The sequence below is a fragment of the Rhodococcus oryzae genome (genome assembly GCF_005049235.1).
GTDB lineage: Bacteria > Actinomycetota > Actinomycetes > Mycobacteriales > Mycobacteriaceae > Rhodococcus_G > Rhodococcus_G oryzae.
The window spans coordinates 399,151-456,821 of record NZ_SUMD01000004.1; the positions used below are offsets into that span (position 1 = coordinate 399,151).

38 protein-coding genes (2 of these 38 only partly in view) are annotated in these 57,671 nt (G+C 69.8%); 18 read left to right on the top strand and 20 right to left on the bottom strand.

From position 1 onward, the window contains the following. Positions 1–25,489, top strand: partial view of a non-ribosomal peptide synthase/polyketide synthase gene (locus FCG67_RS10840; protein WP_136909660.1) — the 3' portion only. It extends 1,337 nt beyond the left edge of the window; only the last 25,489 of its 26,826 coding nucleotides appear in the window; its start codon lies off the left edge, out of view; the stop codon is at positions 25,487–25,489. Here FCG67_RS10840 and FCG67_RS10845 read toward each other — a convergent pair. After that, entirely contained in the window at positions 25,480–25,701 is a 222-nt protein-coding gene (locus FCG67_RS10845) for a hypothetical protein (RefSeq protein WP_136909662.1), read from the bottom strand. The genes FCG67_RS10840 and FCG67_RS10845 overlap by 10 nt on opposite strands. 1,232 nt (positions 25,702–26,933) lie before the next feature. On the opposite strand from FCG67_RS10845, the gene FCG67_RS10850 reads away from it, so the two are divergent. Next, a complete protein-coding gene (locus tag FCG67_RS10850) occupies positions 26,934–27,692 on the top strand; it encodes a dienelactone hydrolase family protein (protein WP_136909664.1) in 759 nt (252 codons plus the stop codon). 73 nt (positions 27,693–27,765) lie between these two features. Here FCG67_RS10850 and FCG67_RS10855 read toward each other — a convergent pair whose 3' ends face one another. From FCG67_RS10855 to FCG67_RS10860, 3 genes are all read right to left on the bottom strand, one after another. Next, a complete protein-coding gene (locus FCG67_RS10855) occupies positions 27,766–28,431 on the bottom strand; it encodes a DUF8020 domain-containing protein (protein ID WP_136909666.1) in 666 nt (221 codons plus the stop codon). A 352-nt stretch (positions 28,432–28,783) separates the two neighbouring features. Then, complete coding sequence (locus FCG67_RS25355; RefSeq protein ID WP_246044998.1) at positions 28,784–28,927, bottom strand: alpha/beta fold hydrolase; 144 nt, start codon at positions 28,925–28,927, stop codon at positions 28,784–28,786. After that, a complete protein-coding gene (locus tag FCG67_RS10860; protein WP_246044999.1) occupies positions 28,927–29,652 on the bottom strand; it encodes an alpha/beta fold hydrolase in 726 nt (241 codons plus the stop codon). The genes FCG67_RS25355 and FCG67_RS10860 overlap by 1 nt, the downstream gene beginning before the upstream one ends. A gap of 784 nt (positions 29,653–30,436) precedes the next feature. On the opposite strand from FCG67_RS10860, the gene FCG67_RS10865 reads away from it, so the two are divergent. From FCG67_RS10865 to FCG67_RS10875, 3 genes are all read left to right on the top strand, one after another. After that, positions 30,437–31,585, top strand: a complete 1,149-nt coding sequence (locus FCG67_RS10865; protein WP_136909668.1) for a tyrosine-type recombinase/integrase — start codon at positions 30,437–30,439, stop codon at positions 31,583–31,585. 107 nt (positions 31,586–31,692) lie between these two features. Then, entirely contained in the window at positions 31,693–34,059 is a 2,367-nt protein-coding gene (locus FCG67_RS10870; RefSeq protein ID WP_136909670.1) for an ATP-binding protein, read from the top strand. A gap of 124 nt (positions 34,060–34,183) precedes the next feature. Continuing rightward, a complete protein-coding gene (locus FCG67_RS10875) occupies positions 34,184–34,807 on the top strand; it encodes a PAS and ANTAR domain-containing protein (protein ID WP_136909942.1) in 624 nt (207 codons plus the stop codon). A gap of 164 nt (positions 34,808–34,971) precedes the next feature. Here the strand turns inward: FCG67_RS10875 and FCG67_RS10880 are convergent, their stop codons facing one another. After that, a complete protein-coding gene (locus FCG67_RS10880) occupies positions 34,972–35,328 on the bottom strand; it encodes an STAS domain-containing protein (RefSeq protein WP_169310493.1) in 357 nt (118 codons plus the stop codon). A gap of 342 nt (positions 35,329–35,670) precedes the next feature. On the opposite strand from FCG67_RS10880, the gene FCG67_RS10885 reads away from it, so the two are divergent. The 5 genes from FCG67_RS10885 (at position 35,671) to FCG67_RS10905 (ending at position 37,806) form a co-directional block, all read left to right on the top strand. After that, positions 35,671–36,111, top strand: a complete 441-nt coding sequence (locus FCG67_RS10885; protein ID WP_136909674.1) for an ATP-binding protein — start codon at positions 35,671–35,673, stop codon at positions 36,109–36,111. Further along, the gene (locus FCG67_RS10890; protein WP_136909676.1) at positions 36,108–36,890 is read left to right on the top strand and encodes a SigB/SigF/SigG family RNA polymerase sigma factor; all 783 of its coding nucleotides are present in this window, start codon (positions 36,108–36,110) and stop codon (positions 36,888–36,890) included. The genes FCG67_RS10885 and FCG67_RS10890 overlap by 4 nt, the downstream gene beginning before the upstream one ends. A 110-nt stretch (positions 36,891–37,000) precedes the next feature. After that, positions 37,001–37,267: a DUF7218 family protein gene (locus tag FCG67_RS10895; protein WP_136909678.1), complete on the top strand. Its 267-nt coding sequence runs from the start codon at positions 37,001–37,003 to the stop codon at positions 37,265–37,267. 24 nt (positions 37,268–37,291) lie between these two features. Next, positions 37,292–37,465 (top strand): CsbD family protein, encoded by a 174-nt coding sequence (locus FCG67_RS10900; protein WP_136909680.1) that lies wholly within the window; start codon positions 37,292–37,294, stop codon positions 37,463–37,465. A 140-nt stretch (positions 37,466–37,605) separates the two neighbouring features. Continuing rightward, positions 37,606–37,806: a hypothetical protein gene (locus FCG67_RS10905; RefSeq protein ID WP_136909682.1), complete on the top strand. Its 201-nt coding sequence runs from the start codon at positions 37,606–37,608 to the stop codon at positions 37,804–37,806. 511 nt (positions 37,807–38,317) lie between these two features. Here FCG67_RS10905 and FCG67_RS24945 read toward each other — a convergent pair. Next, on the bottom strand, positions 38,318–38,473 hold the full coding sequence (locus FCG67_RS24945) for a DUF6131 family protein (protein WP_169310494.1): 156 nt from the start codon (positions 38,471–38,473) through the stop codon (positions 38,318–38,320). A 531-nt stretch (positions 38,474–39,004) separates the two neighbouring features. Here FCG67_RS24945 and FCG67_RS10910 point away from each other — a divergent pair. Next, positions 39,005–39,280, top strand: a complete 276-nt coding sequence (locus FCG67_RS10910; protein ID WP_136909684.1) for a hypothetical protein — start codon at positions 39,005–39,007, stop codon at positions 39,278–39,280. Here FCG67_RS10910 and FCG67_RS10915 read toward each other — a convergent pair. Next, positions 39,250–40,551, bottom strand: a complete 1,302-nt coding sequence (locus FCG67_RS10915; protein WP_136909686.1) for a hypothetical protein — start codon at positions 40,549–40,551, stop codon at positions 39,250–39,252. The genes FCG67_RS10910 and FCG67_RS10915 overlap by 31 nt on opposite strands. Positions 40,552–40,629: 78 nt before the next feature. Next, entirely contained in the window at positions 40,630–41,907 is a 1,278-nt protein-coding gene (locus tag FCG67_RS10920) for an ATP-binding protein (protein ID WP_136909943.1), read from the bottom strand. Between the two features lie 203 nt (positions 41,908–42,110). Here FCG67_RS10920 and hypF point away from each other — a divergent pair, with 203 nt between their 5' ends. The 7 genes from hypF to FCG67_RS10955 are packed head-to-tail and all read left to right on the top strand — an operon-like array spanning position 42,111 to position 49,277. Next, entirely contained in the window at positions 42,111–44,498 is a 2,388-nt protein-coding gene (hypF, locus tag FCG67_RS10925; RefSeq protein WP_136909688.1) for a carbamoyltransferase HypF, read from the top strand. After that, positions 44,495–45,238 carry a HypC/HybG/HupF family hydrogenase formation chaperone gene (locus FCG67_RS10930; protein WP_136909690.1) on the top strand — a complete coding sequence of 248 codons (744 nt, stop codon included), beginning with the start codon at positions 44,495–44,497 and terminating at the stop codon, positions 45,236–45,238. Before hypF ends, FCG67_RS10930 begins: the two co-directional genes overlap by 4 nt. Continuing rightward, on the top strand, positions 45,235–45,924 hold the full coding sequence (locus tag FCG67_RS10935; protein WP_136909692.1) for a D-sedoheptulose-7-phosphate isomerase: 690 nt from the start codon (positions 45,235–45,237) through the stop codon (positions 45,922–45,924). The genes FCG67_RS10930 and FCG67_RS10935 overlap by 4 nt, the downstream gene beginning before the upstream one ends. Then, positions 45,921–47,033, top strand: a complete 1,113-nt coding sequence (gene hypE / locus FCG67_RS10940; protein WP_136909694.1) for a hydrogenase expression/formation protein HypE — start codon at positions 45,921–45,923, stop codon at positions 47,031–47,033. The genes FCG67_RS10935 and hypE overlap by 4 nt, the downstream gene beginning before the upstream one ends. A 30-nt stretch (positions 47,034–47,063) precedes the next feature. After that, positions 47,064–47,336, top strand: a complete 273-nt coding sequence (locus tag FCG67_RS10945) for a HypC/HybG/HupF family hydrogenase formation chaperone (RefSeq protein WP_027501456.1) — start codon at positions 47,064–47,066, stop codon at positions 47,334–47,336. A 33-nt stretch (positions 47,337–47,369) separates the two neighbouring features. Then, a complete protein-coding gene (gene hypD / locus FCG67_RS10950) occupies positions 47,370–48,506 on the top strand; it encodes a hydrogenase formation protein HypD (protein ID WP_136909696.1) in 1,137 nt (378 codons plus the stop codon). Further along, positions 48,507–49,277, top strand: a complete 771-nt coding sequence (locus tag FCG67_RS10955) for a DUF6390 family protein (RefSeq protein WP_136909698.1) — start codon at positions 48,507–48,509, stop codon at positions 49,275–49,277. Positions 49,278–49,340: 63 nt separating this feature from the next. On the opposite strand, the gene FCG67_RS10960 is transcribed toward FCG67_RS10955, so the two are convergent. The 12 genes from FCG67_RS10960 to FCG67_RS11010 all read right to left on the bottom strand — a co-directional run. After that, positions 49,341–50,099, bottom strand: coding sequence for a DUF6226 family protein (locus FCG67_RS10960; RefSeq protein WP_246045000.1), 759 nt, complete (start codon positions 50,097–50,099; stop codon positions 49,341–49,343). A 38-nt stretch (positions 50,100–50,137) separates the two neighbouring features. Next, complete coding sequence (locus FCG67_RS10965) at positions 50,138–50,749, bottom strand: LysE family translocator (RefSeq protein WP_136909700.1); 612 nt, start codon at positions 50,747–50,749, stop codon at positions 50,138–50,140. Positions 50,750–50,756: 7 nt separating this feature from the next. After that, the gene (locus FCG67_RS10970) at positions 50,757–51,377 is read right to left on the bottom strand and encodes an RES family NAD+ phosphorylase (RefSeq protein ID WP_136909702.1); all 621 of its coding nucleotides are present in this window, start codon (positions 51,375–51,377) and stop codon (positions 50,757–50,759) included. Between the two features lie 19 nt (positions 51,378–51,396). After that, complete coding sequence (locus FCG67_RS10975) at positions 51,397–52,029, bottom strand: hypothetical protein (protein ID WP_136909704.1); 633 nt, start codon at positions 52,027–52,029, stop codon at positions 51,397–51,399. Between the two features lie 73 nt (positions 52,030–52,102). Continuing rightward, positions 52,103–52,360 (bottom strand): HypC/HybG/HupF family hydrogenase formation chaperone, encoded by a 258-nt coding sequence (locus tag FCG67_RS10980; RefSeq protein ID WP_136909706.1) that lies wholly within the window; start codon positions 52,358–52,360, stop codon positions 52,103–52,105. Continuing rightward, positions 52,360–52,899, bottom strand: a complete 540-nt coding sequence (locus FCG67_RS10985; RefSeq protein WP_136909708.1) for a hydrogenase maturation protease — start codon at positions 52,897–52,899, stop codon at positions 52,360–52,362. The genes FCG67_RS10980 and FCG67_RS10985 overlap by 1 nt, the downstream gene beginning before the upstream one ends. Before the next feature lie 27 nt (positions 52,900–52,926). After that, the gene (locus FCG67_RS25685) at positions 52,927–53,046 is read right to left on the bottom strand and encodes a DUF6893 family small protein (protein WP_097213325.1); all 120 of its coding nucleotides are present in this window, start codon (positions 53,044–53,046) and stop codon (positions 52,927–52,929) included. Between the two features lie 2 nt (positions 53,047–53,048). Continuing rightward, positions 53,049–54,428 carry a hypothetical protein gene (locus FCG67_RS10990; RefSeq protein WP_136909709.1) on the bottom strand — a complete coding sequence of 460 codons (1,380 nt, stop codon included), beginning with the start codon at positions 54,426–54,428 and terminating at the stop codon, positions 53,049–53,051. Next, positions 54,425–55,060, bottom strand: a complete 636-nt coding sequence (locus FCG67_RS10995) for a DUF6084 family protein (RefSeq protein ID WP_136909711.1) — start codon at positions 55,058–55,060, stop codon at positions 54,425–54,427. The genes FCG67_RS10990 and FCG67_RS10995 overlap by 4 nt, the downstream gene beginning before the upstream one ends. Then, a complete protein-coding gene (locus tag FCG67_RS11000; protein WP_136909713.1) occupies positions 55,057–55,710 on the bottom strand; it encodes a DUF5947 family protein in 654 nt (217 codons plus the stop codon). Before FCG67_RS11000 ends, FCG67_RS10995 begins: the two co-directional genes overlap by 4 nt. Then, complete coding sequence (locus FCG67_RS11005; RefSeq protein ID WP_136909715.1) at positions 55,707–56,594, bottom strand: NifU family protein; 888 nt, start codon at positions 56,592–56,594, stop codon at positions 55,707–55,709. Before FCG67_RS11005 ends, FCG67_RS11000 begins: the two co-directional genes overlap by 4 nt. A gap of 59 nt (positions 56,595–56,653) precedes the next feature. Beyond that, positions 56,654–57,671: the 3' portion of a nickel-dependent hydrogenase large subunit gene (locus FCG67_RS11010; protein WP_136909717.1), read on the bottom strand. Its footprint extends 779 nt past the window's final position; 1,018 of the gene's 1,797 nt are visible here — the last part of the coding sequence; the start codon falls outside the window, past its right edge; its stop codon occupies positions 56,654–56,656.

A 57,671-nucleotide genomic window follows, 5' to 3' on the forward strand; every position in this document is an offset into this window, starting at 1 on the left:
GACCACCGTGCTGGCGGACCTCCATGCCGAGTCGGCACTGATCGGGGAGCGCATGCGGCGCGAGACCGACGAGCTGGCATTCTGGACGCAGGAGCTGGCCGGGCAGCCGGAATCGGCGGCGTTGCCCCGCGCCGGCCCGGCGACCGGCCGGACCGGTCGGGGCTCGATCTCGTGCTCGCTCGACCGCGACCTGCACTCCGCGGCGACGGTGCTCGCCCGCGACCTCGACGTCGAGACGTTCACCATGCTGCACACCGCACTGGCCGCCGTGCTGAGCAGGCTCACCGACACCGACGACATCGTCGTCGCCGCTCCGGTGCCGAACCGGTCCGGCACCGACCCCACCTGCAACACCGTGGCCCTTCGCACCCCGATCGACCCGTCCGCCGCGTTCACCGACCTGGTGCGCGAGACGGACGAATGCGAGCACCGCGCCTTCGCGCACCCGGAGACTCCGTTCGAGCGGGTCGTCGCGACGCTGGGCGCGCCCCGTCCGCGGGTGACGTTCTGCGCCCACGCCGCCCCGTCCGCCGCGATCGCGCCGGAGAACACCGAACTCACGGTCGACCTCACCGAGCGTTTCACCACCCAGGGCACGCCCGCCGGGATCGACGCGCGACTGACCTACGACAACGCCGCGCTCGACGAGCAGACCGTGACCTCCCTGATCGATCGGTTCGAGCGGCTGCTCGCCGGGGTCACCGCCGATCCCGACCGGCCGGTGGGGGACGTGCCCATCCTGACCGTCGCGGAGACCGCGGGGCTGACCCCGGTAGCGGGTCCGGCCGACGTCGCCCCGCGGACACTCGCCCGGATCCTCGCCGACGCGGTGGCCGCCGATCCGGACCACGAGGCAATCGTCGCAGACGGACGCAGACTTTCCTATCGTGAACTCGACGAACTCGCCGACAGGCTGTCGAGGCGCCTGCTCGACCACGGCCTCGGTCCGGATTCCATTGTGGCCCTGGCCATCCCGCGATCCATCGAATCGGTGCTCGCGGTCTGGGCGGTGGCCAAGACCGGGGCCGCGTTCCTGCCCGTCGACCCGAACTACCCAGCGGACCGGATCGAGCACATGCTCTCCGACTCCGGCGCCGCGCTCGGTCTGACCGTCCGGGCGCACAGCGGTCAGCTGTCCGAGACCATCCCGTGGTTGGTCCTCGACGACCCGATCGAGGCGCCTGGCCCCGCTGCCTCCGTCGCCGCGGCGACCCGTCCGGTCCACCTCGACGACGCGGCCTACCTGATCTACACCTCCGGATCGACGGGCCTGCCCAAGGGTGTGTTGGTGACCCATCGCGGGCTGGCGAACCTCGCCGCGGAGGAACGCGAACGGTTCGCGATCACCGCGGACTCCCGCACCCTGTCCTTCTCCTCGCCCAGCTTCGACGCGTCCATGCTCGAACTGCTGATGGCGGTGGGGTCCGGCGCGACGATGGTCGTGGCCCCGCCGGACGTGTACGGAGGCGTGGAACTGGCGGACGTCTTACGCCGTGAGCGGGTCACGCACGCGTTCGTCACCCCCGCGGCGCTGGCGTCCGTCGACCCCGCCGGGCTCGATCATCTCGAGTGCGTGGTCACCGGTGGTGACGTGTGCCCGCCCGCGCTGGTCCGGCAATGGGCAGCATCGACATCCCACAGCTCCCGCGGAGCAGGCCGACGGATGTTCAACGCGTACGGCCCCACGGAGGCCACCGTGGTCACCGGGATCAGCGCCGCACTACGGCCCGGCGCCCCGGTCACGGTCGGCGGACCGTCTCGCGGGTGCGGTGAGATGGTCCTGGACCGGCGGCTGCAGCCGGTGCCGGTGGGCGCGGTGGGTGAGCTGTACGTGACGGGCGACGGACTGGCCCGTGGCTACCGGCACCGGCCGGGGCAGACCGCGGAACGCTTCGTCGCGGACCCGTACAGCGCGGGCGGCGGACGGATGTACCGGACCGGCGACCTGGTGCGGTGGATTGCTCGAACGCGCGACGGGAGGCCGAACGCGGCAGCGCTCGAACTCGAGTACCTCGGCCGCAGCGACTTCCAGATCAAGATCCGCGGCTTCCGGATCGAGCTCGGCGAGATCGACAGTGTGCTCCAGGCTCATCCGAGTGTCGCGTTCGCGGCGACCACCGGGCACACCCGTCCCTCAGGCGACGTCGTGCTGGTCGGCTACGTGCTGCCCCAGGCCGACGCCCAGATCGACGAGGCCGAGCTCCTCGCTCATGCCGCCGCGTCGCTGCCCGCGCACATGGTGCCCGCGACGATCGTCGTCCTCGACCGCGTGCCGCTGACCCCGGCGGGCAAGCTGGACCGGAAGGCGTTGCCTGAACCTCGCCGGCGCGGGACCACCGCCGAGTACCGGGCGCCGCACACCCCGACGGAGAAGACGGTCGCCGCGGTGTTCGCGGACCTGCTCGGGCAGGCCCGGGTCGGTGCCGACGACAGCTTCTTCGATCTCGGCGGAGACTCCCTGGTCGCCACGAGAGTGATCGGACGGGTGAATGCGGCGCTGCCGGTGCGGCTGAGCGTGCGGGACCTGTTCGCGGAACCGACCGTTTCGGGACTGACGCACCACGTCGACCGGATTCTCGAGAACGCCGATCCCGGTCGGCCGGGGCGAGACCGGCCCGCGCTCGTCACGCGGGATCGCCCGGACCGGCTCCCGCTGTCCCCGGCGCAGCAGCGGATGTGGCTGGTGAACCAGTTCGACATCACGTCGCCTGCCTACAACATTCCGTTCGCCGTGACGTTCACGGGCGAGCTCGACCGTGCGGCGCTGCAGACCGCATTGGGTGACGTGATCGACAGGCACGAGGCACTGCGGACGGTGTTCCCGGCCGATGCGCGGGGGCCCTACCAGGTGATCCTGCCGGCGCCGGACGCGGCGGTGGACCTGACACCCGTCGTCGTGGACCAAGAGCGGGTGGGGGAGTCGGTCGCGGCGACGGCCGCCTCCGGTTTCGATGTCCGCGAGCAGATTCCGCTGAGGATCGTGCTGTTCCAGACCGGGTCGCGTCGACACGTCCTGGTCGTGGTGCTGCACCACATATCGGCGGACGGGCAGTCCGTCGAGCTGCTGGCCCGAGACGTGGCGGCGGCGTACGCCGCACGGGCGGCCGGGCGCGCGCCCGAGTGGGATCCACTGCCGCTGCAGTACGCCGACTACGCCCTGTGGCAGCGCGAACTGCTCGGGGCGGAGGACGATCCGCAGTCGCTCGCCGCCCGGCAACTCGCCTACTGGGGTGACCGGCTGGCCGACCTTCCGGCGACGATCTCGCTGCCGCACGACCGTCCCCGGTCGCCGCGCACGACCGTGTCCGGCGGCCGGATCGATTTCGATGTCGAGGCCGGGATCCACCGTGGCCTGGTCCGGATCGCTCGCGAGCACGGCTGCACGCTGTTCATGGTCCTACACGCCGCGCTCGCAGTCTTGCTCGCCCGGCTCGGCGCCGGGCCCGACGTCGCCGTGGGCACACCGGTCGCCGGCCGCGGCGAACCCGAACTTGACGACCTCGTCGGCATGTTCGTCAACACCCTCGTCCTGCGCAGCACGGTCCGGCCCGAGACCACCTTCACCGACCTGCTCACACAGGTGCGCGAGACCGACCTGGGAGCGTTCACCAACGCCGATCTGCCGTTCGAGCGGCTGGTCGACGAGTTCACCTCGGACCGGTCTCCCATACACGCGCCGCTGGTGCAGGTGCTGCTCGAGTTCCAGCACGGCGAGCCCACGACGGTGGCCATGCCGGGACTGTCCGCGGTGGCGGCCGAGGTGGACACGGGTGTCGCCAAGTTCGACCTGCAGCTGGGAGTGCGGGAACGATTCGACGACTCTGGTGGCGCCGCCGGACTGTCTGCGGCCCTGCGGTTCGCGACCGACCTGTTCGACCGCACCACGGTCGCCGGGATCGGCGACCGCCTGGTGCGGATCCTGGCCGCTGCGGCCGCCGATCCGGCCGCCGTGGTGGGCGACATCGAGATCACCGACGAGCGGGAGAGGTCACTCGCCGCGCGGGAGCGGCCCGGCCGCGCGGCGCCGCCGACCACACTGCCGGAGCTGTTCACGAGCGCCGCGGCAAGCAGTCCTGGCGCGTGCGCGGTCGTCGCAGGCACCGCCCGCATCCGGTATTCGGACCTGGCGGCGCGTGCGAACCGGTTGGCCCGCTTGCTGATCGGCCACGGAGTGGGGCCGGCGTCACTGGTGGCGGTCGCGATGACGCGTTCGGACGACCTACCGGTCGCTCTCCTCGCGGTCCTCACCGCAGGCGCCGCGTATGTCCCCGTGGACGTCGACTATCCGGAGGACCGCATCGCCTACGTGCTCGCCGACGCCGCACCGGTGTGTGTCCTGGTCGACGGCGGCGCGAGCGGTTCGGCTCTGCGTCGCACCGGCATTCCGGTTGTCGACCTCGGCGATCCAGGGGTGACGACCGCGATCGGCAAGCTGTCGCCTGCACCGGTGACCGATGCCGACCGGACCGCGCCGTTGTACCCGGACTCGCTCGCCTACGTGATCTACACGTCCGGGTCGACCGGTCGGCCCAAGGGAGTGGCGGTCTCGCACCGCAGCGTGACCGCGCTGTTCGCCAACGCGGCGGAGTTGTTCCGATTCGACGGCGACGACGTGTGGACGATGTTCCATTCGCACGCCTTCGATTTCGCCGTGTGGGAGTTGTGGGGCGCGCTGATCCACGGCGGCACGGCGGTGCTGGTCGACCACGCCACGGCCCGCGCGCCACACGAGCTGCTGCAGCTGTTACAGGACGAGGCGGTCACGGTCCTGTGCCAGACCCCGAGCGCCTTCTACCAGTTGGCCGACGCCGAACGGACCCGCGCCGACGCCGGGGACGCCGCGGTGCTGCGGCTGCGGTATGCGATCTTCGGCGGGGAGGCGCTGGATCCGGGGCGGCTCACCGAATGGTTCTCTCGCCGAGGCGACTCGGCACCGCAGTTGGTGAACATGTACGGGATCACCGAGACGTGCGTGCACGTGACCCATGGCCCGTTGTCAGGGGCGCCGGGGGCGAGTCGTCGAGGGTCGGTCGGCAGCGCGCTGCCGGGGCTACGGGTGCGCGTGCTCGACGAGCGGCTCCACGTGGTCCCGCCGGGTGTGGTGGGCGAGCTGTACGTGTCCGGCACTCAGCTGGCGCGGGGCTATCCACGTCTCGCGGGGGAGACCGCGGCGCGATTCGTCGCCGACCCGTCCGGGGCAGGCACCCGGATGTACCGCACCGGCGATCTGGGCCGGTGGCGGGTGGACGGCACACTCGAGTACGCCGGCCGCAGGGACCACCAGGTGCAGGTGCGCGGCTACCGGGTGGAACTGGGAGAGGTGGAGGCCGCGATCGCGGCCGTGTCAGGGGTTGCGTCCGCGGTGGTGGTCGCGGACGAGGGACCCGTCGGGATCCGGCTGGTGGGGTACGCGGTGCCCGACGGCGATACGGTCATCGATCCGGACGAGGTGAGGGCGTCTGCCGCCCAGTTCCTTCCGGGCTACATGGTGCCGTCGGCGGTACTGATCCTGGACCGTATTCCGGTCACCGCACACGGCAAGCTCGACCGCGCGAGCCTGCCGGTCCCCGGTGCCACCGAGGGCTCCTACGTCGCGCCGCGAAACCCGGTCGAGGAGATCGTGGCGGGCGTTATCACCGATCTGCTCGGTGTCGACCGGGTGGGTGCGGACGACGGGTTCTTCGTCCTCGGTGGCAATTCGCTGGTGTCGGCGCAGCTGGTGGCCCGGATCAACGACGCGACCGGCGCCGCGCTCGGCATCCGGGACGTCTTCGACGGCCCCACCGTCGCCGAGCTCGCCCGGAGGGTCGGCGGGGAGGGCAGCGGGGTGCGCCGATCGCCACTGATCCCGCAGGCCCGGCCCGCCCGGATCCCGTTGTCCCCTGCGCAGCTGCGGATGTGGTTCGTCAACCAGTACGACCCGCAGTCCCCGGCCTACAACATCTCGTTCTCGCTGCGATTGTCGGGTCACCTCGACGCCCCGGCGCTGCGGGCCGCGCTCGGCGACGTCATCGCCCGACACGAATCCTTGCGCACGGTCTACCCGCTCACCGACGACGGGCCGTACCAGGAGATCCTGCCCATCGAGTTGGCCGAGACCGGACTCGAGGTCATCCGGGTACGTGATTCGAACGACCTGCACGCCCGGATGCGGGCGGCGACGGCACGGGGCTTCGACGTCGCGGAGCAGATTCCGCTGCGGGCGATCCTGTTCCGGGCCGACGACACGAACCACGTGCTCACCGTGGTGCTGCACCACATTCTCGCGGACGGCTTCTCACTGAACCCGCTGGCGCGGGACGTGGCCGCCGCGTATGCCGCGCGCCTGTGCCGCGGCGCGCCGCAGTGGCCGCCGATGACCGCTCAGTACGCGGACTACGCACTGTGGCAGCGCGAATGGCTGGGCAGTGAAGACGACGCGTCGTCCCCGCTCGCCAGTCAGCTCGACTACTGGACCACCACGCTTTCGGGCCTGGACGAGGTACTGGATCTGCCGAGTGACAGGCCCCGGCCTGCGGTCCGCTCGCAGTCCGGTGGGCGCGTCGCGTTCACAGTCGACGAGCGCCTGCACCGGAGCCTGATCGCGCTCGCCCACCGGAACGATGCGAGCGTGTTCATGGTGGTGCATGCGGCGCTGGCCACCCTGCTGTCCCGGCTTGCCGGCACCGACGACATCGCGATCGGCACCCCGATCGCCGGGCGCGGGGCCGCGGCTCTCGACGACATGGTCGGGATGTTCGTCGGCACCCTCGTGCTGCGGTGCGATGTCGGCGGGGCGTGCTCGTTCGGTGAACTGCTTCGCCGGGTCCGGGAGACCGACCTCGGCGCATTCACGCACGCGGACATCCCGTTCGAACGGGTTGTGGAGGCGCTGGATCCGCCCCGCTCGCACGCCCATACGCCGTTGTTCCAGGTGATGCTCGAGTTCCGGACCATCGCGCGGCCGGATCTCGCGCTGCCGGACCTGCGGGTGGAGGCCCTCGACTCCGGCGACGTGGCCGCCAACTTCGACCTGCAGCTCACCGTGGCCGAGGAGTTCGACGCCACAGGCAGCGCAGCCGGGATGGCCGCCGGTCTCGTGTTCGCCACCGACATGTTCGACGAGGCCACCGCGCGGACCTTCACCGACAGATTCGTGCGGATCCTGGATGCGGTAGTCGATTCCCCCGACATGCCGGTGGCGGACATCGACATCCTCGACGGTGGCGAGCGAGCCGCGCTCAGGGCGGTGCGGGGTGAGACGGGCGCACCGCCGCGCACGCTGGTCGCCGTGCTCGCGGCCGGGGCGGCGATCGATCCGCACGCGCCTGCGATCCGGTCTGACGGCCACGAGATCTCGTACCTCGACCTCGACCGCGCGTCGACAAGGCTCGCCCGCAGCCTGATCGACGTGGGTGTCGGACCCGGTTCGGTGATGGCGCTCGGCATGCCCCGCAGCGTCGAGTACATCATCAGCCTGTGGGCCGTCGCGAAGACCGGGGCCGCCTTCGTCCCGATCGACCCGGCGCACCCGGCAGACCGGATCGCCTTCATGCTCGACGATTCGGGTGCGGTCCTAGGGCTGACCGTCACGCAGTCCCGGGACGTCCTCCCCGAGGTGCTGCGATGGTGGACGGTCGACGCCGCCCGTCTCATGCGCGACCACAACGCCGTCTCGCCGATCCGTGACACCGACCGGACCGCCCGGCTGCGGATCGACCAGGCCGCGTACCTGATCTACACCTCCGGCTCGACGGGAATCCCGAAGGGCGTCACGGTTACTCACCGCGGTCTCGCGGCGTTCGCCGACCACGTGCACAAACGCTGTCAGACGACGCAACGCTCCCGTGCACTGCATTTCACGTCGCCCAGCTTCGACGCCTCGATCCTCGACTTCATCCTCGCGTTCCGTGCGGGGGGGACCCTCGTGATCGCGCCCCCCACCGTGTACGGCGGTGACGAGCTGAGGCAGCTGCTTGCGGCCGAACACGTGACCCACTGCTTCCTCACCCCGACTGCGCTCGCAGCGATGGACCCGGCCGGACTCGACGACCTGGTGTGCGTGGTGTCGGGCGGCGAGGCCTGCCCGCCCGACGTGGTGGCCCGCTGGGCCCCCGGACGGCGGATGCACAACGGGTACGGACCGACGGAGGCGACCATCGCGGCGAGCATCAGCGATCCGTTGACCCCGGGCGAGCCCATCACGATAGGAGACCCGGCACCGGGATTCCGTGTGCGAGTGCTCGATCGCAGGCTGCAGCCGGTGCCGGTCGGGGTGCTCGGCGAGCTGTACCTCGCGGGCCCGGCGTTGGCCCGCGGCTACCACCGGCGTCCGGGGCTGACGGCCGGCCGGTTCGTCGCCGAATCCGGCGGGCCTCCCGGCGAGCGGATGTACCGCACGGGGGATCTCGTGCGATGGACCGCCGACGGTCAGCTGGTCTGCCTGGGTCGCGGCGATCGGCAGGTCAAGGTACGCGGCAATCGCGTCGAGCTCGGCGAGGTCGAATCGTGCCTGACGGCAGCCGGATCCGTCGGCCAGGCGGTGGCCGACGTGCGCGAGGTCGGGCACCGGGGAGACCTGATGATCGCGTACGTGGTGGCTGCCGCCGGGGCGGTGGTGGACACGGCGCGGCTGCACGAGGCCCTCGCGGCACGGCTGCCCGCGTACATGGTTCCCGCGCACATCGTGGTGATCCCCGAGATGCCGATGACCGTGCACGGCAAGCTCGACCGGGCGGCGCTGCCGACGCCCGATCTCGGGGCGGAGGTATCGGTGGGCCGGGCGCCGTCCGGCACAGCCGAGGAGAACCTGGGCCTGCTGTTCGCCGAGGTTCTCGGCGTGCCCACGGTCGGGATGGAGGACTCGTTCTTCGCCCTGGGCGGCGACAGCATCATGTCGATCCAGCTGGTGGCGCGGGCGAAGACGGCGGGGCTGTCCCTCACGCCGCGTGACGTGTTCGATCACCCGACCGTCGCCGGGCTCGCAGCGGTGGCCGACTCGCGCACCGCAACCCGGACGGTGACACTCGAAGAGTTGCCCGGCGGCGGTATCGGGGAGGTGCCGCTCACCCCGATCCTCGAGTGGGTGCTCCGCCGCAGCGCCGGCCGGATCGACAGGTTCTCCCAGTCGGTGATGTTGGTGCTGCCCAACGGAGTCGACTGGGTCGCGCTCGAGGTCGCGGTGCAGGCCGTGTTGGACGAACACGACATGCTCAGGGCCCGGCTCGCACCCGACGGTGACGTCGACAGCAACTGGAAGATGACGGTTTCCGGTATCGGCAGTGTCACCGCCCGGAACGTGCTGACGCGTGTCGAGGTGGATTCGGTGGACGACGCGGCGTTCGACGTCCGCGCCGCCGCCGAGGCAGATGCCGCGGCCGACCGCCTGGATCCGGCCGCGGGCACGATGGTGCAGGTCGTGTGGTTCGACGGACCGTCCGGCACCGGACGGCTCCTGCTGGTCGTCCACCACGCTGTCGTCGACGGCGTGTCGTGGCGCGTGCTGGTGCCGGATCTGGCGTCGGCCTGGGCGCAGGCGTCGGAGGGGCGGCTTCCCGAGTTGACGCCGGTGGGCACGTCGATGCGCCGGTGGGCGCACGCTCTGGAAGATGTTGCCCCACAGCGGGTCGGCGAACTGCCCATGTGGGAGCGGATCCTGGACGGCGACGACCCGGCGATCGGATCGCGACCGCTGGATTCCGCGCGCGATGTCATGGCCACGAGCGAGGTGCTGACCAGCGAGGCGTCTCCCGAGGTCACCGAGGCCGTGCTCGCCGCGCTGCCTGCGTCGCTCCGTGCCGACGTGCTCGACGGGCTGCTGACGGCCCTCGCGATGGCGGTGGTCCGCTGGCGCGCCGAGCGAGGCGTCGAACGGTCGGACGTCCTGGTCGGCGTCGAGGGACACGGGCGGGAGGAGGCGGCGGTGCCCGGTGCGGACCTGACCCGGACCGTCGGCTGGTTCACGACGCTCTCGCCGGTGCGCCCGGATCTGTCGTCGATCGACCTCGGCGAGGCGTTCGCCGGGGGAGCAGCGGCGGGAGCGGCGATCAAGCTCGTGAAGGAACAGCTGCGGGCGATCCCGGATCGGGGGATCGGCTACGGGCTGCTCCGTGGGCTTGCCGGGGAGCCGGGGGCGCGGGTCCGCGGGTGGCGCGAGCCCCAGATCGTCTTCAACTACCTGGGCCGGATTGCCGGCGCCGCCGGGGCCGGCGACGATCCGCAGGCGTGGCTGCCCACCCCGCGTTACGGGCTCGGCAGCGCCCACGATCCGCAGATGCCCGTGACGGCCGTCGTCGACGTCGCGGCCGGGTTCGTGCCGCGGCCGGGAGGCGCTGTCCTGGAGTCATCCTGGACCTTCCCGACCGGAGTTCTGGATGCCGCAGATGTGCACCGGCTCGCGGACCTGTGGCACCGGGCACTGGGTGCGCTCGCCGCCTACGCACACACCGCAGGCGCGGGCGGGCTCACCCCATCGGACGTCGATCTGGTCCCGCTCGACCAGGCGGCGATCGACGCCCTCGAGGCACGACGACCCGGGCTGACGGACGTGTGGCCGCTCACCCCGTTGCAGTCGGGACTGCTGTTCCACGCCCGTCTCGCTGAGCGATCGGTCGACGCGTACATGGTCCAGCTCGTCGTCGAGCTGCACGGCCGGCCGTCACCGGAGCGGATGCGCCGGGCCGCGCGGACCCTGCTCCACCGCCACCCGAACCTGCGGGTGTGCTTCGTGGAAGACGACGCGGGCGAGGTGTACCAGGTCGTCGAGGGTCGTGTTTCGTTGCCGTGGAGTGAGATCGACCTGTCCGGCCTCGACGGGTCGGCAGGCCGAGAACGCTGGCGGGAACTGCTCGCGGAGGATCGGTCGACGCCGTTCGCGATGGACCGCGCACCGCTGCTGCGCTTCACACTGGTCCGGACGGGAGCGGAGGAGCACCGGCTGCTGCTCACCCACCACCACATCCTGCTGGACGGCTGGTCGACGCCGCTGCTGCTCGAGGAGTTACTCGCCCTGTACGCCGCCGACCGGGAGCCGACGTCGGCACCGGCGGGCGACTACCGCGACTTCCTGACGTGGCTGACCGCGCAGGACCACGCATCCGGTGTCGCGGAGTGGCGCCGTGCCCTCGCCGGCGCCGACGGGCCGACCCTGCTGGTCCCCGGGGACGGGTCTGTGCTCGCTCCGCAGGCTCCGCTCGACGGAGTCGTGATTCCGGCCGAACCAGGGGAGACGGCGCTGACCTTGCCCGCCGAGGAGACCGCGACGCTGGTGGCGGCGGCCCGGGAGCACGGGGTCACGGTCAACACCGTCGTACAGGTCGCCTGGGCGCTGGTGCTCGGTGCACTGACCGGCCGCACCGATGTGGTGTTCGGAGCGACGGTGTCGGGCCGTCCCCCGCAGGTGCCCGGGATCGAGGCGACGATCGGACTGTTCATCAACACGGTGCCGGTCCGGATCGCGTTCGATCCCCGCGAAAGCGTCGGCGAGCTGCTCAGTCGTGTGCAGTCGGAGCAGGCGGCGATGCTCGACCACCACCACATCGGGCTCGCCGAGATCCAACGGGAGGCGGGTCCGGCGGCGACGTTCGACACCCTGACGGTCTTCGAGTCGTACCCCGTCGACCGCTCGGCGCTCGCGCACGACACCGACATCGCCGGCCTTCGGGTGGTGGGTGTCGAGGGTTTCGACGCCACCCACTACCCGCTGACCGTGCTGGCGCGCGTGGACGACCGCTTGCGGCTGCACCTGAAGTACCGGCCGGACCGGCTCGACCCGGCCGAGGTGGACTCGATCGCCGACCGGCTGCGGCGCGCGCTCGCGACCGTCACGCACGAGAGGGCGCGCCCCGTCGCCGCGGTCGACCTGCTGTCCGGACGCGGGGCGGCCGAGCCGATTCGGGGCGGCCCGGCGAACCCGCCACGCCTGCTGCCGGAGATCCTCGTCGCCGGGGCCGCGATCGAGCCCGACGGTGTCGCGGTGGACTCGGAGGACGCTCGGCTGTCGTACCGGGACCTCGACCAGGAGTCGAATCGGTTGGCGCGGTATCTGATCGGTGCGGGGGCACGGCCGGGCGTGGCGGTGGTGATCGCCCTGCCGCGTTCGGTGCGCTCGGTGACGGCCGTGTGGGCGGTGGCGAAGACCGGTGCGGCGTTCGTACCGGTGGATCCGACCTACCCGCGTGCCCGCGTCCAGCACATGCTCACCGACTCGGACGCCACCGTGGGACTGGCGCTCGCCTCCGATCGCGGCAATCTGCCGGACTCCGTGCATTGGCTCGTACTCGACGATCCGGGATGCGCGGCGGACCTCGCCGCTCTTCCGACGAATGCCATCGCCGAGGCAGAGCGGCCGGGCGCCCTGCGCGTCGACGACGCGGCGTACCTGCTCTACACGTCGGGATCGACTGGCCTGCCAAAAGGCGTGAGCGTCACCCACCGCGGCCTGTCGAGCCTGCTCGCCGCGCAGCGGGACCGCTATGTCGTTCCGGCGACCGCGCGCTGCCTGCACGTGTGCTCACCGAGTTTCGACGTCTCGGTCCTCGAGCTGCTGCAGGCCGCCACTGCGGGCGCGTGCCTGGTGATCGCGCCGCCGCAGGTGTACGGCGGCGCCGATCTGGGCCGACTCCTGCGCCGCGAGCGGATCACCCACGTCTGCATCACACCTGCCGCGCTCGCCACCGTCGATCCCGAGCGCCTCGACGACCTCAGCGTGCTGCTCGTCGCGGGCGACGCCGTCGGTCCGGAACTGGTGGCCGACTGGGCGCCAGGCCGGACGATGCTCAACGGCTACGGGCCGACCGAGTCGACCGTCCTGACGACGATCAGCGCACCCCTGGTGCCCGGGGCGAAGGTGGCGATCGGGGGCCCGGTGCGCGGCACCGACGTGTTCGTCCTCGACGGCTTCCTGCGCCCGGTCCCGGCAGGCGTGCCAGGAGAGCTGTACATCGCGGGAGCGGGGCTGGCCCGTGGATACCATCGCCGGGCCGCGTTGACCGCGGCGCGATTCGTGCCCGCCCCCCGCGGCGGGCCCGGCGACCGGATGTACCGCACCGGTGACGTCGTCCGGTCGTGGCCGGACGGCACGCTCGACTACTTGGGCCGCAGCGACTTCCAGGTGAAGGTGCGGGGACTGCGCATCGAGCTCGGGGAGATCGACGCGGTCTTCGCCGCACACCCGGAGGTCGGGTTCGCCGTCACGGTCGCGCGGCCACGGGAAGCCGGCGACCCGATGTTGGTGACGTATGTCATGCCGAACTCCGCGGACGCCGTCGACGTCGCCGCCCTGACGGACCACGCACTCCGGCTCCTGCCGGTACACATGGTGCCGACCACGGTGATGGTGCTCGACGCGATACCGCTGACCCCGGTGGGAAAGCTGGACCGTGCCGCGCTGCCCGAACCGGACTTCGACTCGCTGACACCGCGATTCCGCGAGCCCGGCAACTCCACCGAGGCCGGTCTGGTCACCGTGTTCGCCGAGGTGACCGGCGTCGACCGGGTGGGAGTCGACGACGACTTCTTCACGCTGGGTGGCAACTCCCTCAGTGCGACGCGGGCCGTGGCCCGCATCAACCGCGCGCGCGGCAGCAGGATCGGGGTGCGTGACCTGTTCGAGTGCCGGACCGCGGCGGCGCTCGCGCCCCGGTGTGTGCGCGGCACCGCGCCGCAAGGGGACGAGTTGCGCACGGGCACCCGGCCCACCCGCATCCCGTTGTCATCGGCCCAGGAACGCATGTGGTTCGTCAACCAGTTCGACCCGGCATCGGCCGCGTACAACGTGCCGATGGTGTTGCGGCTCTCGGGCAGCCTCGATGCTCCGGCCCTGCGGCGCGCGCTGGTCGACGTGGTGGAGCGACAGGAATCGCTGCGGACGGTATTCCCATCCCAGGCTGCCGCCGGCCCGTCCCAGGTGACGGTGCCCGCACCCGGTGTGGTCGGCGACCTGACGCCGGAACGGGTCGCCGCGGACCGGGTACCCGCCCGCGTCGCCGAGATCGTGCACGAGGGATTCGATGTGGCGCAGGAGGTTCCGGTGCGGCTGCGGCTGCTGCGCATCGCAGCGGACGACCACCTCCTCGTGCTGGTGGTCCATCACATCGTGGCTGACGGATTCTCGATCGGACCCCTGGCCAAGGACGTCGCGAGGGCGTATGCGGCGCGGGTCAGCGGCGGTGCACCGAACTGGGCGCCGCTACCGGTCCAGTTCGCCGACTTCGCCGTGTGGCAGCACTCGATGCTGGGCTCCCGGGACGACCAGGACTCACGCGTCGCCCGCGAACTCGCCTGGTGGGAGGACCGACTGGCGGGGGCGCCGCCGGTGACCGGGTTGCCGCTGGACCGCCCGCGTGAGGTCCGGCGCTCGACGCGCGGTGGGCGGGCGGCACTCTCGGTGGATCCCGGCGTCCACCGCGGGCTCGTCGAGCTCGCCCGCAGGCACGATTCGACGGTGTTCATGGTGGTGCACGCCGCACTCGCGGTGCTGCTGTCCCGCGTGGGAGCCGGCGGTGACGTCGTGGTCGGAACACCCGTCGCCGGGCGCGGCGAGGCCGAGCTGGACGATGTGGTCGGCATGTTCGTGAACACCCTTGTGCTGCGCACCGCGGTCGAACCGGCGGACTCCTTCGCCGCGGTGCTCTCCGGGACGCGGGACGCGGACCTGGACGCCTTCGCGCACGCCGACCTGCCGTTCGAGCAGCTCGTGGAGCGGTCGGCGTCGGCGCGATCCACCTCGCACACCCCGCTGTTCCAGGTGATGCTCGAGTTCCGCAACGTCGAGCATCCCCACGTCCGGCTGCCGGGACTGACGGCCGAGGTTCTGGACGTCGAGATGGGCGAGGCGAAGTTCGACCTCCAGTTCGGGATCGGCGAGCGGTTCGACGAAGCCGGGGCCCCGGCGGGACTGACGGGCGAACTGCTGTTCGCATCCGACGTGTTCGACGAGTCCACCGCGACGGCGCTCGCGGACATGTTCGGCCGGGTGCTCGCGGCCGTCGCGGCCGATCCGTCCGTCCCGGTCTGGAACATCGACGTCGCGGGGGCGCTCGCGCGCGAAGAGGCCGCAGAGCGCGCGTCCGGCCCGGTGTCGGCGGCCGCGGCGGACGGGACGCTGTCGGCGGTGCCGGCGTATTGGACGCTGCCGGAGCTGTTCGCCGCGACCGTCGCCGCCGATCCGGACACGATCGCCGTGGTCGCCGCGGACTCGCGGATGACCTACCGCGAGCTCGACGCGCGTTCGAACCGGCTGGCGCGCTGGCTGATCGACCGCGGCATCGGTCCGGAGTCGCTGGTCGCGGTGATGATGGAACGATCGGCGGACCTGGTCGCCGCGCTCGTCGGGGTCGCGCGATCGGGTGCGGCCTACCTGCCGGTGGACCCGTCGTACCCGGCGGCGCGCATCGAGTTCCTGCTGGGCGATGCGGCACCGGCCTGCGTGCTGGTCGACGCGAGCGTGGCGGGGGACCTGGTCGCCGGTGCACCCGTGGTGCATCTCGACGACCCGGACATGCGCGCACGGCTCGACTCCCTGAGCGCCACGCCGGTCACCGACACCGATCGCACGGGCCCGCTGCACGCGGATTCCGTTGCCTACGTGATCTACACATCGGGTTCGACCGGGAGACCCAAGGGTGTCGCGGTGACGCATCGGAACGCGGTGACGCTGCTGACCGGCGCCCGCGCCGTGCTCGGCTTCGGTGCGGTCGACGTGTGGACGATGTTCCATTCGTTCGCGTTCGACTTCGCGGTGTGGGAACTGTGGGGCGCCTTGGGGTTCGGCGGCCGGTTGGTTGTCGTCGGGCACGACACCGCGCGTTCCCCGGACGAGCTGCGCCACCTGCTGGTCTCCGAATCGGTGACGATGCTGAGCCAGACGCCGTCGTCGTTCTACCAGTTCGCACAGGCCGATGCCGCGGCCGACGACGGCACCCTCGCGCTCCGTTGGGTGGTGTTCGGCGGCGAAGCGCTGGACGTGGCCCGCCTGGCGGGATGGGTCGAACGGCACGGCGTCACCGCGCCTGCTCTGGTGAACATGTTCGGTATCACCGAGACCTGCGTGCACGTGACATGGCACATGATCGACGTCGCGGCGGTCACCGGGCCGCGTTCCACCGGATCGGTGATCGGTCTCGGACTACCGGGTGTGCGGGTGTGGGTGCTCGACGAGCGACTGCGCCCCGCGCCGCTCGGGGTGGCGGGCGAGCTGTATGTGTCGGGCGCGCAGGTGGCACGGGGATACCGGGGACGGCCCGGGCTGACCGCTGGACGCTTCGTCGCCGACCCGTTCGGTGCCGCGGGGCGGATGTACCGCACCGGCGATCGGGTCCGCTGGACCTCGGACGGCGAGCTCGAGTTCCTGGGGCGCAGCGACTCCCAGGTCCAGATCCGGGGATTCCGGGTGGAGCCCGGGGAGGTCGAGTCGGCGCTGGCCGCGGTTCCGGGTGTCGGGTCCGCCGTGGTGCTCGCGCGACCCGGTCCGGCCGACGGCGCCGCGCGCCTGGTGGCCTATGTGGTCCCCGAGTCCGGTGCCGCCCTCGATCCGGCCTCGGTCACCGAGGCCGTCACCCGCCGGTTGCCCGGATACCTGGTGCCGTCCGTGACGACGGTCCTCGCGGAGTTCCCGATCACCGCACACGGCAAGCTCGATCGCGCCGCACTCCCCGAACCGCGACCCGGGACCGTGGGTGGGAGAGCACCCGGGACCGGCACCGAACGCCTGCTGGCGAGACTGTTCGCGGAGCTTCTCGGTGTCGAGACGGTCGGTGCCGACGAATCGTTCTTCGGGCTGGGCGGCGACTCGATCATGTCCATCCAGCTGGTGTCCCGGGCGAAGGTCGCGGGGCTGACGTTCACGCCGCGCGACGTGTTCGAGCGCCGCACCGTCGCCGGTCTCGCCGAGGTCGCCGACCTCACCGGCACCGACGACGTCGTCGTGCTGCGGGAACTGCCGGGCGGCGGCATCGGCGACGTCCCGCTCACCCCGATCATGCGGTGGCTGGTCGAGCGCTCGGGCACGCGGCGCGATGGCGACTTCCGCCGCTACTCGCAGTCGGTCCTGCTCGCGGTGCCCGCCGAAATCGACAGCGAATCCCTCACCCGGGCGGTGGGCGCGGTCCTGGACCGGCACGACATGCTGCGGGCCCGGCTGCGCCCGGACGCCCGCTCCGAGTCCGGGTGGCGGCTCGAGGTACGACCACCGGGGGCGGTGCCAGCCGACACGATCGTGCGACAGGTCCCGATCAACAGCGTCGCCGGAGCGGACCATGCGACCCAGGGCGCACTGGAGGCGGCCGCCGACCTGCTGGATCCGGAGTCCGGCATCATGATCCAGTTCGTGCACCTCGTCGGGGGAGACGCGGCACGGCTGCTCGTGGTCGCCCACCATCTCGCGATCGACGGGGTCTCGTGGCGGATCCTGATCCCCGACCTCGCGCTCGCCTGCACGCAGGCCGCGGACGGCGCGCAGCCGGACCTACCGGCGATCGGCACCTCGATGCGGACATGGGCGGACGGGCTCGTGCGGGCAGCGCGGGACCGCGCAGGCGAGCTGGACCTGTGGCGGTCGACGGTCTCCCGAGCATCCGCGGGACGCGCTGCGGGAGAACTCGATCCGTCGGTCGACGTCGCCGGCACCCTCGAGCGCGTCGAGGTGGAGTTGCCTGCCGATGTGACCCTTGGCCTGACGACCACGGTCCCGCGGGTGTTCCACGGCGTCGTCGAGGACGGACTCCTCGCCGCGCTGGCCCTCGCGCTCGTGCACTGGCGGCGCGGCCGCGGCGTCGACACCGACGACGTCGTGGTGGCGCTCGAGGGACACGGCCGCGAGTCCCAGGTGGTGCCGGGCGCCGACCTGTCCCGCACGGTGGGGTGGTTCACCTCGATCTACCCGGTGCGGCTGGATCTGTCCGGCGTCGACACCGACCAGGCCCGCGGCGGGGGAGCCGCCGCGGGTGCGGCGGTGAAGTCGGTCAAGGAGCAGTTGCGCGCCGTACCCGACCACGGGATCGGGTACGGCCTGCTCCGGTACCTCGGCGACGACACCGGGGCCGAGCTGCGCGGGTTGCCCGAGCCGGAGATCAGCTTCAACTATCTCGGTCGGCTGGGCGGCGGCACCGAACCGCGCGGCGAGGGAAGCTGGCTTCCGGTCACGGAATCCGGGCTGCACGATGCAGTCGCGGCGGACGTGCCGGTGGCGTTCGCAATCGACGTCAACGCGGTGACGGTGCCCGGTCCGGACGGCCCCCGGATCAGGGCGACGTGGGCCTTCCCTCGCCGCGTGCTCGATACCGCGGACGTGGGACGGCTCGCACAGGGGTGGATCGTTGCCGCGCGGGGGGTGGTCGAGCACGCGAGCGCGCCGGGTGCGGGCGGGCGGACCCCGTCGGATCTGGGTCTGGTGCACCTGGACCAGTCGGCCGTCGAGCGGTTCGAGGCCCTGTTCCCGTCGCTGTCCGACGTGTGGCCACTGACACCGATACAGCGCGGCATGTTCTTCCATGCCGAGCTCGCAGGCGCCTCGGTGGACGCGTACCTGGTGCAGCTGATCCTCACGCTGGGCGGCGAGGTGGACCCGCCGCGTCTGCGCCGGGCGGTCCGGAGTCTGCTCGACCGGCACGCGAATCTGCGCACGGCGTTCGTGCGCACACCGGACGGGGAGGCCGTACGGATAGTCCAGGACGACGTGGCTACGCCGTGGACGGAGACCGACCTGCGCGCGCTCACCGAACCGGCGGCATCGGGGCGGTTCGGTGAGATCCTGGCCGAGGACCGCACCCACCCCTTCGACATGGCATCGCCGCCACTGCTGCGGATCGGCCTGGTGCGCATGCCCGATGGCACCCACCGGCTGATCCTGACCAACCACCACATCCTGCTCGACGGGTGGTCGACGCCGCTGCTGCTCGAGGAACTCGTCGTCCTCTATGCGACCGACGGTGACACCTCCACGCTGCCGCGGGTACGCCCCCACCGCGACTATCTCGAATGGCTCGCGGCGCAGGACCGGCCTGCGGCGCTGCGTGCGTGGGCCGATGCCTTCGACGGGACGGACGAGCCCACCCTGCTGGTCCGCGACGGGTCCGCCATGACAGCGCAGTCCGCGCCGTCGCGGGACATGCGATACGAGTTGGACGGCCCGGCGACCGAGCGACTGCGTGCCCTCGCGCACGAGCGCGGACTGACGCTCAACACCGTCGTCTCGGTCGGGTGGGCGATCGTCCTCGGCCTCCTCACCCGTCGCGACGACGTGGTGTTCGGCGCCACCGTGTCCGGCCGACCCCCACACGTGCCCGGCATCGAAACGATGATCGGACTGTTCATCAACACCGTGCCGGTGCGGGTCCGACTCGATGCCGCGGAAACCCTTGGTGCGTTGCTGGATCGGGTACAGGCAGAGCAGGCGGCGCTGCTCGATCATCACCACCTCGGGCTCACCGATGTCCGGCGCGCCGCGGGGCCGGCCGCAGCCTTCGACACACTCACCGTGTTCGAGTCCTATCCCGTGCGGAGCACGCTGTCCGCGGACGCCGACATCGCGGGGCTGCGACTGCAGGGCGTCGCGGTCCGCGACGCCGCTCACTACCCGCTGAGCGTGGTCGCGTCCGCGACCGACCGTCTGCGCCTGACGATGAAGTTCCACCCGGATCTCCTCGACCGGACGGAGGTCGACGCTGCCGCCAGCCGGCTGCTGCACGTCCTGCGCGCGATCGGCGATGATCCGGGCCGGCGCCTGGCCGGACTAGACCTGCTGACCGCCGACGAACGCCGGGTGCTGGTGCCGGTGCGGGGCGGCCCGCGCAGCGCCGCCCGGACGCTCCAGGAGATCCTGGTGGAGGCGGCCGCCCGCGATCCGGAGGCGGTCGCGCTGGTCGCCGGCGGACACGAGGTCACCTACGCGGACCTCGACGCCCGGTCCAATCGCCTTGCGCGCGCACTGATCGACCGTGGAGCGGGGCCGGAAACCTCTGTGGCGCTCGGTATACCGCGCTCCGTCGAGTCGGTGCTCGCGATGTGGGCGGTGGCCAAGACCGGGGCCGCGTTCGTCCCGGTGGACCCGGACTATCCCGCGGAGCGGGTCGAGCACATGCTCGCCGACTCCGGCGCAGGCGTCGGGCTGACCGTCGCGGCGCACCGGCACCGGCTGCCCGACACGTGGCCGTGGTTGACGCTCGACGACCCCGGATTCGCCGAGGACTGTGCGTCCCGACCGGCGGCGCCAGTGACCGACGCCGAGCGCACGACACCCGTGCGGATCGACCAGCCGGCGTACCTGATCTACACATCCGGCTCCACCGGCCTGCCCAAGGCGGTCACCCTGACCCATCGGGGCCTGGGGAACTACGCCGACGAGCAACGGGATCGGTGCGCGGTGACCGCGGACTCCCGGACGTTGCACTTCTCGTCACCGAGTTTCGACGTCTCGGTGCTCGAGTACCTGCTGTGCTTCGCCGCAGGCGCGACCATGGTGATCGTGCCCCGTGGCGTCTACGGCGGCGCGGATCTGGCCGCGGTGCTGAAGAACCAGCGCGTCACCCACGCCTTCATCACGCCGGCCGCCCTCGCCTCGATCGACCCGGCGGGGCTCGACGACCTGCAGTGCGTGATGGTCGGCGGCGAGGCGTGGTCACCGGAACTGATCGCGAACTGGATGCCGCAGCGACGCATGCTCAACGGGTACGGGCCGACGGAGACCACGATCGTGGTGAACATCGAGGACTGCGTGCCGGAGGTCATGCCCTTTACCCTGGGCCGGCCGATCCGCGGCGTCGCCGAGATGGTGCTCGACGCGCGACTGCAGCCGGTGCCGGTGGGTGTCGAGGGGGAGATCTACATCGCCGGTCCCGGTCTGGCCCGCGGCTACCACCGGCGGGCAGGCACGACCGCCGGACGATTCGTTGCCGACCCGTTCGGCGCGCCCGGCGAGCGGATGTACCGCTCGGGCGACGTCGGGGCGTGGACCCTGGACAGGAAGCTCGAGTACCGCGGGCGCAGCGACTTCCAGGTGAAGGTTCGGGGCTTCCGCATCGAACTCGGCGAGATCGACGCCGTACTCGCCGCGCATCCCGACGTCCGGTTCGCGGCCACCCTCGGCCGCCCCGGGCCGGGCGGCGACACCGTGTTGGTCTCCTATGTGGCTCCGGTCGCCGGCCGGGACCTCGCCGTCGACGACCTCCGATCCCGGTTGTCCTCCCAGGTCCCCGAATTCATGGTGCCTGCATCGATCGTCGTGCTCGACGAGATCCCGCTCGGTCCCACCGGGAAGCTCGATCGCCGCGCACTGCCCGATCCCCGGTTCGGCCACACCCCGATGGCATTCCGAGCGCCGACCAACCCGGTGGAGGAGGCGGTGACCGAGGTGTTCGCGACCACACTCGGGGTGGACCGCGTGGGGATCGGCGACGACTTCTTCGAACTCGGCGGCAATTCACTGTCCGCAACGCGCGTGGCCGCCCGGCTCCGGGAGACCCTCGGCGTCGACCTGGGGGTCCGCGCGCTCTTCGCTGCGCCGACCGCGGCGGCACTGGCGGAGCGCATCGAGCATGCGGAGACGGGAGCGTCCGGTCGCCCCGCGCTCGAGGCGTTCGAACGACCGGACGTGATCCCGCTGTCCGCGGCGCAGCAGCGGATGTGGTTCATCAACCAGTTCGACCCGGCGTCGCCCGCCTACAACGTCCCGCTGGTGGTGCGCCTGTCGGGTGCCCTCGACGCCCCTGCCCTCGATGCCGCACTCGCCGACGTGGTCGACCGGCACGAGTCGTTGCGGACCGTCTTCCCGACCGGACCAGACGGCCCGGTTCAGGAGATTCGCCCGGCAGCCGAGGCGGCGCCCGACCTGCGGCCGGTGCCGGTCCCGGACGAGCACGAGCTCGCCCGGCGGATCCACGCCGAGGTGTCTGCCGGGTTCGACGTCACCGCCCGGGTGCCGGTGCGCGGCGCGTTGTTCGAGCTCGGTGCCGACGAGCACGTCCTGGTACTGGTGGCGCATCACATCGTGGTCGACGGGCTCTCGATGGGTCCGCTGTCCCGGGACCTGGTCCGCGCATACGCGGCGCGGACGGCGGGCCGCGCACCCGAGTGGTCGCCGCTCGCGGTCCAGTACGTCGACTACACGCTGTGGCAGCACCGACTGCTCGGTGACGCCGACGACCCGGGGTCGCTTGCCGCGCGGCAGCTGGACCACTGGACGTCGGCCCTGGCGGGGGCACCCGATCTGCTGGGCCTGCCGACGGATCGACCGCGCCCGTCCCAGCAGTCGTTCCGCGGCGCGCGTACGGGCTTCGCGATCGATCCGCAGCTGCACCGCAGGCTCGAGGAGTTCGCCCGGCGGCACGGGACGAGCGTGTTCATGACCGTGCACGCCGCGCTCGCGGTGCTGCTGAGCCGTCTCGGCGACACCGATGACATCGTGATCGGCACGCCGGTCGCGGGCCGGGGAGAACCGGCCCTCGACGACCTGGTCGGCATGTTCGTCGGAACGCTGGCGCTGCGCACCCGGATCGATCCCGCGCAGTCGTTCGCGGATCTGCTGGCCGCCGTGCGGGAGGTGGACCTCGGTGCCTTCGCACATGCCGACCTCCCGTTCGAGCGGGTGGTCGAGGCGCTCGACCCGCCGCGCTCGACGGCGTACTCGCCGATCTTCCAGGTGGCGTTGGAGTTCCAGAACGACACGCGGGCCCGCCTCGATCTGCCGGGCCTGACGGTCGAGGGCCTCGCCCCGCACTCCGGTGTGGTGAAGGAGGATCTCGAGTTCGTGCTCGCCGAGCAGTTCGACGACTCGGGCGCCCCGGCCGGTATCGCCGGGAGCATCGAGTACGCGACGGACCTGTTCGACGCCGCGACGGTGCGCGGTGTCGCGGAACGATTCCTCCTGCTCCTCGAATCCGCGCTCGCCGATCCGCACGGCGCTGTCGGCGACATCGGGATCCTGCGCGACGACGAACTCCGCGACCTCACCGCGGCGCACGGCGACCCCGACGCCCCGGAGCTCTTGTTCCCCGAGCTGCTGGCCGAGGCCGGGCACGATCCCGATGCGATCGCGGTCGCCTGCGACGGCGTCGAGGTCTCGTATGGGGAGCTGGATCGGCGGTCGAACCGGCTGGCGCGGACGCTGATCGGCCGCGGTGCCGGTCCGGAGCGCTACGTCGCGCTCGCCTTGTCGCGGTCGCTCGAGTCGGTGCTCGCGGTGTGGGCGGTCGCGAAGACCGGGGCGGCGTTCCTGCCGGTCGACCCCGACCACCCGGCCGGGCGGATCGAGCACATGCTCGGCGACTCCGGCGCGGTGCTGGGGGTGACCGTCGACGAGACACGGAATCGCCTGCCCGATGACGTCGACTGGGTGGTGCTCGACGATCCCGACACGGCGGAGGTGGTCGCGGTCATGTCGGACGCGACGATCGTCGATGCCGAGCGGATCGGCCCCGTACGCGTCGACCACCCCGCGTACCTGATCTACACCTCCGGGTCGACCGGCGTCCCGAAGGGCGTCGTGCTCACCCACCGGGGTCTGGCGAACCTCGCCGCCGAGGAGCGCACCCGCCTCGACGTCACTCCGGAGGCCCGCACCCTGCACTTCGCGTCCCCGAGCTTCGACGCATCGGTGTTCGAGATCGTGATGGCGCTGAGCGCGGGCGCGACCATGGTGATCGTCCCGCCGCACGTGCGCGGGGGCGCGGAGCTGGCCGCGGCCCTTGAAACCGGTCGCGTCACACACGGATTCGTCACCCCGACCGCGCTGGAGTCGGTGGATACCGGGCTCGAGACGCTCCGGGTCCTCGTCGTCGCCGGTGAACCATGCGCCCCGGAACTGGTGGCGCGGTGGGCGCCGGACCGCACGATGCTCAACGCGTACGGCCCCACCGAGACCACGATCATGTCGAACATCAGCGACCCGATGGCCGCAGGTGCCCCGATCACGTTCGGTGGGCCGATCCGCGGCGTGTCCGAGCTGGTGCTCGACGCGCGCCTGCACCCGGTGGCACCCAGTGTGGTGGGGGAGCTGTACGTCGCGGGGTCGGCCCTCGCCCGCGGCTACCACCGTCGGCCCGCGTTGACCGCCGACCGCTTCGTCGCCGACCCGTTCGGCCGGCCCGGTGAGAGGATCTACCGCACCGGCGACCTGGTCCGTCGACGGACCGACGGCACGCTCGAGTACGTCGGCCGCAGCGACTTCCAGGTCAAGGTCCGCGGCTTCCGCATCGAACCCGCCGAGATCGACGCCGCGCTCACCGCGCAGCCGGGCGTCGGGTTCGCGGTGACGATCGCGCGCACCGGACCGGCGGGCGACACGCTGCTGTGCTCGTACGTGCGCGCGGCCGGGGACGCTCATCTCGCGCCCGATGAGCTCCGGCGCGCTGCGGCGCAGCGACTTCCGAGCCACATGGTGCCGGCCTCGGTCACGGTGCTCGACCGGATCCCGTCCACCCCGACGGGCAAACTCGACCGGGACGCGCTGCCGATGCCGACGTTCGCGTCAGCCGCGTTCCGAGAACCTGCCGGTCCGGTGGAGTCGGCGGTCGCAGGCGCGTTCGCCTCGGTACTGGGGGTGGAACGGATCGGCGCCGACGACAGCTTCTTCGACCACGGTGGCAACTCGCTGTTGGCGACCCGCGTGGTCACCGACCTCCGTGAGCGGCTCGGACGGGAGGTCTCGTTGCAGATGCTCTTCCTGGATCCGACACCGGCCGGGATGGCCGTCCGGATCGGCGCCGAGGACGCACTCCAGGTCGTGAGCATCGAGGACACCCTCCGGGTCGTGATCCCGCTGCGCGGCAGCGGAACCGGCCGCCCGCTGTTCTGTGTCCATCCCGGAATCGGGTTGTCGTGGGGATACGCCGGGCTGGTCCGATACCTGCCCGCCGATCGACCTGTGTTCGGCCTGCAACTGCCCGCGATCACTGGCGGTCCGGGGTACGGATCGATCGAGGAGCTCGCACGACGGTACGTCGACGAGATGCGCGCGATCGCCCCTGAAGGGCCGTACGACCTGCTCGGTTGGTCCCTCGGCGGCGTCCTCGCGCACGCGATGGCTGTCGAACTGCAGAGTCGGGGTGAGTCCGTCTCGACCCTGGCGGTCATGGACAGTTACCCGGACGACGGCTCGGACCCCCTGCTCGGACGGCTTGAGGTCGCGGACCTGCTGCGTGGTCTCGGGCTGGATGTCGGTGCGCCCGAGCGGCATCGGGATCTGACCTACGACTCCGCTGCGCGCATGCTGGGCGAGTTCCTCGGCAGTGCGGGGATCACCGCGGCGCACCTCGAGCGGATCAACGACGGATATGCGAACTCGCGGCTGCTGGTGCACCGCTTCGTGCCTGGGGTGTTCGACGGTGACCTCCTGGTGTTCCCGGCGCAGCGCGGGCAGGGCGGCGGCACCGATCGCTCGGCGCAGGAGTGGCGGCCGCTCGTCACCGGTGGCATCGACGAGAGCCCCGTCGACTGCGGGCACAACGAGATGCTCGAACCATCGTCGTTGTCCGTGATCGGTCCCGCGCTCGCCGCCCGCCTCGAACGTCAAACCTGAGTGATGCGTGGGTCGCTGCGCAACTCATTGCCCAGCCCGTCGAGCCGTTTCATCACAGTGACAATATGAACCCGACTGCCGGGAGGCGCACCCAGGGGAGTGTAGACATTCATCGCGGCCATGGTCGCCGCTGCGGGAAGGGACGCGAACGGCCGGCCGTCCATCACATGATGCGCGCGGGTGCCGCGCGACGAGTGGCGAATGACGAACACGATCTCGACTTACGGTTCGCCCTAAAGTCTCGGCGACTCAGTCAACTGACGCTAGTCCATAACGTCACAGTGACGCAATGGGGTGACGTAGCCGGGAGGCGGGGATGCAGCCAGGAGTAGGCCACGAACACCCGGATGTGCACCGGACAGAACAGGCACCCGACAGAGACGTCTCGACCCGCAGTACGAGGGAACATCGGACCAGCCACCGACCGGCCGGCAGGCAATTGCCAACCGGCAAGTCTGACTTGCCAACCGAGCGTGCAGCAGAGTGCCACGGCGGATCGCGGCGATGAGCACGATCCGAACGAGGGACGTCGCCGATGCCGCCGCCCGGCAATTCCCGCAGCACGACCCTGGCGGTCATGGACAGTTACCCGGTTATCAACGCAGTTCAGCACACAACCGATAATCAACATTATGTCATCTTGAGTGGATCCGGGGCGCCCCCGGCCCGCACGGATGGACCCCGAATCCACGCGGGCACTCTGCACACACGGTGACCCATCGGACGGGATGGCCGCCCGATGGCGAGCCCCGGCTCCGCGTGCCCGCGAGGACCTCCTCCGGAGCGACGGGATCGTTGCGCGGTGCGATCGACACGTCCTGGCTGATCGCCGCCCGGGCGCCGATGCATCCGAATCGTCCGAACGGATCGATTCGCCGCCACAGTCGGTTGCCGGCAACCGAGACCCAACGGACCCCCACCGGCGGCATGGGCTCACCGAGCATCGGTACCGCAACCGAGTTTCATGGATAATCACTGTTATCCATGAAATATGGTGCAGTACAACAGAATACGACAGTTTCGAGTGTCTCCGTCAGGCATTGCCCGATCCGACCTCAGTCGGCGCGATTGCCCGTCGGCCCATCCCGAGTTTCCCGGCCGCTCAGACCGGGTGGCCTGAGACCGAACCCGGGCCACGACTCCCCCGAAGCGCGTCACCCGGCCCACTCCTCCTCCACCACCACCACGTCGCCGCGACCCAGCCAGCCGTCTCACCGACCGATCCCCCGCAACGGCGATCCGGCTGGGTGGGTGGGAAGGAAAAGGGTTGGACGGGATTCGTTTCAGGTTGATAGCGTTCGCGAGACCGTGATGTCACGCAAGGAGGTGAGACCCATGAACGCAGTAACCATGTGGGTGCTCCCACTCGTGTTCACGGATCGGCGATCGACGTAGGTGTCGCCGGGAGCGCCTCGACAACCAGGCAATCCCGAAAGGCAACACCATGCATTTCACCTCTGAGACATCGTCGAACGGTGTCATCGAACGCAATTTCATTCTGGATGAGATCACCGGCGTGCTCTGGTCGCCCGCATCCGGAACCGTTGGCGCACCGCTGCTGTTGTCAGGGCACTCCGGCGGCATGCACAAGAAGGCCCCGGTGGTGGCCAGTGCACTCCACTGCGTGACCACCTATGGGTTCACCGTCGCCGCCATCGACGCACCCGGACACGGTGACCGGCCGCGAAACCTTCAGGATCAACGGTGGGCCGAGGCGATTCATCGGGCCAGGGCGGCGGTCGAGCCGATCGCCCCTATCGTCATCGACTACAACATGTCGCTGGCGGAGCGTGCGGTGCCGGAATGGCAGGCGACCCTGGACGCCCTGCAGGCGCTGCCCGAGATCGGCGTCGATGCGTCGATCGGCTACGGCGGGGTGAATTTGGGCGTCGTGACCGGGCTGATGCTGACGTCGGTCGAATCCCGGATCGCCGCCGTGGGCTTCGGTGGGGTTTACGTGCACGACGCACTGCTCGAGGCGGCACGAAAGATCACCGTCCCGCTCGAGTACCGGATTCCGTGGGACGAGGACGAAATCGACCACTCCTCTGCGGTGGCCTTGTTCGACGCCTTCGCCTCGAGGGAAAAGACACTGCACGCCCACCCTGGCAGGCACAACCAGGTGCCCGAGTACGAGCGCGACAGCTCGGCCTGGTTCTTCGCCCGCCACCTCGGCCGGGCCGCCGACACGGCTTCGAACTGACGTGACCGGTATCGGCGTCCGGCAAGGGCCGGACGCCGATACCGCCGTTACCACGGTCCTGCCGGATAGCGGACTACTTCTTGGCGGCGGGCGGCGCGTTCAGCAGCGTGATGAACGGCTGGGCGTTGGCGGCCACGGCACCCAGTCCCCCGATCGCGGTTCCCGCGAGCGAGGCGCCGGCTCCCACCAGCAGCGCGCCACCGATGCAGCCCGCGAGCGGGCCCGCACCGAACAGCATTGCCGCAGGCGCCGAGACCACGCCGGCGGCGACCGCGCCGAGGATGCAGCCGCCGACCAGACCGGTCGCGGCGCCAAGGAACCCGCCGACGGCACCCGTCATGGTGATGTTGTCCTTGACCCCCGCGACGGCCGCGGGCAGGTCGATGTCCTTGACAGGCAGGGCGACCGGGGTCGCCGCGGCGGGGCTGGTGTCCGCGGTCAGCGTCGCGGTGCGGCCGTCGATCGTTGCCGTGACCGGGTGCGCGATGCCGTCGACCGCGAGCGCCAGCGGCACCGACTCGACAATGGCACCGCTCGCGTCCCGGACGATCAGGTGGTTGTTCTCCTTGGCCAGCGAACCGGCGGCTGTATCGAGGATCACCTGGTTGCCGCTGCGGGTGACATTCCACCCCACGCCTGCCGTCGTGGCGGGCGCCGGATCCGCATAGGCGGTACCGGCAATGATTCCCATCGACGCGATCGTCATGGCCGAGACAGCCGCAAGTTTGGTCAATTTCATGGTCGGTGAGATTCCTTCTCGTTCTGTCGCAGGGACCGATGGTCCCTGCGCTGCCGGACGAAGCCAGCCGATGGGTGACGCGTCGATCGACGCAGACGGGCACGCTGAGCTGCTGCGACGGTGAAGACAGACAGCGGGGTGGAGATGCGATTGACCCTAGAGACGGATTGTGTCCGCCCTGTGGCGCGCGGTGTCCACACCCTTACGATTCGCGCACCTCGTCAGCTACTCGCGAGTGGGGAACGCGCAATAAGCGCGTGACTCGGCCGAAACGCCGTGTGTACCGGCCGTCCGGGCACCGGACCTTCTTCGGCGCGGCCGGAGGATCCTTCGACGGCGACCCGGCCGACGCTCACGTCGACGAAAGAAACCCGCGGATCGCCGAGGTCAACTCGCGGGGGCTGTCTTCCGGGATCAGCGTGTAGCAGTCGGCGAGCTCGACCAGCTCGGCGTGGGGAAAGAGCCGGGCCAGGCGGCGGCCGTGCTCGACCGGCATCACCCGGTCCTCGGTCCCCCACACGACCAGCCCGGGCCCCGGTAACCGGCGGACGCGGCGGCCCAGGCCCGGAGGGTGTCCCGGTTCGGGACGGAGATCACGTACCTGCGGAGGTCGCGCCGCACCTGCGCGTTCTCCGTGGCCGGCCGGAACCAGCCGTCCATCACCTCGGTGGGTACCGCGCGCTTGCTCATCCCTCCCCACGCTCTCGGCGATCGTCGCATCACACGCAGGCGCATCGCCTGCATGGTCAGGAACAGCCCGCCCGGGATCCGCGCGAGGACCGCGATGGGTCGAGCCGGTGGCGGCGGATAGTTCTCGAAGGCCTCGCTTGCGGTGATGATCATCCGGGCGATCCGCGAGGTGTCGCCGTTGGCGATCAGGACCTGCGCTCCGCCCCAGTCATTCTGCGCGAGCGTCACCTGCGTCAGCCCGAGCCGTTCGACGAACTCCCCGATCAGGACAGCGAGCGAGGACAGCGACAGATCCGCGTCCGGCTTCATCGGAATCCGGTGGCCGCCGAGCGGCCACGTCGGCAGGATGCACCGATAATCGTCGCGCAGGTCGGCGACCACGTGCCGCCAGAGCGTCCCGTCCATGGTCAGCCCGTGCAGGAACACGATCACGGGCCCCTGCCCGCCCGTGTCCTCGTACTCGATCGTCCCCACCGATAGTTCGACCGTCTCCACGACAACTCCCCCTGCCGGAACATTCGCACGGAACATTGCACCCGAGCCTAGGGCGTCGCGGCACGTCTGCGACCGAGGCGCGATCCTTCCCCTCTGTGTCGACGGACGTAAGCACCGGTGGACGTGAGGTGATCGCGGGAGGTTCCCCCCAGACGGGTCTCGAGCCGATAGGCCCGGCGTTATGTCATTATCACCGGGGGTGCCGCATCGTGATGGTTGCCCAAGTAGCCCATCACCGACCGCCTCCCCTCGGATCAGCACCCGGCGCAACGCGGCCAACTCCCCCCGCGGCACCACCTCGACGACGCCGACAAGGGCGAGTGCCGCGAAGAACGTCCTACTCCCCCGCCCTGGTCAGGCCCACGCATCCGCGAGACTCACCGTCGATAGATCCACCCACACATCGGCGCCTCCACGGCCAATTGAGGGAACCGCAACCACACTCTCACGTCAGTGCACTCCCCCGCGGCGATCACTCCCCACCGTCGCGGGCAGGCGGCTGCAGCAGTCCTCGCGATCGACACCAGCACTCACGACCACACCCACCCCGAACGCCGGCGGAGACCGCCCCCTTCTCGTTGCCGAAAGACGTGAGCGGGCACTTGTCGGCGGCCGACTACGGCGAATTGCCCCCGCTACGGCACGAGTGCCGATATCCTCGGCGTTATGACATTATCTAGACCGCCGGATCCGTCGGATCGCCGCGCTCCCGCCTCGACGGCGACCCCTGCCGCGCGAAGGCCTCTGCCCCAACGTGTTTGACGGAAGTCTTCGGACCCACTCCCCTCGATGTCGGTGCCTGCCGCTAGCGTGCCCGCTCATGGTGACGGAGCGAGACCCCGATGACGAGAGCGTTCCGACGGGAGGTCGGGCACGCGATCGGCTGGCCCCCTGGTTCGAGGAATTCCTCGTCCACCGCAGCACCGCCAAACCCTCCCCGAACACCCTCAAGGCCTACCGCCAGGACTACACCCTCATCGCCGACGCCCTCTCGCGGACTCGCGGGGTGTCCGCCATGGAACTCACCCTCGACGCGCTCGACAAGACGACCGTGCGGGCGGCCTTCGCCGACTACGCGCAGACCCACCAGGCGGCCTCGATCAGGCGATGCTGGTCGACCTGGAACATGCTGTGCGACTTCCTGTTCTCCGTCGACGCCATCGTCGCCAACCCGATGTCGGCGGTGCTCCGCCCGAAGGCACCCAAGACACTGCCGAAGGCGTTTCGCGCCGACTCGATCGAACGACTCGTGGCCACCCTCCAATCGTCGGACGACAACGGGGCGCGCGCCTGGCCGGAACGCGATCTCGCGCTCATTCTCACCGGGCTGCTGACCGGGATGCGTTCGGCCGAACTCATCGCGGTCGATCTCGGGGACCTGCGCGACGCGATCGACGACGGGGACGGCCACGCCAAGGTGATCCACGTGCACGGCAAGGGCAACAAGGAGCGGGTCGTCACCGTCGAGCCCGCTGTGGTCGATGTACTCGGCGACTACCTCGTCAGCCGGTCCGAGCGATTCCCCGACACAGCGCGGCGCAGGCCGCGGGCCGAACTCTCCCCGTGGGAGCGGTTCACCGACGCCGACCCCATGTTCGTCGGCGGCGACGGCAGGCGGATCACCAGGGGGACGCTGCAGTACCGCGTAGAACGCGCCTATCGCCGCGCGGGCATCAACGGCGACCGCGCCAAGGGCGCCCTCGTCCACCAGCTTCGACACACCTTCGCCACCGCCATGGCGGACCAGAACGTCAGCATCTACACGCTGATGCGGATGCTCGGGCACGAGTCCATGAACACCACCCAGCGGTACACCGTGGGCGCGGGCGCCTCGGTCCGGGATGCCGCGGCCCTGAACCCGGCCTACCAGCTCGTGACGAGGGGCGCGCCCCTCCCCCGCACCGATACGGCCGATGCGCACGGGAACTCCCTGCATACGGGGGTGACCGGTGCGGTGGACCGACCATGAGCGAGCCGATGAACAAAATGAACGCAACGATATGGCCACCATCGGCCCGGCATAGCCTTCCAGGGATAGCGTCGATCACAGCACATCGCGAAACGAGATGACGTTCGATGACCACCTCTGTCAAGGAAAAGCCCGGGAACCTGCGGGTCGAATTGACCAGTTTCATCGGCAGGCGACACGAAATCACCGAGGCACGGCGGCTGCAGTCCACCTCGCGGTTGGTCACGTTGACCGGCATCGGCGGGGTCGGCAAAACCAGACTCTCGTTGCGGGTCGCCGAGGATTCGCGGCGGGCTTTCGCCGACGGAGTGTGGTTTGTCGCGCTCGGCGACCTGCACGATCCCGCATTGTTGCCGGAGACCGTCGCCGCGGCGCTCGGGCTACCGGATCGGCCAGGACGGTCGGTCTCCCGCCTGCTGATCGACCACCTCTCTACCAAGCAGACCCTGCTGGTGCTCGACAACTGTGAGCACGTGCTCGGGGCTGTCGCGGAGCTGGCTCAAACACTGCTGCGAGCGTGTCCAGACCTGCAAATCCTGGCGACGAGCCGCGAGGTCCTCGGCGTGGACGGGGAGCAGGTGATGCGGGTGCCGCCGTTGGCGGTGCCGGACACGCGTCAGGTCCCATCGCTCGAGGCGATGGCCAATTGCGAGGCGGTCGCACTGTTCGTCGCGCGCGCCATGGCCTGCCTGCCGGACTTCGCGCTCACCGAGACCAACTGTGCTGCGGTGGCCGGAATCTGCGGCAGGCTGGACGGACTTCCGCTGGCCATCGAGCTGGCGGCAGTACGCATCCGGGCGATGACCGCCGAACAGATCCTGCAACGCCTGACCGACCGATATCAGCTGCTGACCGTCGGCTCCCGGGTCGCACCGACCCGACAACAGACCTTGCGGTCGTGCGTGGACTGGAGCTACGAGCTGTGCACGGCGCGAGAGCAGCAGCTGTGGGCCTGGCTGTCGGTGTTCGCAGGCGGTTTCGAGCTCGATGCCGCCGAGGGCATCTGCCCCGAGGAGCTGGTGAACGGCGATTTCCTGGACGTGGTGTCGTCCCTGGTGGACAAGTCGATCCTGGCCCGCGAGCAGGTCGGGGAGGTCGTGCGCCTGGGCATGTCCGAGGCGATCCGCGACTACGGCAGGGAGAAGCTGCACGCATCCGGCGACCTTCCCCAGGCTCAGCGGCGGCACCTCGCGTGGTACGAGCAGTTGGTGGAGCGGGCCGAGTCCGAGTGGATCGGCCCCCGCCAGACCGATTGGATCGCCAGACTCGATCGGGAACAGTCGAACCTGCGGGATGCTCTGGCGTTCAGTCTGACCGACGCGGTCGTCGGCACCGATCCAGATGTCAACGCGCGCATCGCCAATGCCCTGTTCATGTTCTGGTCGTGCCGGGGCCTGTTGGCGGAAGCCAGGCGATGGATGGGCCGCTCCCTCACCAGCTCCGACGCCATGAAGGCCGAGGAGCGGGTGGAGATGCTGTACTGCGATGGCGTGTTGGCAGGAATGCAGGGTCAACTCGGCGAGGCCTCGGCCCGGGCGGAACAGTGCTGCTCGCTTGCGGCGCAGCTGGGGGATGCCGAGTCACTCGAGATCGGCAACTACGCGAGGGGATATCGGGCGCTGTTCAGCGGAGACCTGGCGGCGGCGGTCGAACCGCTCCAGACCGCAATCGCCAGCGCGGGCGCATCGTCCGCTACCGGGGCCGATCGAGGTCCGAGCGCGTCCCGGATCGGCCGACAGCTGGGTGGCCTCCTCGGCCTGGCAATCGCGAGTGGACTGTCCGGGGACGAGAAGACAGCCGACGCCTGTCACGAGCAGGTACTGGCGATCACCACCCCACGGGAGGAGTCCTTCTTCCGTGCGTACTCGTCATGGACCCTCGGCCTGACGGCGCTACGGACGGGAGACACCGATCGCGCCACAACCGTGACAGAGCTGGCGTTGCGGCTGATCCGAAAGGTCAATGATCCCGTCATGACGGGGTGGTGCCTGGAGTCACTGGCCTGGATCGCGACCCACGAGGGCGAGCCGACGCGTGCCGCGGTCCTGATGGGCGCGGCCGAGACGCTCTCGCGGACTGTCGGGAGCACCTCCGCGACCCTCCCCTATCTGCTCGCCCACCATGAGGAGTGCGAACGGCTCGCCCTCGACGCGCTCGGGGCCCGCGCCTACGGCGAGGCGTTTCGTACCGGTACCGCGATGAGCCTCGACGAGGCCGTCGCGTATGCACTCGGGGACCGTTGCATCACCCAGGACCGGACGACGCGGGTCGCGCCCGTGTTGACCCCACGCGAAACCGAGGTGGCACACCTGGTCGCAGCGGGCCATTCGAACAAGATGATCGCGTCGATGTTGGTGATCTCGCCCCGTACCGCCCAGGGTCACGTCGAACACGTTCTGTCCAAGCTCGGGTTCACCTCGCGCACGCAGATTGCGGCCTGGATCGCCGAGAACCAGTTGGATCGAACGCCCTGATCCGGAGCCTCCGTGGTTCATCGCCACCACCCGAAAATGGGTCCATAATCGAGTGGTGAGCGATGTCGCGCCCGAGGCGCAGCCTGAGTTCAGCGTGACGGTTCCCGTCGAGGATGGATCGGCCATGCTCGTCGGCAGCTTTCGCTTTCGGGTCGCGGACGACGCATGGGAATGGTCGGACGCGGTCGCCAGGATGCACGGATACGCGCCGGGCTCGGTCGTGCCGACCACCGAACTGATGCTCTCCCACAAGCACCCCGACGACAAGGCCCACGTCGCGGCGATCCTCGACAACGTCAAGGCACATGGCGCTCCCTTCAGCAGCCGACACCGCATCATCGACACGGAGGGCGAGACCCATCGCGTGGTGGTCGTCGGGGATCGGCTGCTCGACGCGGACGACAACGTGATCGGGACCTTCGGGTTCTATATCGACGTCACCGACGCGTTCGAATCCGACATGCAGGAATCGATCGATGACGCGGTCGCGGAAATCGCATCATCGAGGGCCGCGATCGAGCAGGCAAAGGGTGCCCTGATGCTCGCGTACGGGATCTCCGCGAACCGCGCCTTCGAGGTTCTGACCTGGCGCTCGCAGGAATCGAACGTCAAAGTGCGGGACGTGGCACGGCAGTTGCTCCGAGACATCTCCAGCATGATCGCCACGCCGCAGGGCTTCCGCGAGGATTTCAACCACATCCTGCTGACAACATCGACCCGAGCCGACGCGAGACATCCGAACAAATGAAATAGCGCTGAGCGGTTTGATCACGGTGAGCCAGGGCATCCAAGGGCCAGGACCTGCGTCCGCCCGGGTGGTCACAGGGGCCGAGGGATCGGCGGTTCAAAACCCCGAGCCGCCGATCCCGCCCGTTCGACGGCCTGCTCTTCGCCCCCACGTCGGGGATCCCTTCAGCCGGCCGCCTGCCAACCCCCGAGCGGGGCGGGAACCATCGAAAGCGATCGACCATCGCGGAGCTGCGCGAGCGCATCTTCGACCGAGACAAAGCACCGGAATCGGTTGTCCAGGTCGGCAACCCGGAGGGTGTGGTCGACCGCGCGCGAGCCGGTGACCAACGAGAATCCCACCCCGTCAGCGCCTGCTCGCCATTGGGCCTCGGCGAGCACCTCCGCGCCCCTGATGCTGAGGAACGTGACCTGGGACAGGTCCACCACGAGACCGCGAGCGGCCTCGTCGATCCCGGCATTGATCTTCTCTCGTACGGTCCGCAGACTTGCGGCATCGATATCGCCACTGATCGGGACCACGACCGTCGACGATTCACTCGGCGGGGTTCCCGCCGGTCGCGACACTCGATCCGTTCCATTGACTTGGTGACGCTTGAGCACGACACCCTCCTCATCACGCAGTTGACGTGCGGAGTGAAGCGGCGGTGTCGCGATCGATCACCAGGAATTCGAAAAGATGAATTCGAAAAGATCTCGGGAGCTGCGACGATTGCTCGACCTACCGCCGGCTGTTGGCTCAACCTGTCTCCTTCTTACCAGATCGATCTGAGAGAGGCCACACCTTTTCGTTTCGGTGACGAGGAAGGTGGGTAGTCTGCGATCAGCGAATCGCAACATCCCACACTGGGGGAACGAGGCCGTATGTCACGGGCGCACGCCGAGGAGTTCGGAGAGCAGATCGGACCGGAAGTAGAACTCCGGTTGCCGGCCCACGCCGACCAACTCTTCCTCGTCCGTGCGATGGTCACGGCCATCGCGACACAGAATGACTTCGATCTCGACACCATTGCGGATCTGAGACTCGCCGTCGACGAGGCCGCCACCAGACTGGTCCGGGCCGCCCGGCCGGACTCGACACTCTTGTGTCGGTTTCACGTTCACGGCCGAGAGTTCGGATTCTCGGGATCAACGTCGTCCGGCGCCGACGAGACGGGCGGCGGACTGGATCACGGCTTCGGATGGCACGTGCTGCGAACCCTCACCGACGAGGTGGCCGCACATCAGGCGCCCGACCCCGACCATGAGTCCCAGGTGATCCTCACGATCGACTTCACTCGCCGGGCTGAGGGCACGACCGGGTGAGCCGACACTCGGGCCCCGGTTCGGATGAGTATGCGAACGTCAACATCCAGTTCGCAGCGCTCACCGCGATGGCGCCCGACGACCCCGCACGTGCGGCCGCACGCGAAAACATCGTGGAAGTGTGCCTGCCGTTGGCAGAACACATCGCCCGCCGGTTCACGGGCCGCGGCGAACCACACGAGGATCTCGTCCAGGTCGCCCGGTTGGGTTTGGTGAACGCCGTCAACAGGTACGACCTCGAACGGGGCACCGAGTTCGTCGCGTTCGCGGTTCCGACGATCATGGGAGAGGTGCGTCGCCACTTCCGCGACGCGGGCTGGGCCCTGCGTGTTCCGCGCCGCACCAAGGAACTCCATGTCGCCATCGGAAAGGTGACGGGGGCTCTCAGCCAACAACTCGGCCGGTCCCCCACACCTTCCGAGATCGCGTCAGAGCTCGGCGTGAGTCGCAGCGATGTCAACGAGGCCCTGTTGGCAGGCAATGCCTACCAGACGACGTCAGTGGACGCCCCCGGTACGGATCGCCCTGGCGCGCCGCCCCTCGCGGAGACCGTGGGGGATCTCGACTCCTCTTTCGACATGATCGACAATCGCGAGGCTCTCCGCCCAGTGGTCGCCGCGCTGCCGGAGCGTGAACGCACGATTCTGATGCTGCGCTTCTTCGGCAACCTCACCCAGACGCAGATCGCGGAGCAGGTCGGGGTCTCGCAGATGCACGTGTCGCGGATATTGGCGCGAACCCTCGCGTCGCTCCGCGCGGCGATGGACGAGTCGGGCTGAACCGCCGCGTTTCGGACCGCAGAGGGCTGGGTACTAGTGGGAATCAAGGGCCGGGCACCTCAACTGCTCGCCACCCCGGCCAGCACGACGGTACGAGGAAGGAGAAGCCGATGCCGCGAAAGGGATCTGACCCTCACCTCAAGGACCAGGATCTGTACGAGAGACTCCGCGAGGAGGGCGACTCGAAGGAGAAGGCGGCACGAATCTCGAATGCCGCCGCCGAGGGTCGTTCGTCGGTGGGGAGATCGGGAGGCGAGGCCGAGTCCTATGAAGAGCGCACGGTGCCCGACCTGAAAGAGCGGGCGAAGGAGCTCGGACTCAGCGGCTATTCGAAGTTGAACAAGAAGGAACTCATCAACTCTCTGCGCAATCACTGAGCAAAGACCACAAGGAGGCATCCCATGGGAGCGACCGACAAGGCGAAGAACAAGGCCGAAGAACTCGCAGGCAAGGCAAAGGAAAAGGTCGGCCAGGCGACCGGCGATCGTGAAACCGAGGCGCGCGGTCAGAAGGACCAGGCCAAGGGCAATATCAAGCAGGCCGGCGAAAAGATCAAGGACGCCTTCAAGGACTGATCGGCCCAAGTCGACGCCTCCCGGATTGCGTCGTCTGCTGTGCAGACGTGCAACCTGGGAGGCGTCGACGTAGGTTTCGTGGCTCTCGCGCCGGGGTATTGCTCGGAGAAGGCGCAACCGCGCGAAGTCGGAGGTGTGTGATGCGTTTGATCACTCTCGTCGTGTTGATCTGGCTCGTGGTCGGGGCCATCGCGGCAGGCCAGCGCGGCTACTACACCAATACCCCGGAGAACTGCGCCGGCGTCGGCACCATCGCGGTCACGGTACTGGCCGGACCGCTGAACTATGCTGGGGTCAATCCGAAGGTCACCGATTGCACTGTGCCGCAGCCAAGTCCGTAGGCAGCGTCGGTCTACCATTCATCCCTCCCGCGCTCGGCAGCGCCGACCGCGGTGATCCCTTGGCCCACAACACATCCCGAAAAATCGCACGGTGGAAGCAATTCGGGAACGGGTCGAAGGCGAGGCCGACAAGCGGCGCTACCGTCACGGCAGGGGCGAATATCGCGACTAGGCGGTGTCCTGCAAGTTGACCTGTGGGCCGCCGATCAGCGGTTGACCTGCGACGACAATCTGGCCGACAATCTGGCCTTCGTCAAGCAGTTCCGCCGCTCTATGGAGAAACAGCTGCCTCGGTGCGCTCCGGCGGTGTTCTGCCAGTGCTGGCGTGAGGCTCATTTACTCGATCACCCCGAGCACGCGGGAAAGGTCTTCGAGGTCAAGATCCAGGCCGCGGAACTACTCGAGCCGGTTGGATCGATATCAACGACCACGTGAACGCCCAGTACTGCGGGATGGTGGTCTATCGAGCACATGCCGCGTTCACCGACGCGGTGAACACCCCTCGGTAGCGTCAATACCAATACTTCCGACCGCCGACGGCGCGGCCGGTCGCACCGAGCACGGCCAAAATCAGTCCGATGACCAGGAGGACGATTCCGATCGTCCACAAGATCGAGATATCGGTCAGGAATCCGATGAGAAGCAAGATCAATCCGAGCACGATCATGGCGTGAACCCCGCTTCAAAGTAGTGGTTGAGAAGTCACGAAGACGACATACCCACTGTCGCCCACTCCGAAACGGCCCCGATGTCGCCGCCCGTCGGCCGATCAGATGCGTGCCGCCCGATCCAGTTTGCGCAGCCCGGAACCCCGGCGCCGCCCATCCGGCCTGGCCGACACGAACATCGCATCGAGTCGGGACTTGATCTCCGCAGTGGTCATGGAGCCGCCGGCTCCGCCTGTCCCGGACGCGGTCGACGCCGGTGTGTTCATCGCGTTCATGCCGAGCTCTCTGTGATCGTTTCGGATGAATCCGATCTCCGGATTCGCTACTCCTCAATGCTGGGCCGCGCGGCACCGACGCCGCCATCACCCCAGGGCGAGGAATTGCCCACCCTGGGGTGACAACCACGTCACGGGGGCACCTGACGCCGTGACGTGAGGTCCTCTGACCGGGACAGACAGCTTGACAATAAGGTAAGGCGTACCTAATACTCGCCGGCGGGCACAGTGCCCGACACGTGAGGAGTCAGCGTCATGATCGACGGTCTCATCGAAGAGGCATACGCGCGCGGCGCGGTCCGCGCGGTGACGCCGACCCCAGCGGGCGACGACGAGTACCTGCTCGACCGCGCGGGCGACCCCGCGCGCCGGGGGCCGGCGGTCGCGGTGCGGGTCCGGGCGGACGGGAGATTCGCCCTTGCGACAGACAATGGCGGAGCGCTGACCATCGGACAGGTCGCGACGCTGTGCGGGCTGACCGGCCGCCCGGCAAACCGGACTCAGCCGTTCCCGTCCAGGCAGGCCCGGTAGCCGCCCGCCTCGAAGTCGGCCCGCGCGCAGTAGCTCGCCCGCGGGTAGTACTCCCCCATGGTCGTCGCGGGATCGGAGTTCGCCGCCTGGGACGCCTGCACCGACTGGGGGTAGAAGGCCGGACTGGGCAGCATGTGCCGCAGGAACAGCACCTTCTTCGGAACCGCGGTGGATCCCCAGGGCAGAACCGTCACCGTGGGGTCTGAGGCGGCGGCCGCGGGCACGTCCTCCGGCGCCGCCACCACGTACGTGTAGTAGCCGCGCGCATCGAGGTTGGTCTGGAAGTCGGCCGCGCAGGCGACCACGGGATACGGCGACACCTGGTCGTTCTGGCACATCGACCAGTACCGCACCTGCTGCCCCGGCTCGGTCACGGGCACGCCCGCCCTGGTGTCCGGGAAGGTCGGCGCCCGTCCCCGCACGACCACGATCCGGCCCGGCTGATAGGTCAGTCCGGCGCCGATGTACTTGTTGTCGCCGTTGGGGAACAGCCCGGAGGTGCTGGCCGGGTTCACGAACGTCGCCTCTGGCACGTTCCCGGGGAACGCGCCCGAGGCCGCGCCCGCGATCAGTCGGTCGAAGGTCGCCTCCATCGCCTGCCCCATCGGTCCGTCGGTCGCGTCCGCCGGATCGAATGGCGTCGGGCAGGTCGAGATCGGGATCGTGGTTTCGCCGCTGTTCAGCACCAGGGCGATCGCGGGCAGCGGCACCCCTCCCGGCGGCGAGGCGGCGTCGTCGGGGACGTACACCCGGATGATCAGGAAGCCCATTGGCACGGCCTGGCTCGCGGCCCCGGTGGGCAGCGCGCGGATCTGGTTCAGCGCGTGGTCCGCCTCGCCGGGCACCACGGTGGCGTGCCACCTCGGCGCCGACTCCGGCGACCCGGTCGACGAGGGATCCGCGAACGGGTTCCCACTGCCCTGATCCGGGACGATCTGGTCGTCGCGCAGGGTGTCGACCGTGTTCAGGTCGGTGCCGTAGGTGTTGAGCGAGAAGTACCGCGCGGCGGGATAGTCCCCGCTCAGCTCGATCCGGTCGTCGCCACCCAGCGCGTACGGCAGTACCCAGTAGGTCGCGTTGGCGTCCGGGAACGCGACATTGAGGACGGTCTCGTTCGACATGAATCGCCACGCGCACGCCGGCGACTCCGGTCCGGCAGGCGTGGCTGGGGCGGCCAGCGCGGGCGCCCCGAATGCCGCGGCCAGCACCGTGCAGACCAGCACGAGCAGGACCCGCACCGCGATCGTCGAGTGGCGCGCCGAATCGGGCATACCGGCTCCGTTTCGTTCCGTTCGCTCACGCTACCGCCCGAGCCCCGACTCGGTCGGGTGTTCCCGCAGGTGAGAACGTCACAAGCGTGTGTACTGCTCGGTGTCCTGGTCGAACTCGGCCAGCAACTCGGCGCTGAGGGTCGGCCGCGTGTCGGCGATGGCCGCGAGATAATCGTCGGTGTTCGCCGGCTCGCCGCGGCGGTGGAGGATCTCCCGCTCGAAGGCGGTCTGCGCGCCCTTCCGCGCCGCGAACTCGATGTCGGCGGGGGTGAACAGCTCGCTGGAATTCACGATCAGGTTCACGTCGACGGCGCCGTGTGCGGCACCGAGGTAGCGTTCCCACACCGCACGACGGGCGGGCGCATCCGGCGGGCCGACCGGGATCACGTAGTCGAATCGACCGGGGCGCAGGAACGCAGAATCCAGCGAGTGCACCGAGTTCGTCGCACAGACCATCAGTCGCCGCTCGCGTTCCCGAAACAACGGGATCAGCTTGAGCAGTTCATTGGTGACCCCATGCGCGGCATTGGCCGCCGACCCGGTGCGGGCGGCCGCGATCTCCTCGACCTCGTCGATGAACAGCACCACCTCCTCGAGCTCGGCCAGTTCGGAGAAGACGTCCCGTAGCGAGGCGGCCAACCCACCGTCCACCGCCGCGGCCAGACGAGAGGGGAACAGCTCGACGAACGGCCAGCCCAGTCTCGATGCCACCGCCTTCGCGAAGCTGGTCTTGCCGGTACCGGGCGGGCCGAACAGGATCACCGCCTTGGGGGGCTGGACGCCGTACCGTTCGGCGACGTCCGGCTCCGCCAGCGGCAAGACGACCCGGCGCTCGATGGCTTCCTTCACCCGCTCCATTCCGGCCATCGCCTGCCACAACCCCGTGGGCAGTATGCGACCACCCAACTCGGCGAGCAACGCCCGATCCGGGCCGAGCGGCTCGAGCATCTCGTAGTAGACGAGACCGTCCCGACGGGCGTAGCCGGAGTTCTCGAACGCCGCCGAACCGGTGGCACCCTCGGTCAACACCGCACAGATCCGCTGAACCCCGGCGGAACGCAGGCGTTGTTCCAGGTTCGCCAGCAGCGCGCTACCGATTCCGCGTCCTCGCCACCTCGATCCCAGTGCCACCAGGAGCACCCAGGCCCGCTCGCCCTGTGTCTGTGCCACCGCCATCCCGACCAGTTCGTCCCCGACCGCGGCCACCACAGCGGGCTGACCAGCCCGGGCCGCAGCCATCACCTCGGCGACCGCGAACACCGGCTCCTCCGACCCCGGCGCACGGCTCTGATCCAGGATCTGGATGGCTTGATCGAGATCCCCGTCATGGAAGTCACGCAGCCGCCACACCGGCATGCTCACACACCGCCGCCGGCCGAGCCGGGCCCAAGGCTCATGCGATCAAGTACACACCCGTAGACCGCTCCGCGTCTGCACCTGGGTCCTGCGGATGCGGCGCCCCTTGCGGGTCCGGAGCGCGAGGAGAAGGATCCGATGAAGGCCGGTCGTCACCCAGCACCCTGGACCCGGGGTGCACCGTCTGCGATGTGGAGTCGGGTATGACAACCCACTTACAGCCAGCACACCGGGCGGAAGGCCGTATCGAACGGCGTCGGATCATCGTCCGCGGAATCGTCCAGGGCGTGGGGTTTCGGCCCTTCATCGCCAGGCTGGCGGCGGACCTGGCGATCGGCGGCCACTGCGGCAACGACGATGCCAGCGCGTTCATCGAGGCGGAGGGCACCGCTCCGGCACTCGCGGAGTTCGAGCGCCGGATACGGGCCGATGCCCCGCCGATCGCCGTGATCGTCGACATCGCCTCAGAAACCCTTGCCCCGCAGGGCGAGAGGTCCTTCCGCATCGCCGAGAGCAGGCACATCCCCGGCGCGCGGACGCTGATCTCCCCGGACGTGGCGACCTGCGAGGACTGCCTACGGGAGTTGTGGGACCCCACCGACCGCCGCTACCGGCATCCCTTCATCAACTGCACCAACTGCGGGCCGCGCCTGACCGTGATCACCGACCTGCCCTACGACCGGCCTGCGACGACGCTGGCCCCATTCGCGATGTGCCCTCGCTGCCTGCGCGAATACGGGACCGCGGAGGATCGGCGCTACCACGCCCAACCGACCAGCTGCCACGACTGCGGCCCGCGGATCTTCCTGGAGCGAGACGGTATTCGGACCGTCGGGGACGACGAGGTGCTCCGTGGCATCCAGCGGGCGCTGAACGACGGCCTGATCGTCGCGATCAAGGGGCTCGGCGGTTTCCACCTGGTGTGCGATGCTACCCAGCCGTCCGCGGTGCGGCGGTTGCGGGCCCGAAAGCACCGTCCCGCCAAGCCGTTCGCGGTGATGGCCCCCGACACGGCGACGGTCGAACGGATCGTCGAGGTGTCCGACGCCGAGCAGCGCCTGCTCGGCCACCCCGCGCGGCCGATCGTGCTGCTGCGAACCCGAGGACCCGGCCCCGTCGCGGACGAGGTGGCGCCGGGCCTGGACGAACTCGGGGTGATGCTGCCCTACACCCCGCTGCACCACCTGCTCTTCTCGACGATTCCCGGGTCGCCACCGGACGAGTACCCACTGGTGCTGGTGATGACCTCCGGGAACACCAGCGGCGAGCCGCTCTGCTTCGACAACGACGACGCCCGCGCGCGGTTGGCCGGGATCGCCGACCTCTTCCTGATGCACGATCGCGACATCGCCGTGCCCTGCGAGGATTCCGTCCTGGCGATATCCGAGGGCCGGGAGGTCCCGATCCGCCGGTCGCGAGGGTATGCGCCGCTCCCGATCCTGCTTCCCTCCCCGGGTCCGGTGGTGCTGGCGGTGGGGGCCGAGGTGAAGAACACCTTCTGCCTGACCCGCCAGGATCTCGCGTTCTGCTCGGCGCATCTCGGCGACATGGGCACCCTGGAGAGCAGGCGCGCGTTCGAGACCTCGGTGCGCCAGCTCACGACCATGCACCGGGCCGCGCCCGCGCTGGTCGTCGCGGACGATCACCCGGGCTACTCGACCAGGCAGTGGGCGACGCGGTACAGCGAGGAGAACGAGATCGAGCTGCGCACGGTGCAGCACCACCACGCGCACGTCGCCTCCCTGCTCGCCGAGCACGGCCGCCTCGGTTCGAGGGTCCTCGGCGTCGCCTTCGACGGCACCGGATACGGATGCGACGCGACCGTGTGGGGCGGCGAGCTCCTGCTGGTCGGCCCGGACATCCTGACCACCGAGCGGTCGGGCCACCTGCAGTCGTTCTGGCTGCCCGGCGGCGACGCCGCGGTCCGCAACCCCGCCCGCGTCGCGCTGTCGGTGCTGCACGAAGCCGGGATCCGCGAGATCGACGACCTGCCCTGCACCCGGGCCCTCGGGGCCGCGGAACGCCTGCTCGTCGCCTCGCAACTGTCCTCCGGGGCCGGCGCCGTCCGCACGACCAGCGTCGGGCGCCTGTTCGACGCCGTGTCCTCGCTGCTGGGCGTCTGCCACCGGGTGAGCTACGAGGCGCAGGCGGCCATCGAACTGGAGGCGCTCGCGCGGCAGGCCGACCGGTCCGCGCCGCTGACGATGGCGATCGACGACGGGCAGCTGCGTCTCGATGCTCTGTTGACCGGTCTCGTGTCCGGCCTGCGCCGGGGCGAGTCCGCGGCCTCCCTTGCGCTCGGATTCCACCACGCGCTCGCCACCGCGACCGCGACGCTGGCCCTGCGGATCGCCGATCGAACGGGCACCGGGACCGTCGGGCTGACCGGAGGCGTCTTTCAGAACCTGCTCCTGCTGAGCCTGCTGCGAACGCGATTGCAGGGCAACGGCGTCGAGGTTCTCACCCACCAGCGGGTCCCCGCGAACGACGGCGGGCTGTCGCTCGGCCAGGCGGTGCTCGGCTTGGCGTTTCTCGAGCGCACCGCCAATCGGCGCGGTACCCGACAACCGGAGATCGGAGCACGGCGATGACCACGACGGCGCATTCGGACGCACCCCTGATCGACGACGATCTCTCCGCGGATCTCGCGTCCGCGGCGCTGTCGCTGGCCAGGAGGTTCAACGCGGGCGCGACGCTGTGGGTCATCTCGCCGCAGTGGGAGCCGCATGCCCATCACGTCGCGGTCGAGTTCGTACACCCCGTGATCATGGGCAAGAGGGCGCTGCCGTCCGTCGCGCTGGTCGAACCCGACCCGGTCGCACAGTGCCGTGTCGCCACCCGGCCCGGCGACGTGATCATCGCGGTGGCATCGGCCGACCAGCCGCAGGTGCGCGACGCGATGCGGCGCGCACCCGCGTGGGGCGCCGACACGATCTGGATCGGCTCCGGCCCGCGCCCGCCGGCGGGCAGCGCCGATCACACGCTGTGGGTGGCCTCCGACGACCCGATGATCCCGGCCACCGGCAGGTTCGTGCTGATGTACCACCTGCTGTGGGAGCTGACCCACGTCTGCTTCGAACATCCCGGCCTGCTGACCCCGGACGAGGACGCGTGTGCCGGCGACGAGTGCGTCACGTGCAGCGACGAGGGCAGGCTCGCCGAGGTGGTGCTGCCCCCGGCGACCGCGCTGGACACCGCGCTGGTCCGCACCGGCTCCGGCGAGGAGTTCGTCGACGTCACCGTGCTCGGCGAGGTCGAGGTGAACGACCTGATCCTCGTGCACGGCGGCGCGGCGATCACCCGAATCGACGACGCCGAGGTGGCGCGATGAGCGAGCAGGAGAGCACCAACTTCCTCTACCCCTTCATCGATGCGGAGGAAAACGACGCCGACGCCTTGCTGACCGATCTGGCGGCGTCGGCGCGCAGCAAGGCCGCCGAGAGCGCACGGCTGCAGCGGGTCTCGCTCGAGGAATGGGGCGAGGGGATCACCTCGGCCGGCGCCCGGATGGCCGAGCGGTTCCGCGCGGGCGCGCGGCTGTACACGTTCGGGAACGGCGGCAGTTCCACCGACGCGGCCACCCTTGCCTCGCTGTTCAGCCGGCCCGCCCGCGGTCGGCCGGTCGCGGCCTGGTCTCTGGCGGCCGACCAGGCGGTGGTCACGGCGCTGGGCAATGACGTGGGCTTCGAGCTGATCTTCTCGCGCCAGATCATCGCCCACGCCAAGCCGGTCGACATCGCCATCGCGCTGTCCACCTCCGGCAACTCCGACGATCTGATGACGGCGTTGGCCGAGGCCCGCAAGCGCGGTCTCCTCACCGTCGGGTTCGCCGGCCACGACGGTGGCCGGATGTCGACCAGCAGCGACCTCGACTTCTGCTTCACCATCCGGTCCCAGAGCATCCATCGCATCCAGGAGAGCCACGCGCTGGTCGGATACCAGCTCTGGTCTGCGGTGCAGGACAACCTCGCGAAACCCACACCGGGGCCGCGAGAGACGACAGGCGGTCCCAGATGAGCAGCTCACAGGTCGGCGACCGACCCTCGACCGCGGCCGAGCGTGAGGGCCGCGTGCTCGACCGCATCGACGAGTTCCGCAAACGCCGTCCGCGCCTGCTCGAATCGGTGGTGACCCTCGCCCACGGTGCGGGCGGCAAATCCTCCGCGGCCCTTGTCGATTCCGTCTTCGTCGAGGCGTTCCGCAACCCGGAACTCGAGCAGCTCGGCGACGCCGCGGTGCTCCCGCTCCCGTCGGGCGAGCGGCTGGCGTTCTCGACCGACTCGTATGTGGTGCAGCCGCTGCGCTTTCCCGGCGGGTCCATCGGGAACCTGGCCGTGCACGGCACCGTCAACGACCTCGCGGTCTCGGGCGCCCGCCCGCAATGGCTCTCGGCCGCCTTCGTCATCGAGGAGGGCTTCGAGATCTCCGCGCTGCGCGAGATCGTCGCCGACATGCGCGATTCCGGCCAGGCGGCCGGCATCGAGATCGTCACCGGGGACACCAAGGTGGTCGGCAAGGGCGCGGCGGACGGAATGTACATCTGCACGGCGGGCGTCGGCGTCATCCCCGCGGGCCGGGTGCTGTCCGCGGACCAAGTGCAGCCCGGTGACCGCGTCCTGGTGTCGGGCACCATCGGCGAGCACGGCATGGCGGTGATGCTCGCCCGCGGCGAGCTCGCCATCGAGGCCGACATCGACTCGGACACAGCGCCGGTGAACTCGCTCGTCGAGGCGCTGCTCGAGGCCGCACCGTCGACCCGGTGGATGCGCGATGCCACCCGCGGCGGGGTCGGCACGGTCTGCAACGAGCTCGCGCAGGTCTCCGGCCTCGCGGTGATCCTCGACGAGCAGTCGCTCCCCGTGCAGCCGCAGGTGCTCGGCGCGTGCGACATGTTGGGGATCGACCCGCTCTACGTTGCCAACGAGGGCAAGTTCATCGCGATCGTGCCGCGCGCCGAATCGGACGCCGCGGTCGACGCGCTACGTGCGCAGCCCGGCGGGGCACAGGCGGCCGTCATCGGCGAGGTGATGGCCGAGCCGCAGGGCATCGTGGCACTGCGGACCGCGTTCGGGGGCAGCCGGATCGTCGACATGCTCGTCGGTGACCCGTTGCCGCGAATCTGTTGAGCAGCAGGAACTCCTGAAAGGAGGACGGCTATGTGCTTGGGCATACCGGGACAGGTGGTCGACATCGTCGACGCCCAGCAGCACCTGGCCAAGGTCGACGTCAACGGGATCCGTCGGGTCATCAGCGTCCGACTGCTGGCCGATGAGGGCCTGGTCGTGGGCGACTGGGTCCTTGTGCACGTCGGGTTCGCGATGTCGAAGATCGACGAGGCCGAGGCGCAGGTGACGCTGGACCAGGTCCAGAAGATGGGCGCCGACTACACCAACGAGATCGACGCGTACAACTCGTCCGAAATCGCCTGATCTCGGGCATCTTCCGTCAGCGAGGAACACACGATGAAATTCGTAGACGAATTCCGTGATCCGGCCGCAGCCCGCGCGCTCGTGAGGTCCATCACCGACCTGGCGGGCACCGACGAGTTCAAGTTCATGGAGGTGTGCGGCGGCCACACCCACACGATCTACCGCCACGGCATCGAACACCTGCTGCCGCCGACGGTGGAACTGGTGCACGGCCCCGGCTGTCCGGTGTGCGTCATCCCGATGGGCCGGGTCGACGACGCGATGTCGCTCGCGGAACAGCCGGGTGTCATCTTCACGACCTTCGGCGACATGATGCGGGTGCCCGGTTCGCGGGGCAACCTGATCGAGGCGAAGGCAAGGGGCGCCGACGTCCGATTCGTGTACTCGCCGCTCGACGCGCTCAAGATCGCCGTGGACAACCCCGATCGGGAGGTGGTGTTCTTCGCGGTGGGCTTCGAGACCACGGCACCGTCGACCGCGGTGACGCTGGTGCGCGCCCGGCAACTCGGCGTCCGGAACTTCACCGTGTTCTGCAACCACGTCACGATCGTCCCGCCGATCAAGGCGATCCTCGAATCCCCCGACCTGCGCCTCGACGGCTTCCTCGGACCCGGTCACGTGTCGACCGTCGTCGGCACCAGGCCGTACCGCTTCGTGCCGGAGGTGTACGGCAAACCGATGGTGGTGGCCGGGTTCGAACCGCTGGACATCCTCGCCTCCGTGCACATGCTGTTGCAGCAGCACCGGGACGGCCGGTGCGAGGTGGAGAACCAGTACACCCGCGTGGTCAAGACCGAGGGCAACACCCAGGCGCTGAAGCTGATGGCCGAGACCTTCGAGCTGCGACCGCATTTCGAATGGCGCGGGCTCGGTTTCATCTCGCAGAGCGCGCTGAAGGTGCACCACGACTACGCCGACTTCGATGCCGAGGAGAAGTTCTCGATGCCGGGCGTGCGGGTCGCGGATCCGAAGGCGTGCCAGTGCGGCGAGGTGCTCAAGGGCGTCATCAAGCCCTGGGAGTGCAAGGTGTTCGGGACCGCGTGCACGCCGGAGACCCCGATCGGGACCTGCATGGTCTCACCCGAGGGCGCCTGCGCGGCGTACTACAACTTCGGCCGACTGCACCGCGAGACGGCGATGCTGGTCGGCAAGACCACCACGGAGGGTTGAGTGCCGAGCCCGCCCGGTCACCGACTGTTCGCGCAATACGCCTACGCCCCCAACGCGCTCGGCTACTGCGGCCCGGCGGACGCGCGCGCCCTGGAGGCCGTCGCGTGCGGTGACGGGATGGGCGCCGACGGGCCCATCGCGGACGTGCCGTCGCTGGCCGCCAGGTTCAGCGGCGCCTGGCCGTACCAACAGGTCATCGCCGAGATGTCGGGACGCACTGACCCGTTGGACGCATCGGTGGTGCGCGCCTACTGGACCGGCAACGAGCTGACCGACGAGATCGACCGCGAAGGCTTCGGCCGGGAGCTGCTGGCCCGGCTGGCGCCCCAGGCCGGGCACTACTGGAAGCACCTCACAGGGGACCTGCTCGCCGAGGCGGCGCCGACGCACGGCTTCCACGTCTTCGGCGTCTATCCGTGGTCCCGTCTGCTCGGCTCCGGTGTGCCGCAACCCCTCCAGGTGCTCGACTCCTGCCGGATCACCTGCGGGACGGTGATCGAGGTGCGGGCCGAGGACGTGGTGGTGCGTGCGCGACCGCTCACCTACGACGGCGCGCTCCACCTCGGCGAGGAACAGGATCGGCCGGTCCGGCATCGGGTGGCCGGTGGCGCGTTCGTCCCCGACCTCCGCCTGGGAGACACAGTGGCGGTGCACTGGGACTTCGTGTGCGACAGGCTGACCCCGGAGGAGGGAGACCGCCTGCAGTACTGGACAGCGTGGCAGCTCGCGCACACCAATCGCCGTCTCGAACGGGCCGAGGCCGCAGGCTGAGCGATCAGAACCTACCGACCGATCTTGCCAACGTCAGTTCCCCAGGTGGGATAGGTCGACAACTCAGGTCGGGGACCAAGGCCGACGCAGACTCTGACGTTCCGGCAGCGGGCGTGCAGTCCAGTTCGCGGGCCACGGTGCGGCCGTGAACGCCGTCGGTTCGTGGCGATTCAGGGTCCCGCTGCCCCTGACGTTGAACGATGTGCACACCCAGTAGTAGTTGTCTCCAACGTCAACGTCGAGGGAACCGTCGACGACAGAGAGCACCAACATGTCCATGTACTTGAGCAGGCCCGCAGACCCGCTGTCACACCCGTCGCATGCACAGTCGGGAAGCGTGTCCAACCGCACCGCGGGGTTGCCCGCGGCGATCGTGATGTTGAAGGGATGGTCGCGGTCCATGGGTGTGTGCGTCGTCAACACCAGTGGAACCGCGCCGTCGGCGGCCGGCTCGAGGACGGTGTCGGCCCCGCCGGGCTCCATGGGAGGAAGCGCCCAGGCCACATGCGATGCTTCTCGCGCCCAGCCGCGGTCGAGGAGAACCTGAGTCCACGCCTGCGCTCTGGCCACCACGATCCGGTACTTCTCGGGGTTGCTGGAACGCTCGTACGCCTCTTCTCCCGGGCTGGGGCCATCCTGGTAGGGGTTCGGCCACCCGGGTGTCTGCGCGCCGGTGACCGCGAAGGCTGCGTCGACGTCGTCGAGCAGTTCACGCATCTCTCGCGAGAGCAACGGCTCGTTCCCACCCCAGCCGGTTTCGCGCGCGCGGAGAACATTGTCGTTGTAGCCCTCCCACCACGACTGCGCCGCGTCTGTCACCACCACAGGGACGTTACCTATCGCTCGGCGGGCGGGCTGGATCAGGCTTCGCGAGCGAGCGTGGAGCAGAAGCCGAGCATGACGACGCCTGCGGCGGCGTCGATCGTCCGTCGAACCGTGCGGCGTTCGAACTGCTGGCGTAGTGAACCCACGAACGCGACGACGAGCAAGCACCAGGGGGTTCCGATGAGTGGCAGGGTCCAGGCGTGCAACAGCCAGACCCACCAGGGCGCGTCCGGTTGCACGAACTGTGGCAGCAGTGACAGATAAAAGACGAAGATCTTCGGGTTGGTGGCGTTGCAGAGGAATCCCTGCCGGTAACCGGTCCATAGGGCAGGTCCGGGTTCGGCCGAGGTGACGGCGTCATGCCCTCGGACCGCGCTGAGCAGCATCGAGCACCCGATCCAGGCGAGGTAGGCGATTCCGAGCCACTTGATCGCGAGGAAGATCGGGTGCACACGGATGATCACGCTCGCGATGCCGAACGAGACGAGCAGCCCTTGGACCGCCGCGGCGGAGCTGACCCCGAATGTGGTGGCCATCCCATACCTGCGCCCGCCGGACACGCTGTTGCGGACGATCAGCGCGAAGTCCGCGCCCGGCGTCAGCACCAGCACGACTGCGACCACGAGGAACACCCACGAGTAGGTCACGCCGCGATCAGCGCAGCGTGGCGTTGTAGACCGCGAGGTGCGAGCGCACCAGCTCCAGGCCCGAAGCGTCGTCGAGCGGAATCGGGTCCCGCACCACGGACATCAGGTCGACCAGTGCGACGGGCGGGTCCGCGTCCGCGCGCACGGTCATGACCACCGAGAACCGGTCCTCGTCGTTGCGGGCCCGGTACTTGATGCCCTGCACCTCGGTACCGTTCACCACCGCCGCCGCCCACTGCTGGGTCCGCGGATAGTCGACGGGGTCGCACTTCGTGAGCCACAGGTCCTGGCCGATGGCGGCCAGGTGACGGCCGTGCAGGAGCGCGACCGGGAACTCGGTGGTCACCTGCACCTGCGACAGCACCCGCCCCTCGAGCTTCTTCCTGCGCAGGATCCTGGGCACGTTGTCGTCGAGCGGGAGTGAGCGGCAGTAGGTCTCGGCGATGCACACGGAGATGTCGTCGCCGAAGTAGCTGTAGTGGAACGAGCCGTCCGGGGAGTCGAACCTGCCGCCGTGGACGGGATGGGCCGGGGTCTGGTTCAGGGACAGCACATGTCGATCCGGGGCGCCGGAATGGATGCGCCACAGCTTCGTTCCGGCAGGGATCGACGCCACCTCTGCGGTCACCGCGGGCGGGGGTACCCGGTTAGGCAATGTCGTCCTCGACCTCGGCCCGGACCAGGGTGGCGACCTGCTCGAGGTCGCCCGCTTCGAGCAGGTCCACCGGCGAGGTGCGGCCCGCGGCGGCCGGGTTGGGCGAGAGCCACCAGGACGCCACGCCCCACGGGTCGTCCTCGGCGCCAAGCGCGACGTTGCTCCGGCGGATCAGTTCGATCGCGTCCTCGGGCAGCGAGAACTGGAACTCCGGGTAGCGGTATCGCCTGCCCTGCTTGAGGCCGATGATCTGTCCGGCCCGCTTGCGCAGCGCGTCGCTCGGGTTGGCCCAGGTCTTGCGGTATTTGACGGCGACCTCGCCCGCGGAGAGGTGCGGGAACGACAGGATGTACTCGACGGCGTCGCGCATCACCGTCTTCTCGTCGAGCACGTTGCCCGGATCGATGAGGTCGAGGATCGGATCGTCGTCGTCGACCTGGCCTGCCAGCAGCAGGTGGGAGACCCGACCCGCGACCAGGCTCAGGGTGGGACGGCTGGCCAGTTCGGATCGGATGAGCTCGATGAGGTCGTGGTCACTGACCGAACCGCCGACGGCGGTCAGGCGGCGCGAATGGTCGCGGTGACGCTCCGGGACGCCGCGGGCGCGTGCTGCACTGTTCGACATGTCTGCCTCCCGGGACGCCTGGCTGATCTATCTAGATTACTAGTATAGATCCTCCTGGGTCCGCCCGCGACCCTCACCTCGACTGGTCATCCGGTTCCCGGGGCCTGCCCATCACCTCGAGCCCCGCCAGGGCGCTCTGCGCGCCCGCCGCATCGGTCTTCTCGACGGCGAACCCCATGTGGATGATGATCCAGTCCCCCGGCTCGAACACGTCGTCGGGCAGCATCCCCACGTTGATCTTGCGGTGCTCGCCCGCGACGTCGACCAGCGCCAACTGGTCGCCGTAGCCGTCGAGCATCCGCACCACCCGCCCCGGGATCCCCAAGCACATCAGCTCAGCCCTCCTCTCCCGGATCCGCGGCGGCCGCGGGCGACCCACCTCGGCGGATCCTCGACCAGCTCGAGCACGGCCGCGACCGCGTCGTCCACGACCGCGTCCACCTCCGGCGACAATCCGATGCCGTCCGCGACGGAGCGCACCTCGCAGCCCACCACGACCGTCCGGGGCGCGGTGCCGCCGAGCGCGTCCAGGCTCGCGAAGACCGACGCCGGGTCCATGCCGTGGGCATCGAGCCCACCGCCCCCGCCGCCGTGCTCCGGATCGACCTCGAAGACCCGGATGGTGCCCGGCGCGCCCCGATCCGGCAGCGCGTCCACCAGGACGAGGGCATCCCAGCCGTCCAGCAGGTCGTAGGCCAGGTGAACACCCCGAATGCCGTAGTCCACCAACCGGACCCCGTCCGGGGTCGGCTGCGGGTCCCTCGCGTGCCCGCGCTCGGCCAGCCGTCTCAGCACCTCGGGGCCGAACCCGTCGTCACCGAGGAAGATGTTCCCGATACCGGCGACCAGCACCCGCCGTTGTTCCTTCACCGATCTCTCCGCGCGCCGCCGACGCCGTCACATGTGACGCATGCGTAGGTAGCGCCTGATGTCGGGAACCGAACGCACGCCGACGATCACGCCTGCGGCGACCAACGCCACCACGAGCACCGTCGCGATCTGCCCCACTGTTTCCATCGCTAGTTCTCCTCTCTGCCCGGTTCATCGCCGCCGAGCGGTTCCAGCTCGTCCGGGGCGAAGTAGAGGTAACGCCCGTACCAGTCGTGCAGGTCCGCGGCCGGATCGTCATCGATCACCACGCCGACGTGGGTGTTGCCGTCCACGTCGGCGTGCACCGACGCGACCCTGGCCGTCCTGCCGTCGAAGAAGAGGTCCTGCGCGTCGGCGCGTCGGGACGGGTGCAGCCGCACCGCGCTGCCCCTTGCCACGCGGACACCGTTCACCGACACCGCGTCCACGTCCGGCCGCACACTCGCGTCGGCCGCGGGATCCCACCAGGGAACCCCCTCGGGCACTTCGGGTATCAGTCCCGGATCGAGCCGCGGATCGCGGAGGACGCCGTGCAGTCGCTGCATCGCCTCCGGCGTCATCGCATCGCAGCGGTCGACGATCTGCGCGGCCAGCGGATCGGTGGCGCGGGCCTGCGACTTCTCCTCGTCGGTCATCGCCATCACACGCAGGGTGAGGATCTCGTCGATCTCGGTGGAGTCGAAGAGCGCGCCGTCGCTCTGCGCGGCGACCTCCGGGTAGTCGTACAGGATGATCGGCGAGATCAGCACCGTGTCGGTCTCGCCGCGCGCGCCCGCCAGCACCGGGAAGCACCGGTGGTGGACGGCCCGGGCCACGGGGCCCGCGGCCGCATCGGGTGGTTCGAGCAGGGAGACGAACGACCCGCCCCGAACGGTCGCGATCGCGTGCGCGCCGATCAGCGACCGCGCGATGGCGAGATCCTTGTCGACCGACTCCGGCCCGGAGTTGCGCACCTCGACCGACAGCCGGGTGAAGCCGTCGTCCTCCTCGGCGCCGAGAGTCACCGTTGCGGTGATCGGCGACCGGGACCGGACGATCCGTCCCGCGGTGGATCCGTCCGGCGCGAGCAGCTCCTCGGTGTCCGTGCCGCCCGCCACGTCGACCGGAAAGACCCTGGTCGCCGCGAGTTCCGACAACGCCACCGCCGGGAGTTGAATCTCCCGCTCGACGGCCTCGTCCCAGCTGAGCCACGACCGCCTACCCACCACCAGTTCGTCGACCGCGCGGTATCCGCCCGCGCCCGACGGCTCCTGCACGCTGCGGGCCTGCAGCTGCAGGAAGCGAAGCGTCACCGTGACCCGTGTCGCGCGCTCCCCCTCCTCCGCGCCGTGCGCCAGCACGCACTGCGCGGACAGCGACGGCTCCTCGCCGACGCCTGCCGCCGCCGCACCAGGTGGACCGAGCACACCGAACTGCCAGCGCGACTGGTTCTTTCGCGAGCTCGCCCGGTACGGATAGAGCAGGTAGCCCTCGTACAGCACCGCGTCGGCGACGGCGCGGACGCGGGTTCCGACATCGGTGGCGGTCACCGGGCCTGCTCCCGCGTCTGCGCGAGCAGGTCCGTGACGGCCTCGTCGAGGCCGACCAGGCCCCGCGCGGACTTGTATTCGGCCAGCGCCTCGAGGGTGTCCCGGCCGAGTCGCACCCAGCCGGTGTTCGGGAAGTGCATCCGGATCAGGTCCCGCCACACCGAGACCGGGAGGTCGTAGCGATCCTCACGATCCCACGGGATCTGCTGGACCCCGAATCCCCCGGCGCCCTTGGTGAACAGCGTGCCGCTGAACAGGAACACCAGCGGCACGGTCCCCTCCCGGAGGGCGTGCAGGTACTTCGACGCCGCCACCTCGAAGTCGTAGGTGCACGGCATCGGCAGGGTCGCCTCGCAGGTCTCGGCGAAACCCTGCACCATCGCGGCGCACTGCAGCCACACGAACGAGTGCTGCGTCGAAGACCACCGCTCCCGACCGCCGAACAGGTCCACCAGCCCCGCGGCCTCGGCGTCGGTGTACCGCCGTCGGTTCGGCTCGATGCGCACCTGGCAGCGCAGCGCGATGGCGTGCACCGGAGCGTCGGCGCTCACCGCCACCCGGGCGGAGAGGATCGGGGCCGCCGCGTACGGCTCCGGGGTCACGTCGAGGACGGCGAACGACACCTCGCTCACGGCCCCTCACCGCCTCTGCGCTGCTGGCCGGTACCGCCGGCGCGGGCCGCGACCTCCGCGAAGAAGTCGTCGATGTAGCCGCGCGCCTCCTGGCCGCCGTCGAAGCCGCGCCACAGCGTGCGCAGTCGACCGACGAACTCGTAGCACGCGTCGATCGGGACCAGGAAGCACTCCGCCTCGCCGCGCCCCTGCTCCGGCATCCGGATCAACACCGCCTCGACGTCGTCGGCCGCCGTGTCCAGCCCCGGATTCGCCGCGCGTACGGCGTTCCACGCGTCGAGCGGCAGTTCCGACTCGGTGGCGCCCGCGGGACCTGGGTAGAACGCGACCATCCGGCCGAGGACCGAGTTGCGGAAGAAGAAGGCCAGTCCCACCGGGATCTCGAGTTCGTCCCATCGGCCCTGGCCGAGCTCGAACCCGGGGAACGACAGATAGCGATCCGGGACAGCGCGGTACCGCAGCTCGGCACCCTGGTCGGTGAACAGCAGGTAGCAGCCGCGGCAGACACACATCAACGCTCGCCCCTCCACGTTGACCACGTGCTGATGGCGATCGCCGATCACCTCCGCGCACATCTCACAGCGCTCGCCCGGCTGTTGAGCCGGGCGGGTCGCCGTGATGCGTTTGAGCACCGAGAAGGGAGTGCTCATCCGCTCACCCCCACCGGTACCGCGACCGAACGCACGCCGTCCCTGACCAGCACCGGCAGCGGTTCGAGGTGCAGATCGCCGTCGTCGAGCCCGGCGCCCGCGTGCACCACGTCGAAGTGGGCGTGGCAGGTCGGACACCGCAGGACGGCGTCGCCCGCCGGATGGCCGGCACGTCGCGCCAGGACGGCGCCCGCCAGCGAGTGCGTACCCGCCGGGCAGCGGTCCCGGTACGCCAGCAGGTCGTCGCCGATACGGCAAACCAGGACAGGTAGACCCCCGACCACGAACCCGCCCACCTCTCCGGGCGCGAGCTGCTCCAGTTCCGGCGCAGGGCACCACGTTCCTGCGGGGCCCGACGGGGCGTGCACGTGCGAGAACAGCGACTCGGCGGCGATCAGCCCTGGCTCCGAGTCGGGCTGCGCGGCGACCACCTCGATCGAGGCGATCTCCGGCGCCGCGGCGAGCACCGCGCCCTCCACGGCCAGTTCCAGCGTCACCGACGAGGACGGACAGCTCCGGCAGCTGCCGGTCAACTGCAGGCGCACCACCCCGGCGCCGTCGGCGGGCCCGCGCTCACCAGGGAACTCGATGCCCATAAGCTCCACGTCCCCGCCGTGCGAGCCGAGATAGGGCCGCACACTGTCGAGCGCCGCCCGCACCCGGGTCTGCACGTCGTGCGGGTGCAGACCGTGCACCAGCAGCAGGCTCGCCACCAGTTCGTCGTCGGTGAGCCACTCGGCCCCGCCGTCCACGTGCTCGGCGAGGATCCGCACGACCCGCGCCAGCCCCTCGCCGTAAAGGTCGACCACCTCGCGCACCAGCTGTTCGGCGCGTTCGCGCGCCGCGGTGCCGCCCGCCGAGCTGGCCTCGAGAAGCGTCTCCATCCGATCACCCGCCGCGCGCCACCGTGCTTCCTCGTCTCCTGCCGCCGGGCCGTTCACCGTCACTCTCCGGTCGGGTACTGCGTCGGTGAGTGCAGCTTCTCCAGCGTCTTGCCGTTGCCGAGGTACATGTGCACGCCGCAGGGCAGGCAGGGGTCGAAGCTGCGGACGGTCCGCATGATGTCGATCCCCTTGAAGTGATCGCGATCGTTCTCCTCGAAGATCGGTTGCCCCTGCACCGCGTCCTCGTACGGCCCCGGTGTGCCGAGGCTGTCGCGGGGGCTGGCGTTCCACGGGGTCGGCGGATAGGGGTGGTAGTTCGCGATCTTTCCGTCCCTGATCACCATGTGGTGTGAGAGCACACCGCGAACCGCCTCGGTGAAACCGCAGCCGATGCCCTCGTCGGGAACGTCGAACTTCTCCCAGGTCTTGGTGCGCCCGGCCCGGATCTCCACGAGGGCCTTCTCCGCGAAGTGGAGCGCGCAGGCCGCCGCATAGGCCTGGAAATAGGTCCGGGCGCGGTTGCGTTCGATGGTGTTGCTGCCGTGCTCCGGGATCTTCCATTCGAGCGAAACCGGGCCCTTGAGCGCGGTTTTCGGGAGGTTGATCTGCACGCTGCGGCCGGTCGACTTCACGTACCCGATGTCGACGAGCCCGGCCAGCGCCGTCGACCACAGGCGGGCCAGCGGCCCACCGCCGGTGTCCAGCGCGAGGTGGTCGGTGCCGTCGAACCACCTGGGCGACATCACCCAGCTGTACTTGTCCTCGAGGTCGCGTTTCTGCGGCTGCGGGTTGGTGTGCTGGTTCCACGGGTGCCGCCGGTCGACCGGATTGCCAAGCGGGTCCTGCTTGACGAACGTCTCCTGGTCGCTCCAATCGTCGTAGTACGACGAGCCCAGCAGGATCCGGATGCCCAGGTTGATGTCGACGAGATCGGTGGTGACCAGCTTGCCGTCGACGACGACCCCGGGGGTGACGAACATCTTCCGGCCCCAGTTGGTCATGTCCTTGTACTCGAAGTTGCAGTGCTCGGGGTCCTGGAACGAGCCCCAGCAACCGAGCAGCGTCCGGCGCAGGCCC

What these genes read in the sequence shown, in the direction of transcription:
- FCG67_RS10850 (WP_136909664.1), top strand. Translation starts at nt 26,934, where the DNA reads ATGCATTTCACCTCTGAGACATCGTCGAACGGTGTCATCGAACGCAAT.
- FCG67_RS10855 (WP_136909666.1), bottom strand. Translation starts at nt 28,431, where the DNA reads ATGAAATTGACCAAACTTGCGGCTGTCTCGGCCATGACGATCGCGTCG.
- FCG67_RS25355 (WP_246044998.1), bottom strand. Translation starts at nt 28,927, where the DNA reads ATGCCGGTCGAGCACGGCCGCCGCCTGGCCCGGCTCTTTCCCCACGCC.
- FCG67_RS10860 (WP_246044999.1), bottom strand. Translation starts at nt 29,652, where the DNA reads ATGTTCCGTGCGAATGTTCCGGCAGGGGGAGTTGTCGTGGAGACGGTC.
- FCG67_RS10865 (WP_136909668.1), top strand. Translation starts at nt 30,437, where the DNA reads ATGGTGACGGAGCGAGACCCCGATGACGAGAGCGTTCCGACGGGAGGT.
- FCG67_RS10870 (WP_136909670.1), top strand. Translation starts at nt 31,693, where the DNA reads ATGACCACCTCTGTCAAGGAAAAGCCCGGGAACCTGCGGGTCGAATTG.
- FCG67_RS10875 (WP_136909942.1), top strand. Translation starts at nt 34,184, where the DNA reads ATGCTCGTCGGCAGCTTTCGCTTTCGGGTCGCGGACGACGCATGGGAA.
- FCG67_RS10885 (WP_136909674.1), top strand. Translation starts at nt 35,671, where the DNA reads ATGTCACGGGCGCACGCCGAGGAGTTCGGAGAGCAGATCGGACCGGAA.
- FCG67_RS10895 (WP_136909678.1), top strand. Translation starts at nt 37,001, where the DNA reads ATGCCGCGAAAGGGATCTGACCCTCACCTCAAGGACCAGGATCTGTAC.
- FCG67_RS10900 (WP_136909680.1), top strand. Translation starts at nt 37,292, where the DNA reads ATGGGAGCGACCGACAAGGCGAAGAACAAGGCCGAAGAACTCGCAGGC.
- FCG67_RS10905 (WP_136909682.1), top strand. Translation starts at nt 37,606, where the DNA reads ATGCGTTTGATCACTCTCGTCGTGTTGATCTGGCTCGTGGTCGGGGCC.
- FCG67_RS24945 (WP_169310494.1), bottom strand. Translation starts at nt 38,473, where the DNA reads ATGATCGTGCTCGGATTGATCTTGCTTCTCATCGGATTCCTGACCGAT.
- FCG67_RS10910 (WP_136909684.1), top strand. Translation starts at nt 39,005, where the DNA reads ATGATCGACGGTCTCATCGAAGAGGCATACGCGCGCGGCGCGGTCCGC.
- FCG67_RS10915 (WP_136909686.1), bottom strand. Translation starts at nt 40,551, where the DNA reads ATGCCCGATTCGGCGCGCCACTCGACGATCGCGGTGCGGGTCCTGCTC.
- FCG67_RS10920 (WP_136909943.1), bottom strand. Translation starts at nt 41,907, where the DNA reads ATGCCGGTGTGGCGGCTGCGTGACTTCCATGACGGGGATCTCGATCAA.
- hypF (WP_136909688.1), top strand. Translation starts at nt 42,111, where the DNA reads ATGACAACCCACTTACAGCCAGCACACCGGGCGGAAGGCCGTATCGAA.
- FCG67_RS10930 (WP_136909690.1), top strand. Translation starts at nt 44,495, where the DNA reads ATGACCACGACGGCGCATTCGGACGCACCCCTGATCGACGACGATCTC.
- FCG67_RS10935 (WP_136909692.1), top strand. Translation starts at nt 45,235, where the DNA reads ATGAGCGAGCAGGAGAGCACCAACTTCCTCTACCCCTTCATCGATGCG.
- hypE (WP_136909694.1), top strand. Translation starts at nt 45,921, where the DNA reads ATGAGCAGCTCACAGGTCGGCGACCGACCCTCGACCGCGGCCGAGCGT.
- FCG67_RS10945 (WP_027501456.1), top strand. Translation starts at nt 47,064, where the DNA reads ATGTGCTTGGGCATACCGGGACAGGTGGTCGACATCGTCGACGCCCAG.
- hypD (WP_136909696.1), top strand. Translation starts at nt 47,370, where the DNA reads ATGAAATTCGTAGACGAATTCCGTGATCCGGCCGCAGCCCGCGCGCTC.
- FCG67_RS10975 (WP_136909704.1), bottom strand. Translation starts at nt 52,029, where the DNA reads ATGTCGAACAGTGCAGCACGCGCCCGCGGCGTCCCGGAGCGTCACCGC.
- FCG67_RS10980 (WP_136909706.1), bottom strand. Translation starts at nt 52,360, where the DNA reads ATGTGCTTGGGGATCCCGGGGCGGGTGGTGCGGATGCTCGACGGCTAC.
- FCG67_RS25685 (WP_097213325.1), bottom strand. Translation starts at nt 53,046, where the DNA reads ATGGAAACAGTGGGGCAGATCGCGACGGTGCTCGTGGTGGCGTTGGTC.
- FCG67_RS11000 (WP_136909713.1), bottom strand. Translation starts at nt 55,710, where the DNA reads ATGAGCACTCCCTTCTCGGTGCTCAAACGCATCACGGCGACCCGCCCG.
- FCG67_RS11005 (WP_136909715.1), bottom strand. Translation starts at nt 56,594, where the DNA reads ATGGAGACGCTTCTCGAGGCCAGCTCGGCGGGCGGCACCGCGGCGCGC.